Origin of the sequence: Emticicia soli, assembly GCF_037860775.1 — a bacterium.
Taxonomy (GTDB): Bacteria; Bacteroidota; Bacteroidia; order Cytophagales; family Spirosomataceae; genus Emticicia; species Emticicia soli.
This window is the reverse complement of sequence record NZ_JBBEWC010000007.1, coordinates 115,343-171,200: the sequence shown is the minus strand read 5'-3', so window position 1 is coordinate 171,200 and position 55,858 is coordinate 115,343. Positions and strand designations below refer to the sequence as shown.

Annotated in this window: 68 protein-coding genes and 1 other RNA gene (2 of these 69 cut by a window edge); 42 read left to right on the top strand and 27 right to left on the bottom strand. The window is 38.0% G+C overall.

All coding sequences use genetic code 11. The features are described from left to right. From sov to WAE64_RS12840, 3 genes are all read left to right on the top strand, one after another. Window positions 1–247, top strand: partial view of a T9SS outer membrane translocon Sov/SprA gene (gene sov, locus WAE64_RS12850; protein WP_340237039.1) — the 3' end only. Its footprint begins 7,040 nt before the window's first position; 247 of the gene's 7,287 nt are visible here — the last part of the coding sequence; its start codon lies beyond the left edge, outside the window; its stop codon occupies window positions 245–247. Window positions 248–323: 76 nt separating this feature from the next. Next, complete coding sequence (locus WAE64_RS12845; RefSeq protein WP_340237038.1) at window positions 324–1,040, top strand: SDR family NAD(P)-dependent oxidoreductase; 717 nt, start codon at window positions 324–326, stop codon at window positions 1,038–1,040. A 1-nt stretch (window position 1,041) separates the two neighbouring features. Next, window positions 1,042–1,842, top strand: coding sequence for a hypothetical protein (locus tag WAE64_RS12840; RefSeq protein ID WP_340237037.1), 801 nt, complete (start codon window positions 1,042–1,044; stop codon window positions 1,840–1,842). Here WAE64_RS12840 and WAE64_RS12835 read toward each other — a convergent pair. The 8 genes from WAE64_RS12835 to gcvH all read right to left on the bottom strand — a co-directional run bounded on the left by WAE64_RS12835 (window position 1,827) and on the right by gcvH (window position 8,266). Then, window positions 1,827–2,525, bottom strand: a complete 699-nt coding sequence (locus WAE64_RS12835) for a 2-C-methyl-D-erythritol 4-phosphate cytidylyltransferase (protein WP_340237036.1) — start codon at window positions 2,523–2,525, stop codon at window positions 1,827–1,829. The genes WAE64_RS12840 and WAE64_RS12835 overlap by 16 nt on opposite strands. Before the next feature lie 81 nt (window positions 2,526–2,606). Beyond that, window positions 2,607–3,659 (bottom strand): tRNA preQ1(34) S-adenosylmethionine ribosyltransferase-isomerase QueA, encoded by a 1,053-nt coding sequence (gene queA, locus WAE64_RS12830; protein ID WP_340237034.1) that lies wholly within the window; start codon window positions 3,657–3,659, stop codon window positions 2,607–2,609. Window positions 3,660–3,847: 188 nt separating this feature from the next. Then, window positions 3,848–4,636, bottom strand: a complete 789-nt coding sequence (locus WAE64_RS12825; protein WP_340237032.1) for a PhzF family phenazine biosynthesis protein — start codon at window positions 4,634–4,636, stop codon at window positions 3,848–3,850. An 18-nt stretch (window positions 4,637–4,654) separates the two neighbouring features. After that, complete coding sequence (gene gldF / locus WAE64_RS12820) at window positions 4,655–5,377, bottom strand: gliding motility-associated ABC transporter permease subunit GldF (RefSeq protein ID WP_340237030.1); 723 nt, start codon at window positions 5,375–5,377, stop codon at window positions 4,655–4,657. A 3-nt stretch (window positions 5,378–5,380) separates the two neighbouring features. Then, on the bottom strand, window positions 5,381–5,896 hold the full coding sequence (locus WAE64_RS12815; protein ID WP_340237029.1) for a DUF4199 domain-containing protein: 516 nt from the start codon (window positions 5,894–5,896) through the stop codon (window positions 5,381–5,383). A 69-nt stretch (window positions 5,897–5,965) separates the two neighbouring features. Then, a complete protein-coding gene (locus WAE64_RS12810) occupies window positions 5,966–6,496 on the bottom strand; it encodes a DUF4199 domain-containing protein (RefSeq protein ID WP_340237027.1) in 531 nt (176 codons plus the stop codon). A 26-nt stretch (window positions 6,497–6,522) separates the two neighbouring features. Continuing rightward, a complete protein-coding gene (locus WAE64_RS12805) occupies window positions 6,523–7,803 on the bottom strand; it encodes a dihydroorotase (RefSeq protein WP_340237025.1) in 1,281 nt (426 codons plus the stop codon). Window positions 7,804–7,888: 85 nt separating this feature from the next. Further along, complete coding sequence (gene gcvH, locus WAE64_RS12800; protein WP_340237023.1) at window positions 7,889–8,266, bottom strand: glycine cleavage system protein GcvH; 378 nt, start codon at window positions 8,264–8,266, stop codon at window positions 7,889–7,891. Between the two features lie 152 nt (window positions 8,267–8,418). Here gcvH and meaB point away from each other — a divergent pair, with 152 nt between their 5' ends. From meaB to WAE64_RS12785, 3 genes are all read left to right on the top strand, one after another. Beyond that, the gene (meaB, locus tag WAE64_RS12795) at window positions 8,419–9,399 is read left to right on the top strand and encodes a methylmalonyl Co-A mutase-associated GTPase MeaB (protein ID WP_340237022.1); all 981 of its coding nucleotides are present in this window, start codon (window positions 8,419–8,421) and stop codon (window positions 9,397–9,399) included. Window positions 9,400–9,426: 27 nt separating this feature from the next. After that, window positions 9,427–9,843 (top strand): rRNA maturation RNase YbeY, encoded by a 417-nt coding sequence (gene ybeY / locus WAE64_RS12790; protein WP_340237021.1) that lies wholly within the window; start codon window positions 9,427–9,429, stop codon window positions 9,841–9,843. Window positions 9,844–10,005: 162 nt separating this feature from the next. Continuing rightward, entirely contained in the window at window positions 10,006–11,526 is a 1,521-nt protein-coding gene (locus tag WAE64_RS12785) for a C1 family peptidase (RefSeq protein WP_340237020.1), read from the top strand. 65 nt (window positions 11,527–11,591) lie between these two features. On the opposite strand, the gene WAE64_RS12780 is transcribed toward WAE64_RS12785, so the two are convergent. Beyond that, complete coding sequence (locus WAE64_RS12780) at window positions 11,592–12,548, bottom strand: 2-hydroxyacid dehydrogenase (RefSeq protein ID WP_340237017.1); 957 nt, start codon at window positions 12,546–12,548, stop codon at window positions 11,592–11,594. A gap of 168 nt (window positions 12,549–12,716) precedes the next feature. Here WAE64_RS12780 and pdxA point away from each other — a divergent pair, with 168 nt between their 5' ends. Further along, entirely contained in the window at window positions 12,717–13,793 is a 1,077-nt protein-coding gene (gene pdxA / locus WAE64_RS12775) for a 4-hydroxythreonine-4-phosphate dehydrogenase PdxA (protein WP_340237016.1), read from the top strand. Between the two features lie 101 nt (window positions 13,794–13,894). On the opposite strand, the gene WAE64_RS12770 is transcribed toward pdxA, so the two are convergent. Beyond that, complete coding sequence (locus WAE64_RS12770) at window positions 13,895–14,731, bottom strand: tyrosine-type recombinase/integrase (RefSeq protein WP_340237015.1); 837 nt, start codon at window positions 14,729–14,731, stop codon at window positions 13,895–13,897. Between the two features lie 388 nt (window positions 14,732–15,119). Between WAE64_RS12770 and WAE64_RS12765 the strand changes: the two genes are divergently transcribed. Next, complete coding sequence (locus tag WAE64_RS12765; RefSeq protein ID WP_340237014.1) at window positions 15,120–16,511, top strand: high affinity choline transporter 1; 1,392 nt, start codon at window positions 15,120–15,122, stop codon at window positions 16,509–16,511. Next, entirely contained in the window at window positions 16,489–16,914 is a 426-nt protein-coding gene (locus tag WAE64_RS12760) for a hypothetical protein (protein WP_340237013.1), read from the top strand. Before WAE64_RS12765 ends, WAE64_RS12760 begins: the two co-directional genes overlap by 23 nt. Here the strand turns inward: WAE64_RS12760 and WAE64_RS12755 are convergent. Together WAE64_RS12755 and WAE64_RS12750 are read right to left on the bottom strand one after the other, a co-directional pair. Next, window positions 16,909–18,144 (bottom strand): BaiN/RdsA family NAD(P)/FAD-dependent oxidoreductase, encoded by a 1,236-nt coding sequence (locus WAE64_RS12755; RefSeq protein WP_340237011.1) that lies wholly within the window; start codon window positions 18,142–18,144, stop codon window positions 16,909–16,911. The genes WAE64_RS12760 and WAE64_RS12755 overlap by 6 nt on opposite strands. A gap of 169 nt (window positions 18,145–18,313) precedes the next feature. Beyond that, window positions 18,314–18,808 (bottom strand): hypothetical protein, encoded by a 495-nt coding sequence (locus WAE64_RS12750; RefSeq protein ID WP_340237010.1) that lies wholly within the window; start codon window positions 18,806–18,808, stop codon window positions 18,314–18,316. A gap of 75 nt (window positions 18,809–18,883) precedes the next feature. On the opposite strand from WAE64_RS12750, the gene WAE64_RS12745 reads away from it, so the two are divergent. The 3 genes from WAE64_RS12745 (at window position 18,884) to WAE64_RS12735 (ending at window position 22,632) form a co-directional block, all read left to right on the top strand. Continuing rightward, entirely contained in the window at window positions 18,884–20,995 is a 2,112-nt protein-coding gene (locus tag WAE64_RS12745; RefSeq protein WP_340237008.1) for a Tex family protein, read from the top strand. 82 nt (window positions 20,996–21,077) lie between these two features. Then, window positions 21,078–21,451, top strand: a transfer-messenger RNA (tmRNA) gene (gene ssrA / locus WAE64_RS12740). A gap of 86 nt (window positions 21,452–21,537) precedes the next feature. Further along, window positions 21,538–22,632, top strand: a complete 1,095-nt coding sequence (locus WAE64_RS12735) for a tyrosine-type recombinase/integrase (RefSeq protein ID WP_340237006.1) — start codon at window positions 21,538–21,540, stop codon at window positions 22,630–22,632. Between the two features lie 35 nt (window positions 22,633–22,667). Here WAE64_RS12735 and WAE64_RS12730 read toward each other — a convergent pair whose 3' ends face one another. Continuing rightward, window positions 22,668–23,378, bottom strand: a complete 711-nt coding sequence (locus WAE64_RS12730; RefSeq protein ID WP_340237005.1) for a DUF4145 domain-containing protein — start codon at window positions 23,376–23,378, stop codon at window positions 22,668–22,670. 735 nt (window positions 23,379–24,113) lie between these two features. Here WAE64_RS12730 and WAE64_RS12725 point away from each other — a divergent pair. After that, window positions 24,114–24,305, top strand: coding sequence for a LytTR family DNA-binding domain-containing protein (locus tag WAE64_RS12725; RefSeq protein ID WP_340237004.1), 192 nt, complete (start codon window positions 24,114–24,116; stop codon window positions 24,303–24,305). Window positions 24,306–24,362: 57 nt separating this feature from the next. On the opposite strand, the gene WAE64_RS12720 is transcribed toward WAE64_RS12725, so the two are convergent. Together WAE64_RS12720 and WAE64_RS12715 are read right to left on the bottom strand one after the other, a co-directional pair. Next, complete coding sequence (locus tag WAE64_RS12720) at window positions 24,363–25,070, bottom strand: hypothetical protein (RefSeq protein WP_340237003.1); 708 nt, start codon at window positions 25,068–25,070, stop codon at window positions 24,363–24,365. Window positions 25,071–25,143: 73 nt separating this feature from the next. After that, on the bottom strand, window positions 25,144–25,386 hold the full coding sequence (locus WAE64_RS12715; RefSeq protein ID WP_340237001.1) for a hypothetical protein: 243 nt from the start codon (window positions 25,384–25,386) through the stop codon (window positions 25,144–25,146). A 135-nt stretch (window positions 25,387–25,521) separates the two neighbouring features. On the opposite strand from WAE64_RS12715, the gene WAE64_RS12710 reads away from it, so the two are divergent. The 16 genes from WAE64_RS12710 to WAE64_RS12635 all read left to right on the top strand — a co-directional run bounded on the left by WAE64_RS12710 (window position 25,522) and on the right by WAE64_RS12635 (window position 34,500). Next, window positions 25,522–26,220 carry a hypothetical protein gene (locus WAE64_RS12710; protein ID WP_340236999.1) on the top strand — a complete coding sequence of 233 codons (699 nt, stop codon included), beginning with the start codon at window positions 25,522–25,524 and terminating at the stop codon, window positions 26,218–26,220. Further along, the gene (locus WAE64_RS12705; protein WP_340236997.1) at window positions 26,217–26,675 is read left to right on the top strand and encodes an LEA type 2 family protein; all 459 of its coding nucleotides are present in this window, start codon (window positions 26,217–26,219) and stop codon (window positions 26,673–26,675) included. Before WAE64_RS12710 ends, WAE64_RS12705 begins: the two co-directional genes overlap by 4 nt. Continuing rightward, window positions 26,676–27,071: a hypothetical protein gene (locus tag WAE64_RS12700; protein ID WP_340236994.1), complete on the top strand. Its 396-nt coding sequence runs from the start codon at window positions 26,676–26,678 to the stop codon at window positions 27,069–27,071. A 27-nt stretch (window positions 27,072–27,098) separates the two neighbouring features. Further along, a complete protein-coding gene (locus WAE64_RS12695) occupies window positions 27,099–27,632 on the top strand; it encodes a hypothetical protein (protein WP_340236992.1) in 534 nt (177 codons plus the stop codon). Between the two features lie 86 nt (window positions 27,633–27,718). Then, on the top strand, window positions 27,719–27,877 hold the full coding sequence (locus WAE64_RS12690) for a hypothetical protein (protein ID WP_340236990.1): 159 nt from the start codon (window positions 27,719–27,721) through the stop codon (window positions 27,875–27,877). A 57-nt stretch (window positions 27,878–27,934) separates the two neighbouring features. Beyond that, window positions 27,935–28,438, top strand: coding sequence for a hypothetical protein (locus WAE64_RS12685; RefSeq protein WP_340236987.1), 504 nt, complete (start codon window positions 27,935–27,937; stop codon window positions 28,436–28,438). Between the two features lie 5 nt (window positions 28,439–28,443). Then, a complete protein-coding gene (locus WAE64_RS12680; protein WP_340236985.1) occupies window positions 28,444–28,713 on the top strand; it encodes a hypothetical protein in 270 nt (89 codons plus the stop codon). Between the two features lie 4 nt (window positions 28,714–28,717). Further along, on the top strand, window positions 28,718–29,443 hold the full coding sequence (locus WAE64_RS12675) for a hypothetical protein (protein ID WP_340236983.1): 726 nt from the start codon (window positions 28,718–28,720) through the stop codon (window positions 29,441–29,443). A gap of 4 nt (window positions 29,444–29,447) precedes the next feature. Then, window positions 29,448–30,050: a transglycosylase SLT domain-containing protein gene (locus WAE64_RS12670; protein ID WP_340236981.1), complete on the top strand. Its 603-nt coding sequence runs from the start codon at window positions 29,448–29,450 to the stop codon at window positions 30,048–30,050. After that, window positions 30,011–30,859, top strand: a complete 849-nt coding sequence (locus WAE64_RS12665; protein ID WP_340236978.1) for a hypothetical protein — start codon at window positions 30,011–30,013, stop codon at window positions 30,857–30,859. The genes WAE64_RS12670 and WAE64_RS12665 overlap by 40 nt, the downstream gene beginning before the upstream one ends. Before the next feature lie 7 nt (window positions 30,860–30,866). Further along, complete coding sequence (locus WAE64_RS12660) at window positions 30,867–31,925, top strand: hypothetical protein (protein WP_340236976.1); 1,059 nt, start codon at window positions 30,867–30,869, stop codon at window positions 31,923–31,925. Window positions 31,926–31,962: 37 nt separating this feature from the next. After that, complete coding sequence (locus WAE64_RS12655) at window positions 31,963–32,241, top strand: hypothetical protein (protein WP_340236975.1); 279 nt, start codon at window positions 31,963–31,965, stop codon at window positions 32,239–32,241. A gap of 79 nt (window positions 32,242–32,320) precedes the next feature. After that, window positions 32,321–33,385: a C40 family peptidase gene (locus tag WAE64_RS12650; protein WP_340236973.1), complete on the top strand. Its 1,065-nt coding sequence runs from the start codon at window positions 32,321–32,323 to the stop codon at window positions 33,383–33,385. Then, window positions 33,382–33,720, top strand: a complete 339-nt coding sequence (locus tag WAE64_RS12645) for a hypothetical protein (RefSeq protein ID WP_340236971.1) — start codon at window positions 33,382–33,384, stop codon at window positions 33,718–33,720. The genes WAE64_RS12650 and WAE64_RS12645 overlap by 4 nt, the downstream gene beginning before the upstream one ends. 13 nt (window positions 33,721–33,733) lie before the next feature. Further along, window positions 33,734–34,042 (top strand): hypothetical protein, encoded by a 309-nt coding sequence (locus WAE64_RS12640; RefSeq protein ID WP_340236969.1) that lies wholly within the window; start codon window positions 33,734–33,736, stop codon window positions 34,040–34,042. A 188-nt stretch (window positions 34,043–34,230) separates the two neighbouring features. Beyond that, entirely contained in the window at window positions 34,231–34,500 is a 270-nt protein-coding gene (locus WAE64_RS12635; protein ID WP_340236967.1) for a hypothetical protein, read from the top strand. 167 nt (window positions 34,501–34,667) lie between these two features. On the opposite strand, the gene WAE64_RS12630 is transcribed toward WAE64_RS12635, so the two are convergent. The 10 genes from WAE64_RS12630 to WAE64_RS12585 form a co-directional block, all read right to left on the bottom strand. Next, window positions 34,668–34,940, bottom strand: a complete 273-nt coding sequence (locus tag WAE64_RS12630; protein WP_340236965.1) for a hypothetical protein — start codon at window positions 34,938–34,940, stop codon at window positions 34,668–34,670. Between the two features lie 37 nt (window positions 34,941–34,977). Beyond that, the gene (locus tag WAE64_RS12625) at window positions 34,978–35,352 is read right to left on the bottom strand and encodes a helix-turn-helix transcriptional regulator (protein ID WP_340236964.1); all 375 of its coding nucleotides are present in this window, start codon (window positions 35,350–35,352) and stop codon (window positions 34,978–34,980) included. A 26-nt stretch (window positions 35,353–35,378) separates the two neighbouring features. Beyond that, entirely contained in the window at window positions 35,379–35,630 is a 252-nt protein-coding gene (locus tag WAE64_RS12620; protein ID WP_340236963.1) for a hypothetical protein, read from the bottom strand. Between the two features lie 52 nt (window positions 35,631–35,682). Next, entirely contained in the window at window positions 35,683–36,090 is a 408-nt protein-coding gene (locus WAE64_RS12615) for a single-stranded DNA-binding protein (protein ID WP_340236962.1), read from the bottom strand. A gap of 29 nt (window positions 36,091–36,119) precedes the next feature. Further along, window positions 36,120–36,416, bottom strand: a complete 297-nt coding sequence (locus WAE64_RS12610; protein ID WP_340236961.1) for a hypothetical protein — start codon at window positions 36,414–36,416, stop codon at window positions 36,120–36,122. Between the two features lie 2 nt (window positions 36,417–36,418). After that, window positions 36,419–37,834 carry a VapE domain-containing protein gene (locus tag WAE64_RS12605; protein ID WP_340236960.1) on the bottom strand — a complete coding sequence of 472 codons (1,416 nt, stop codon included), beginning with the start codon at window positions 37,832–37,834 and terminating at the stop codon, window positions 36,419–36,421. Window positions 37,835–37,845: 11 nt separating this feature from the next. Continuing rightward, window positions 37,846–38,721 (bottom strand): toprim domain-containing protein, encoded by an 876-nt coding sequence (locus WAE64_RS12600; RefSeq protein ID WP_340236958.1) that lies wholly within the window; start codon window positions 38,719–38,721, stop codon window positions 37,846–37,848. A gap of 210 nt (window positions 38,722–38,931) precedes the next feature. Continuing rightward, window positions 38,932–39,084, bottom strand: coding sequence for a hypothetical protein (locus tag WAE64_RS12595; RefSeq protein ID WP_340236956.1), 153 nt, complete (start codon window positions 39,082–39,084; stop codon window positions 38,932–38,934). Further along, window positions 39,068–39,442 carry a hypothetical protein gene (locus tag WAE64_RS12590; RefSeq protein ID WP_340236954.1) on the bottom strand — a complete coding sequence of 125 codons (375 nt, stop codon included), beginning with the start codon at window positions 39,440–39,442 and terminating at the stop codon, window positions 39,068–39,070. The genes WAE64_RS12595 and WAE64_RS12590 overlap by 17 nt, the downstream gene beginning before the upstream one ends. After that, entirely contained in the window at window positions 39,439–39,696 is a 258-nt protein-coding gene (locus tag WAE64_RS12585) for a hypothetical protein (RefSeq protein WP_340236953.1), read from the bottom strand. Before WAE64_RS12585 ends, WAE64_RS12590 begins: the two co-directional genes overlap by 4 nt. A gap of 166 nt (window positions 39,697–39,862) precedes the next feature. Here WAE64_RS12585 and WAE64_RS12580 point away from each other — a divergent pair, with 166 nt between their 5' ends. The 4 genes from WAE64_RS12580 (at window position 39,863) to WAE64_RS12565 (ending at window position 43,068) form a co-directional block, all read left to right on the top strand. Beyond that, window positions 39,863–40,528, top strand: coding sequence for an XRE family transcriptional regulator (locus WAE64_RS12580; RefSeq protein ID WP_340236951.1), 666 nt, complete (start codon window positions 39,863–39,865; stop codon window positions 40,526–40,528). Between the two features lie 298 nt (window positions 40,529–40,826). Continuing rightward, a complete protein-coding gene (locus WAE64_RS12575) occupies window positions 40,827–40,952 on the top strand; it encodes a hypothetical protein (RefSeq protein WP_340236949.1) in 126 nt (41 codons plus the stop codon). Window positions 40,953–41,156: 204 nt separating this feature from the next. Beyond that, entirely contained in the window at window positions 41,157–42,332 is a 1,176-nt protein-coding gene (locus tag WAE64_RS12570; RefSeq protein WP_340236947.1) for an AAA family ATPase, read from the top strand. Beyond that, window positions 42,325–43,068, top strand: a complete 744-nt coding sequence (locus WAE64_RS12565; protein ID WP_340236945.1) for an HNH endonuclease — start codon at window positions 42,325–42,327, stop codon at window positions 43,066–43,068. The genes WAE64_RS12570 and WAE64_RS12565 overlap by 8 nt, the downstream gene beginning before the upstream one ends. 303 nt (window positions 43,069–43,371) lie before the next feature. Here WAE64_RS12565 and WAE64_RS12560 read toward each other — a convergent pair whose 3' ends face one another. Continuing rightward, on the bottom strand, window positions 43,372–44,574 hold the full coding sequence (locus WAE64_RS12560; protein WP_340236943.1) for a nucleotidyltransferase family protein: 1,203 nt from the start codon (window positions 44,572–44,574) through the stop codon (window positions 43,372–43,374). Window positions 44,575–44,783: 209 nt separating this feature from the next. Continuing rightward, on the bottom strand, window positions 44,784–45,782 hold the full coding sequence (locus WAE64_RS12555; RefSeq protein ID WP_340236941.1) for an amidohydrolase family protein: 999 nt from the start codon (window positions 45,780–45,782) through the stop codon (window positions 44,784–44,786). A gap of 228 nt (window positions 45,783–46,010) precedes the next feature. Here WAE64_RS12555 and WAE64_RS12550 point away from each other — a divergent pair, with 228 nt between their 5' ends. The 9 genes from WAE64_RS12550 to WAE64_RS12510 form a co-directional block, all read left to right on the top strand. Further along, a complete protein-coding gene (locus WAE64_RS12550) occupies window positions 46,011–47,339 on the top strand; it encodes a DEAD/DEAH box helicase (RefSeq protein WP_340236939.1) in 1,329 nt (442 codons plus the stop codon). A 114-nt stretch (window positions 47,340–47,453) separates the two neighbouring features. Beyond that, a complete protein-coding gene (locus tag WAE64_RS12545; RefSeq protein WP_340236937.1) occupies window positions 47,454–47,972 on the top strand; it encodes a gluconate 2-dehydrogenase subunit 3 family protein in 519 nt (172 codons plus the stop codon). Window positions 47,973–48,040: 68 nt separating this feature from the next. Continuing rightward, complete coding sequence (locus WAE64_RS12540; protein ID WP_340236936.1) at window positions 48,041–49,759, top strand: GMC oxidoreductase; 1,719 nt, start codon at window positions 48,041–48,043, stop codon at window positions 49,757–49,759. 294 nt (window positions 49,760–50,053) lie between these two features. Further along, window positions 50,054–50,443, top strand: a complete 390-nt coding sequence (locus WAE64_RS12535; protein WP_340236934.1) for a DUF983 domain-containing protein — start codon at window positions 50,054–50,056, stop codon at window positions 50,441–50,443. 7 nt (window positions 50,444–50,450) lie between these two features. Beyond that, window positions 50,451–51,326, top strand: coding sequence for a helix-turn-helix domain-containing protein (locus WAE64_RS12530; RefSeq protein WP_340236932.1), 876 nt, complete (start codon window positions 50,451–50,453; stop codon window positions 51,324–51,326). 177 nt (window positions 51,327–51,503) lie between these two features. Next, the gene (locus WAE64_RS12525) at window positions 51,504–51,971 is read left to right on the top strand and encodes a GbsR/MarR family transcriptional regulator (RefSeq protein WP_340236930.1); all 468 of its coding nucleotides are present in this window, start codon (window positions 51,504–51,506) and stop codon (window positions 51,969–51,971) included. A 74-nt stretch (window positions 51,972–52,045) separates the two neighbouring features. Next, window positions 52,046–53,395 (top strand): TolC family protein, encoded by a 1,350-nt coding sequence (locus tag WAE64_RS12520; protein WP_340236928.1) that lies wholly within the window; start codon window positions 52,046–52,048, stop codon window positions 53,393–53,395. A gap of 58 nt (window positions 53,396–53,453) precedes the next feature. Continuing rightward, window positions 53,454–54,515, top strand: a complete 1,062-nt coding sequence (locus tag WAE64_RS12515) for an efflux RND transporter periplasmic adaptor subunit (protein WP_340236926.1) — start codon at window positions 53,454–53,456, stop codon at window positions 54,513–54,515. Window positions 54,516–54,523: 8 nt separating this feature from the next. After that, a protein-coding gene (locus WAE64_RS12510) for an efflux RND transporter permease subunit (RefSeq protein ID WP_340236924.1) crosses the window boundary here: on the top strand, window positions 54,524–55,858 show its start. 1,803 nt of this gene lie beyond the right edge of the window; only the first 1,335 of its 3,138 coding nucleotides appear in the window; its start codon is at window positions 54,524–54,526; its stop codon lies off the right edge, out of view.

Genomic DNA, 55,858 nt, shown 5'->3' with positions numbered 1-55,858 from the left:
CCAGTTTGCATTTACGATTCGTGATGCAAAAGCGATTCAGAGACGATTGGACGGAGACCCTCAGCCAACCCAAGGTAACTATAACTTGCAATGGGGGCCACGTATTACCTATCAGGTTAACAAGCGTGTGTTACTCAATTTCTATATTGACCACATGAACAATCGTCCGTTTGTTACCAACTTCTCGTTTCCGAGAACAACTACAACCGGAGGTATCAACGTAAGATTCAGCTTATCAGATATGTAATAAAACCGAATTGTTGTGTATATTTAGGGTTATTGTTTAGGCAATAACCCTTTATTTTTATCCTGACCATTATCACATGAAAATCATCATAATAGGCGCTACCACAGGCATTGGCAAAGCATTGGCAGAATTATACATTTCGCAAGGCAATGAGGTAATTCTAACCGGCAGACGGCTGAAATTACTTGAAGAAATACAAGAGGCTTACCCTACCCAACAAATACACATTAGCCAGATGGATGTAGTAAATATTACTGATGCCCGCCAAATAATGCAGGCTTTGGCAGACAAGCATGGTGGATTTGATAAAATAATTATTAATGCCGGAGTCGGTTTCGGGAAAGCCAGCTTTGAAGAAGAGATTCAAACAATTGATGTAAATGTAAAAGGATTTGTAGCAATCGCACAATGGGCTTATGCCTACTTCAAAAATAAAGGTGGAGGTCATATTGTAGGCGTCTCGTCATTGGCTGCACTCAGAAGCAGCCCCTATGCACCAGAATACCATGCCTCTAAAGCCTTTGTTTCGAGCTACATGGAGGGGTTGAGGTTACGTTCATCTAAATTCCGTCATAATATTGCCGTAACAGATATTCGGCCAGGTTTTGTCGATACCCCTATGACGAAACAAAATAAAGGTATGTTTTGGGTAGCAAGCCCTGAAAAAGCAGCTAAACAGATAGTGGCGGCTATAGAATCGAAAAAAAATGTAGCCTATATTACGAAAAGGTATTTTTTATTAGCAATTTTGATGAAAGTATTCCCTGAATGGCTTTTAGCCAAAATTCTCTGATATGAAAATTATAGCTTTACTTCTTGCCTCCTTACTTATTTTTACTTCGTGCAATAAAAACGAAGATATAGATACGTGCCAGCTAGAAAAGTTTGTTCAGGAGAATCCGCTCAATGCTAGTTTCCATTATGATTTCCTTACGCTAAAAGATGGCCGTATCGAAAAGATGGTCAGCTATGACCTTAATTCTAAAAAAGATACGCTCAACAGAGTAATTGCTTTTTTTGAATATAACCAGAAAGGCAAAGTAAAGGCTGTAAGAGATGAAGGGAATCCTAACAGAATCAAAAGATACGATGCCAGTTTTGATAACAACGGAAACGTAAAGCAAATAACCCAAAGTACCAATGGCAATATTGAAGACGAAATTGATATAGAGTACGATTCTCAAAATCGGCCTGTTAGTATCATTAGCCGTTATTTAATAGGTATAACCCGTAGTATTGAATATGATAATAACGGTAACCCACAAAGTATTTTCAGAGCCGATTTAGGCTTTACCCCTACCATAACCGAGCATAAATTTGACGATAAACGGAATTTATTTGCGGGAATTCCTGCAATACAGTTCTATTGGATTATCCGGCCGCTCAGTTTGTTTCTACCCTTTGGCGAACACAATATTGTTTCATCAAAAGTGTTTGTGTTTGATGATACTAAATTCACTGAGGCTGTTAATCAACAAACCCGCCGAGAGCTTGTTTATAATAGCAAAGGTTTCCCGGAGACTATAAAGGTGATTCGTGAAGATTTATCGAGCACGGTTGCTAATATTTCTACGCTTTCTTATAATTGTGAATAGCGACTTTTCAGTAAAGCCTCGGCCACTATCAGGTCTTCAGGTGTTGTTACTTTTATGTTTTCGTAAGACCCATCAATCAGGTTTATTGCGTATCCAGCAAATTCTAATACACTGGCGCAATCAGTAAAAAAGCTTTGTTCTTCAACTTCAAATGCTTTTTTCATGATTTCAGCTTTAAAAGTCTGAGGGGTTTGCATAAGCCTGAATCTGGTTCTTTCTAATGCCCGATTCTGTTGGTTTTCATCTATTTCCCGTATTGAATCTTTCAATAACACACTCGTAACAGCATTGCCTGTTTCATTGGCAACAATAAACGACTGGTTGATTATCTCAGCAGTAACCAAAGGGCGCACGCCATCATGCACGGCCACTATTCCATCAGTACTTACATGAGCCAAGCCATTTTTTACCGATTGAAAGCGGCTCTTCCCTCCTACTACAATCTTTAGAGCGTTTAATAAATCAGCCTTCAATTGTAGCGTTTGGGTAAGTTCATTCCAGTATTCAATATCTTTCTCAGGCAAAACCAAAATTATCTGAATGCCTTCTATCTTCAAAAATTGTTCAATTGTATGCAGCAAGATTGGTTTGCCGGCTAGTGGCAAAAATTGTTTTGGTATTTCGCTACCCATGCGGCTGCCACTTCCGCCTGCTACTATTACTGCATATTTTGGTTTTTCCATCAATATATTGCTTTATAAACAAAACAGAGAAATGAAAACACTGCTCATTTCTCTGCTTTAAGTAATATTTTTATGCTGCTATTAGAGAATCAACATTACATCGCCATAAGTAAAGAACTTATATTTTTCTTTGATTGCTTCGTGGTATGCTTGCATAATTAACTCATAACCACCAAAAGCACAGGCCATCATGATAAGAATTGACTCAGGCAGGTGGAAGTTTGTTAATAGCGCATTAGTAATTTTGAAATCGTACGGCGGAAAAATAAACTTATCAGTCCAACCGTTATCGACAGGTTTTAAATGATTGCTTGCCGAAACCGAAGACTCAAGTGCTTTAAGAACTGTAGTACCAATTGCACATATTTTACCTTCTTTATCTATTGAGCTATTTACGATATCACAAGTTTTTTCTGGAATAAAGAAATTCTCCGAATCGGTTTTGTGTTTCGTAAGGTCTTCAACATCAACTTGACGGAAAGTACCGATACCAATATGCAAGGTAACAGGGCAGAAATTAACTCCGTTGATTTCCATGCGGCGTTGTACGTTTCTGGTAAAGTGCATACCTGCCGTTGGTGCAGCTACGGCACCCTCTTTATCGGCAAAGATAGTCTGATACCTTTCACGGTCCTGGTCAGTAACTTTTCTCTTGATTACATCAATCGGTAGTGGAGTTTCCCCTAGTTCATGAATGGCCTTCATCATTTCTTCATGCGAACCATCAAAAAGGAAACGGATAGTACGGCCACGAGAAGTTGTATTATCAATTACCTCGGCAACCAGGTCGCTATCTCCAAAATATAATTTATTACCTACTCTTATTTTTCTTGCAGGGTCAACTAACACATCCCACAAACGCATTTCACGGTTAAGCTCACGAAGAAGAAAAACTTCAATTTTAGCACCTGTTTTTTCTTTAGAACCATACAAACGAGCTGGAAAAACTTTAGTATCGTTTACAACTAAGGAATCATTCTCACCAAAATATTCGGTGATGTCCTTAAACATTTTGTGTTCAATTTTCTTAGTTTTTCTGTTTACAACCATCATACGGGCTCCATCACGTTGGTCAGGAGGGTACATGGCAACAAGGCTATGCGGCAAATCAAATTTGAATTCTGAAAGTTTCATTTTGTAGACTCCCCAATTCTGCTCTAGGCAGAAATTTTTTTGTTGATTTCGTTCATGTCTGGGGATTTATTTTTCCGGCATGAGGAAATATAGGTAAAATATTAATTACCTCGGATTTTCAGGTCGCAAAGGTAATAAATCGGTATAGGGGGTGTCAAGTGTTTTGGTAGAAATGTTTAAAAATGGGCTTAAACCTGTATCTTTCCTTTGAGATATAACTTGGCATGGCCTGCAATCAGCACTCTTTTGCCTGCTAGTTTGCAAGATAAACTTCCTTTGCGGGCTGAAATCTGTTCAGCTTCAAAGCTTGTCTTCTCTAGTTTATCAGCCCAATAAGGTATTAATTTGGTAAAAGCCGAACCTGTAACGGGGTCTTCATCGATACCAACTGCGGGCGCAAAAAAGCGGCACACAAAATCAAGGTTTTTGCTTCTGGCTTTTGCGCTCACTATTATACCTCTGGTTTTAAGTGCTTTTAACGCACTAAAATTCGGGCTGATGCTTTCAATATCTTTTTGCGATTCATATACCAGCAGGTAGTCATCGCCTGCTTTATAAACTTCTTTAGGTGTTTTGCCAATGCCATCTATCAGGCCGTCAGGTGCATCAACTTGTGTTAGGTCTTGCGCCGGAAAATCAAGTTCTAAGAGACTATCCGTTTTTTTTACTTTCAGAATCCCACTTTTCGAATCGAATAAAATGGTATCTGAGGGGTACTTCATAATATTAAAAACCACATAAGCTGTTGCCAAGGTGGCATGCCCACAAAGGGCTACTTCTGCAGCAGGTGTAAACCACCTGATATGGAATCCGGAGGCGGTTGGCACAAAAAAAGCAGTTTCAGAAAGGTTGTTTTCTAAGGCAATTTTTTGCATAAGTGCTTCGGGTAACCATTCTTTTAGTGGTACTACTGCGGCCGGATTCCCTCCAAAAAGCTTTTTTGTAAAGGCATCAACCTGATAAATTGCTAATTGCATATAAATATTCAGAAATCTTTAGCTTTTCTTTGCCGACACCTGCACTTTGGTAAGATACAGCATCAGTACTATTACGCTCAGAAAATAAATGAGCGTGCGTGAGTCTATAAGACCACGGCCGATAGACTCGTAGTGGTAACTTAAACCTATATAATCAATCAGATATTGTGTTGAACCATTGAACAATTGTGCAAGCTGATGAAAACCATCATAAAGCAAGAAGCAAGCCAAGGCTCCGATAATAAACGCTACTACCTGATTATCGGTAAGCGAAGAGGCCCACAAACCAATTGAGGCAAATACCCCACCCAAAAAGAAAAGGCCAATATAAGAACCTATTACAGCCGAGGTATCGACATTCCCTTTTGGATTACCTAGTTCATAGACGGAATAATAATATAAAAAAGTAGGTAAAAGTGCTACGATAACCAATATAAACGCAGCCAGGAATTTACCCAGGATAATCTGCCAATCGGTAAGTGGTTTTGTAAAAAGTAGCTCAATAGTGCCGGTTTTAAATTCTTCTGAAAACAGGCGCATTGTAATGGCCGGAATCAGAAAAATGAAGATATAAGGGGCTAATTGAAAAAAACTATTCAGGTCGGCATAGCCGTAGTCTAGCACGTTTCCTTCAAATACCCAGGTAAAAAGTCCGGCTAAAACCAGAAACACACCAATAACAATATAGGCAACCAGCGAGTTTAAAAAACTATTGAGTTCTTTTCTGAAAATTGTAAGCATCTATTAAAAATTCATTTCGGGTTTTTCGTTCTTCTGAACGGCTGCAACTATTAACGACCAAATGAAGCCAAAAAATATATAACCAAGCACAGCAAATACAAAAAGCATTCCGGGGCTCGAAAATTTACTCATCATTTCCATTGTCTGATCGATTTCTTCAGGAGTCATTCCTCTTTTTTCCAACTGTTCTTCTTGCATGGCACCTAATTGTTGCATAATAGTTGTATCAATCATCAACATATATACAATCGAAAAAAGAGACGAAATTAAGCCAGTAACTGCGCTCATTAAAGTACCAACACCAAGCCCTTCGCCAAAGCTCAAAAAATTATTACTTAGGGTTTTGTACTCTTTTACTGCAAATATGATTCCACCAAGTAGAAACAAAAATGACAAATATGAGGAAGCCGTGTTTTTGAACAAACCCGTCATATAAGAAATTACAGAGTAAATGATAATAACAACTGAGGTAATTATACCCCATTTAAGTGCAATGCGAGCTGTAGATGGTTTTTCCATGTTGTTGATTAGTTTATGGTAATAAAAAAAGGAATCTCAAGAATCGGCTTAAATCAAATTTAAACAATTTCAGGAAATAGTGTACGTATGGCGTCTGAAAATCAATGAAATTATGGTAACTGCTACAATACAAAGCTGTTTTTTAGCTATTTCATCAAGAAACACATATCCGGCTGAAGGTATCTGCTTGGCTTGGCTGAGCAGGCTGTTGAAATCGGCTAGCCCAAAGTTCTTGATATGACTATCTTTAATTTTCATTATTGCCTCTACATTTTCTTTCACCCAAAGCATAATGGCCTCGTCGCCGGCTATAAGCAGAAACAGAAAGTAAAAAGTGGCAGTAATAAGGGCGGCGAAAAGATTAGTCAAGAAACCAACCGAAAAACCTTCGGTAAAACTTAATACGCCTCTATTGGTAGCTCGGTAGGTCCAGATGGCAATCAGTATAAATAAAACATTGATACCAAAGGCCGGCAATTTATAGCGCCCAAATGGGCTTTTATGAATGCCATAAAACTGAATCATGGCCACCACAATGCATATAGCAGCGGCAATGGCTCCATAATAAAGCGAATGGCGGATTATTCTACTTTTTAACATATTTCTTTATTTCAAACAACGCTTAATCAAGCGAATTGATTCCTATTTATAACGCCAACAACTTTTCCTTTAAGCTTATACCCAACAAATGGCGTATTTTTAGATTTTGAGCGAATGTCTTTTTCTGTAAAAGTCCACTCTGTATCGGGTGCAAATATTGTCAGATTTGCCTCTGCTCCTTCCGCTATTGATTCCTCCGGCAATCGTAACAACTTAGCAGCATTAATTGTAAACTTATCGACCAAAGATTCAACACTTAAATTGCTGTAAGTATTTGCTACTGCAAACGTAGTTTCAAGGCCAATAATGCCAAAATCTGCCATATCAAATTCCAGATTCTTTGCTTCTTCGTCTTGCGGGTTATGGTCTGACACAATCACATCAATTGTTCCATCGGCAAGCCCTGCCTGCAAGGCTGCAATATCAGCTTTTGTTCTGAACGGCGGATTCACCTTCAAATTCGTATCAAACTCTTTCAAATCAGCATCGGTAAAGGCTAGTTGATGAGCGGCTATATCGCAGCTTACAGGCAAACCTTTGGCCTTTGCTTCTCTGATTAACTCTACTGCACGGCTGGTTGAAATAGTAGAAAAGTGCAAAGCAGCGTTCGTTTTCTTTTCAGCAATATTGCTGTAAGCATATTCTAACAGTTTCAAATCACGCATCACAATCAATTCTTCTGCCGTTGACGGTATTCCTTTCATACCTAAAAGCGTACTCTCAATACCTTCATGCATTTGTCCAAACAAGGCAAGCGTAGTTTCTTCCGGGCGATTCATTAAGAAGCCATCAATTGGGTACAGATACTGTAAAGTCTTCAATAAAATATCGGCATTCCAGAGTGGGTGGCTACCGTCTGTAAAAGCTATGGCTCCGGCATTGTGGAGGTCGAGCATTTCGGTAAAGTCTTTACCCTCACAGTTTTTGGTAACAGCCGCCGCCGGAAGAATATCAACTACCTGCGATTTTGAAAATCCTTTGTAATAAGCTATCGATTCTTTGGTTTGAACTGTTGGCTTTGTATTAGGCAGGGTAACAATTCGTGTAAAGCCACCTGCTGCTGCTGCTTTGGCTAATGAACTTAAATCTTCTTTCGACTCATAGCCAGGGTCTTGAGCCGACACCCGCATATCTATCCAGCCTGTTGAAACACAAAGATTTTGACCTTCAACAACCCTATCTGCTTTATCTTCTATTTTATCAGCTATTTTGCTGATTTTCCCATCAGTAATTAATATATCTTTTATCTGCCCATTCAGGTCAGATTTTTTGTCAATTATCTTTACAGATTTAAGCAAAGTTTCCATTTTCCTATAAAAATTCAAAAAAAATGCCCTTAGTAGGGCATCTCTGTATTAAAATATCTTCGATTCAACTCTCATGGTCTTATTTTTAGATAATATTCTGATAAGCTGCTGAATCTAACAAGGTGTCTATATCACTTGGGTTTGATACTTCTAGTTTTATCAACCAACCCTCACCGTATGGGTCAGAATTCAATAATTCAGGATTATTTGCTAGCGCAGGGTTCACCTCTAATACTGTTCCGGCAACGGGCAAAAACAAATCTGAAACTGTCTTTACAGCTTCTACCGTTCCGAAAATCTCATTTGCTGCTAGCGCCTGTCCTGCTGTTTCTATCTCAACAAAAACAATATCGCCCAGTTCGCTTTGTGCAAAATCAGTAATACCAATTAAAGCAACATTATCGCTCTCTAATTTAATCCACTCATGTTCGTTGGTGTAGCGTAAATCTGAAGGAAAATTCATTTGTTTGTGAAGGGGTTTATTATTTCGACCGCAAGTTAGTAGATTTGTCGGAAACTTGAAAAATTCCTAATGAAAAAATATAATATTGGCGTTGATTATATGTTTGATTAAAAACCATATTCACCACTATATTTGGGCAAAAAATCAGTATTATGCAAAAAAGGCTTTCGCCGGAGGCGTACATAGACGGAGTTTTATCGGGCAACCGTGTTATTCTTAGCAGGGCTATTACCCTTATTGAAAGCCAATTACCGCAAGATAAAGATTTAGCGCAACAGCTTCTGGAGCAGCTTTTGCCGCATACGGGCAAATCGATACGAGTGGGTATTACAGGTGTGCCGGGTGTTGGCAAAAGTACTTTCATTGAAGTTTTTGGCAAAACTATTACAGCACAAAACAAAAAAATTGCGGTTTTGGCCATAGACCCAAGCAGCCAGCTTACAAAAGGAAGCATAATGGGCGACAAAACCCGTATGGAAGAGCTTGCTCACGACCCACTGGCCTATATACGCCCCTCGCCTGCTGGCAATAGCCTCGGCGGTGTTGCTAACAAAACCCGTGAGACAATACTGCTGTGCGAAGCAGCCGGATTTGAAGTTATTGTTGTAGAAACCGTAGGTGTAGGGCAATCAGAAACGATAGTAAAAGGCATGGTCGATTTCTTTTTGTTGTTGATGCTAGCGGGCGCCGGAGACGAGTTGCAAGGCATAAAAAGAGGGATTATTGAAATGGCCGATGCCATTGCCATCACAAAAGCTGATGCTGATAATATACAGGCCTCAAAAAACGCTCGTTTAGAATATCTGCATGCGCTTCACCTCTACCCTGCTGCCTCTAATAGCTGGCAAACGCCCGTGCTGACTTGCTCGGCCCTTAATAATATAGGCATAAGTGAAATTTGGGAAACCGTGCAGGCTTACGCACAAAAAATGCAAAGTAGTGGTTTCTGGGAGCAAAACAGGCAGAAACAAAATGTTGAATGGCTTTTAGCTTTTATCCGTCAGTCGCTTGAAGATGACTTTTTTAATAATCCTGTAGTAAAACAAAAATTCGGCGATGTTAAAGCAAACATTCTATCAGGCAAAATACTACCGATTCAAGGTGCAAGAGACTTACTGGATAGTGTAAAATAATTTGAAAACAAAAAATGAAATAGTAATATGATAAATTTTCATGTAGAAGACACTGACTTTAAACTACAGCAAAAATTAAAGTTAAAAAACTGGTTGAAAAGTGTACTTGAGGCAGAGGGTTTTGTGTTAGGAGACATAAACTATGTATTTTGCTCTGATGAGTACCTGCTTAAAATTAATGTTGAATACCTTGACCACGACTACCTGACCGATATTATCACGTTTGATAACTCGGAAGACGAAGAACTAATAGAAGGAGACATTTTTATAAGCATAGACCGTGTTGTAGATAACGCTAAAACTTTTCGGGTAAGCACTGAGCATGAATTAAGACGTGTATTAGTTCACGGAGTTTTACACCTTTGCGGGTATCTGGATAAAACCGATGAAGAAGAAAAATTGATGCGTGAAAAAGAAAACCATTACCTGCAATTGTTTTTATAGTTTTTTAGCTATTAAATTAAGCGATGCATTTATTCTCAGCTACACTATTATACACTTATACATTTTTAATCTCCTAAATATTCGCATTTCCTTACAAAATCTTATTTTTGAAGAAATTTTAACACCTATTATTAACAATCACTTTACTTCTAATCTAAACAAATGGAAAACAGAATCGGCGGCTACCGTGCCGGAGCAATACCTGCTGATGTAAAAAAGAAAAAAGCAGGTACTAAATATGACAAACTGCCCTCAAAAGTTGATTTAAGAGACCACCTTACCGAAGTTGAAATGCAAGTAGGCAATAGCTGTGTAGCTAATGCATTTGCCGGAGCCTATGAGTACCTGGCCAAAAGAACTTTAGGTGAAGCAAGCGACGTAAGTCGTTTATACATTTACTACAATGCTCGTTATCTTGATGATTCGCAAGACCAAGACTGTGGGTCTATAATGTACAATGCCATTGAAGGTTTAAAAGAATATGGTGCTTGCTCGGAAGAATTATGGCCAAATGACAAAACCATGATTTTGTATGAACCAGACCAGTCAGCCTATGACCACGGTTCCAATTTTAAAATTGTTGATGCCGAATATATTGAATTAGACCTTGACCTTTGGAGAAATACACTGGCCGAAGGTTACCCTATTGCCTTCTGCCTGAACACTTTTCAGTCGTTCGACGAAGCCAATAAAAATAAAGGGCGTGTACCGATGCCTCGTAAGTCTGACAACGTAAGAGAAACGCACGGCTGGCACGCCATGCTTTGTGTGGGTTATTCAGACCCTGACAAAATGTTTATCGTTCGTAACTCGTGGGGATCAGGCTGGGGCGATAAAGGCTATTGTTATATCCCATACGATTATGTTATTCACAATCAATATAATGGCAATGATTCGTGGATTATACAATCGGTAGAAAACCTTGATTTCAGCGAAGGCGTTTGGGACGAAAGCGAAGAGTCTAATTTTGCGGTTGAGGGATTGCTTTATATTAACGAATTCTGGATTAATGTTGAAGATACCGAGAAATTTGCCACCAAACTTGAGAAACTCTGCTTAAAATATGTAGAAAGTGAAGAAGATTTCTATTTCGACTATTATTCGGAAGAAGATGAAAACGAAATTGAATATACCTACATTAGTAATTTTGAGATTCTGACTGAATATCAAGATGAATTTGTAGCAGAACTTGACAAACTTTGTGCTAAAAACGCCATAGATGAAGATTACAGCTTCACATACGGCGATGAGCCAGAGGAATATGAAGAAGAGGAAGAGTCTGACGAGGAGGAAGACGAAGAAGAGTACGAAGAGGAAGAGGAAGAAGAAGAGTACGATGAGGAAGAAGAAGAAGAGTACGATGAGGAGGAAGAAGACGAAGAAGAGGATGAAGAGTACGATGAGGAAGAAGAAGACGAGGAGGATGAGGATGAAGAAGAAGAAGAGTACGACGAGGAGGAAGAAGACGAAGAAGAGGATGAAGAGTACGATGAGGAAGAAGAAGACGAGGAGGATGAGGATGAAGAAGAAGAAGAGTACGACGAGGAGGAAGAAGACGAAGAAGAGGATGAAGAGTACGATGAGGAAGAAGAAGACGAGGAGGATGAAGACGATGAGGAAGAAGAAGAAGAAGAGTACGACGAGGAGGAAGAAGAAACTCTTAAAAAGAAAAAAAGAAAATAATCTTCTATATCTCGACACATCATTAAACACCGATAGGATTCTACCGGTGTTTAATTTTTAAGGCTTTAGATAAACATAGCCTGAATCTTTTCTATCAGCACTTCATTGATTCTTACATAAGATTCATGCGTCCAACCAGCAATGTGTGGCGTAAAAATTACTTTTTCAGATTTTGTGAGGGCATCGAATGTTTCTTTTTGGGTTGGGCTCAACTGGCTTAGTTTTTCATTTTCAAGCACATCAAGGCAAGCGCCACGTATTTTGCCCGAATTTAAGCCTTCTAACACGGCATCTAAAACGGCTACTTCGCCACGAGAGGCATTAACAAAATAAATATTGTTAGCAAAAGAATCGAGAAACTCACGGTTTACCAACTGAAAAGTCTCTTTTGTAAGCGGAATATGCAGGCTTAAAATATCGGCCTTATCAAAAATATCCTGCATAGTCGCCTCGGTAGCGTATTCGTCCGAAAAACCAACTTTGTATTTATCATAGGCCAGCACTTTACAGCCAAAAGCCGCCAGACGTTTGGCTGTTTCGGAGCCATTATTGCCATAGCCGATAATACCAACTGTTTTGCCCAGAAGCTCGTATCCTCGGTTTTCTTCACGCAGCCATTTGCCTTCTCTCACTTGCCTGTCGGCTATCAGCAGGTTATTAAACAATACCAGTAGCATACCAATTACATGCTCGGCTACTGCCACTCTATTACCTTCGTTAGCCGCAAAAACGTGTATTCCTCTTTGGGCAGTTATTTGTTCATCTATCAAATCTATGCCTGCCCCTGCCCTACCTATGAATTTCAATTGTGAGGCATTTTTCAGTAGCTCTTCATCAACCCTTGTTTTGCTTCTGATGAGCATTCCTTCATAATTACCTAATATTTCTATTATTTCTTGTCTTTTTATTTTTGGCTGATAGTCAGGCACGAAGCCTATTTTTTCGAGCATAGGCATCAGACTAACGTGCATCTCGTCTACTATTAAAACAGAACCTTGTTTGCCAAGCTTAATTGTATCCACAGTATTTTTTTTATCGTATGTTTGTCAGTAAATTGCGGCAAAATTACGTTTAGCCATAAAATTGTCAAACATATTTTATATAATAAACGTGATAAAAGCATTACTTTCAGCAATTAATCTGGAGTATATAATTAAAGCAAGAATTGAAATAACTAAATCAATAGAAAAGTGAGCGAACAACATAAACCTGTCATTGGCATTAGTATTGGAGATTTCAACGGTATCGGGCCTGAGGTAATACTAAAAGCAGTTGGGGCTAATCGTTTGAACAAAATCTGCACGCCGGTTATTTATGGCTCTGGCAAAATCGTCAATCGCTATCGTCAGCAATTAGATTTGAAAGACTGGCAGTTTTTTACGATTCAGAAGATTGAACAGATTAACCATAAGCAAGTAAATGTTATTAACTGCGTTAATGACCAGAATATAGAAGTACAACCAGGTAAAATAACGCCGGAAGCAGGAAAACTGGCTTTTGAAGCCCTTAAAAGAGCAGTTGCCGACCTAAAAGCGGGTAAAATTGATGCGCTGGTTACTGCACCTATCAACAAGCACAATATTCAGAGCGAAGAATTCAATTTTCCGGGTCATACAGAGTATCTGGCAAAGGAATTTGAATCAGACAACGAACTAATGTTTATGGTTAGTGAAGACATTAAAATAGGAGTTGTAACGGGGCATCTACCACTTGACCAAGTAAAAACAAAGCTTACAAAAGAACTAATTATAAAAAAAATAGAGCAGATTCACACTTCACTCAAAAGAGACTTTGGTATTCAGAAACCTAAAATAGCTGTATTGGGTCTGAACCCACACGCTGGTGAAAACGGGCTTTTGGGTAATGAAGAAAAAGAAATTATTCAACCTGCTTTGAACGAAATCAAAAAGAAAGGCACCCTGGTATTTGGGCCTTTTCCGGCTGATGGTTTCTTTGGCACCGCTTCATGGAAACAATATGATGCTGTGTTGGCTATGTATCACGACCAAGGCTTAATGCCATTTAAGATGCTTGCTTTTGAAAACGGCGTAAATTTTACAGCCGGACTACCAAAAGTACGTACATCGCCCGACCACGGCACTGCATACGATATTGCAGGTAAAAATATAGCTGATGAATCTTCGATGATTCATGCCATTTATACAGCTATTGATGTTGCAAAAAACAGAGACGAACTAAGCGACCTGGAGCGTAACTCATTGAAAAAGAAAACCATTGTATTGAAAGAAGCCAGTATGGAGGATTAATTAGGATTGAGCGAGTTTGTGATTTTGTGAATGAGTGATTAGCACGCTACAATAATAGATAAACATGGCCAACAGAATTTGATTTTTGTTGGCCATGTTTTTTAAGATAACTCTAAATCTTCGAAGGGGCTTCTGATATTGGCAAGGTCAACCTGTGCAATCTGATAATACATTGAAGTGGTTTGCAGGTATTTATGGCCTAAAATTTCTTTTAGTAGATGAATATCAATACCACGTTCAAGGCAGTGAACCGCATAGCTATGCCGCAGGGTATGTACGGTTGCGTTTTTTTCAATTTTGGCCTTTACCAAAGCTTGCTGAAAAACTAATTGCACACTCCGGGGGCTATAAGCCTTACCCTTCTCACCTACGAATAATAAGTCTTTCGGATTATGTTTATCAAAATACGCTGTAAGAATCGGAATCAGCTTCTTCGGTAGTTTCAGTTTCCGGCCTTTATCTGTTTTAGACGGTGGAATCATGATATGCCTTTTTTCCATATCAAGGTCTTCTACTTTCATTATCAGAATATCGCTTAATTTTAAACCCATCGCATAAATAATAGCTACCAGTGCTTTATGTTTAGGATTATCGAGCACGCTAATGATACTTTCTATCTCAATTTCACTTAAAATCTCGGGTAAAGTATCTTCTTTCATTTCGCCTGAGGCTTTGATACCAAGCTTACGCTTAAAAATCACCTCGTAGAATAACTTGATTGCTTTACCTGCCTGCTTTGAGGCATCTGCCGTTCCACTTTTCTTTTCGCTTAATCCTAATAAATAACTAGAAACAAGTTCATCAGTAATTTTACTTTGAGGTAAATCTCTGAAATGATTATAGAAAACAAATATAGCATTACGGTAAGCGGCAATCGTTTGGGAGTTGTACTTTCCCTTTCTTAATATCTCTGTAAATCTCTCAATCAGATGGGTCACAGTTGCGCAATTTTTAGTGTAAAATAGGATTTAACGAATATTCACTTTTTGGACTAAAATAAAAAAACAAAGTCACAAATTTTACAATAAAAAAACCATACTTAAGAAAGGTTTTATTATAAAATTTACAAGTGCCTGACAAATATTACAAAAAATGCGGCTAGATGTAGATAAAAAAAGAAAAATAAGTATTTTCAGGTTTTAATTGATGAACCTGTTTAAACTTATTTCTTTTGACTACGAATGGCTATTATTTACTCATATTTCATCTATTATTTCGTCCGTAGCGATGCTACGCACTCAATAAATAGCTTCATCTGAGTAAATACTAGCTCATTCTCGTCATTAAATAAAAAGTTTAAACAGGTTCAATACCTAAACCACTATTATGCTCCTGACTTTTATTGCTATTTATTTGCTGGGTACTATCCTTATAGGCTGGTTCGCATCAAAATTTGTAAAAACAGCCAATGATTTTGCCATAGCAGGTCGGAGAATGCCTACATACGTGGTAGCTTCAGCGCTATTTGCTACTTGGTTTGGGTCCGAAACAATTATGGGTGCTTCTTCCGAGTTTGTTGAAAATGGATTATTAGGAGTTATCGAAGACCCTTTCGGCGCATCGTTGTGCTTGCTATTAATAGGGCTTTTTTTTGCACGGCCTTTATACAAACTAAATATACTAACTTTTAGTGATTATTTTAGCATTCGATACGACAAAAAGGTAGAATGGATTTCAGCACTTTTCCTGATCCCTTCATACTTTAGCTGGATAGCAGCTCAATTGGTTGCTCTGGCAATTGTATTACAGGCAATAGCAGGTATTCCTTTCTTGTATGGTGTGCTAATATGTGCCTCAGTAGTGGTGTTTTATACCTACGTAGGCGGTATGTGGTCGGTTGCTATTACAGATACAATTCAAACAGCTATTATTATTGTTGGTATGCTAATACTGATGTTTGAAATGGTAGGAGCCATAGGTGGTTGGGGCCAAATAATTGAAAAAACACCTCCTGAATTTTTCAGAGTTATTCCAAAAGACCAAACGGCACTAAGCTGGATTACTTATTTTGGAGCCTGGATTACAATCGGATGGGGGTCTATTCCACAACAAGATGTATTCCAGCGTGTTTTATCAGCAAAATCAGAGAAAGTGGCAGTCAGAGGGGCATATTGGTCAGCATTTATGTATTTATCCATTGCCTGTATGCCATTGGTAATTGCACTTTGTGGAACAATGCTATACCCAGATATAAAACAAGGAGATACCCAGATGACAATTCCTTATCTGGTATTACACCACTCGGGTTTAGGTATGCAGGTTTTATTTTTTGGTGCCTTATTATCGGCCATTTTAAGTACTTGCAGTGGAGCCATACTTGCTCCCGCAACGGTAGTAGGCGAAAACCTTCTGAAACCTCTCTATGGAGAGAAAATTTCTGACAAACGTTTGTTACAAATCATGCGCTTATCGGTTATAGGTATAACTATCATTAGTGTGGGTTTATCGCTCTATAAGGCAGAAATATATGAATTGGTGGGCGAATCATCGTCGTTAAGCCTAGTGGCTTTATTTATACCCTTAGTTGCAGGTTTATATTGGAAACGCGCCTCGGCTTTGGGTGCTATTCTGTCGATGGTAGGCGGTACGACAACCTGGCTGATATTAGAGTTTTATCCGACCGAAATACCAAGTATTATCTGGGGTTTGTTAGCGAGTATTACAGGTATGTTAGTAGGTTCTTTTATCAAGAAAAATGGCAAAATTCATATCGGTTGATGATTATATCAACCATCAACCACTACATTTACAACAGCTAATCCAAAGGCTTCGGGTTTTGATTATGAATGCTCATCCAAAAATGCGAGAGCATTTCATGATTAACACGCCTATGTATGCCGTCAAAAAAGATGTTTGCTATTTTGGCAAGATACACCCGGTTAAGGGCCTAGAAATTGGTTTTCTGAGAGGCTTTCAACTCTCAAACGAGCAAGGCTTGCTTGAAGCAAAAAGTAGAAAATTCATTCATGGCATTACGCTACTTGATATACACGACCTGAAAGCAAAAGAAACCGCTTTTCTGGAAATATTGCAAGAAGCATTGATACTGGACGAAATCAACGAAAAATCTATTTTTTCAGAAATCTTACAGGCTGGTCGACAAAAGAAAAACAAATCATAAAGAATTGGCTATGTTCTGGGCAGCTATCCAGCCGCCTGTCCATGCTGCCTGAAAATTAAAGCCACCCGTAATGGCATCAATATTCAACACCTCACCTGCCATATACAAGTTAGGATATTTTTTCAGGCTGAAAGTATCGAAATCAATCTCTGCTAAATCAACCCCTCCTGCTGTTACAAATTCTTCTTTAAATGTACTTTTTCCATTCACTCTCAATCGGCTGGCAGTAAGTTGCTCAACTAATTTGGCAATGTGTTTTTTTCCGGTTTCAGCCCATTTCTGGTACTCTCCTATGCCTGCTGCTGCACACAAGCTCTTCCACAAGCGAATCGACAAGCCGAATTCGGCATTGGCTAAAACATTCTTTTTGGGCTGATTAACAATTTGTTGGTGTAAATGCTGCCTTATACTTTCGGTATCGGTTTTACCCAACCAGTTTACAATCACATCAAATTCATAATTTGCTTCGTTCAAAGCCCTTGCTCCCCAGGCTGATAATTTTAAAATAGCCGGCCCTGATAAGCCCCAGTGTGTTATAAGTATTGCCCCTTTTGAAGAAAATGCACTAAGTGCTTTATTTTTTGCATCACCTAATTGGCAAAGTACGTTTTCTACACTTATACCCATTAAATCTTCCAGGCGCTCGTCTTTGATATTGAATGTAAACAACGAAGGTACAGGTCTAACAATGTTGAGGTCAAGGTTTTGTAATAATTTCCAAACGGCGGTATCGCTACCCGTGGCAATCATTAATTTTTTGGTTTGGTATTGTTTATCGCCAATTGTATTCAATCGCCACTCATTACCAACATTTTCAATACTTTCAACCCTTGTATTTTTAATAATCTCGATTCTGCTCTGGTAGCAAGCCTCTATAAAACAATCGATAATACTTTGCGATGAATTGCTGAGCGGAAACATTCGTCCGTCGGCTTCCTTTTTTATCCTTACTCCTCTTTTTTCAAACCACTCAATAGTATGTGTAGGATTGAACTGCTGAAAAGGCGCAAGTAACTCCTGATTACCACGAGGGTAATAATTAACCAGCGCAGAAGGCTCAAAACAAGCGTGTGTAACATTGCAACGGCCACCACCCGAAACCTTTACTTTTTGTAAGACCTCCCTACCCCGTTCCAGAATTGCAATTTTAAGATTTTTATTTTTTTCGGCGGCATTTATAGCTGTAAAAAATCCGGCAGCGCCACCGCCAATTATGATGAGGTCGTACATATAGTAAAAGTTTGTATAAAAAAATCACCTTAGACAATACACCAGGTATTAACTAAGGTGACAATTATTTCTGCAAAGCAAGTGTATCAACAGCAGATTTCAAAACCTATGAGAAGTATTCTACTTCATTTTAGTTCAAAATCTTACAAGTCGATAAATTATGCATCGCTTATTCTTTCACATATTTTCCTTCAAAATAAACTCTTTTTTCACGAAGCAACTCCAACAAAGCAGCAACTTCCGGAACATCTTGACCAAATTCGAAAGTTACTTTGTGCTTTGTATCATTTTTCGTGATTTCTATCCACTCTGAACCACCATCAGCACAGTCAGGACAGCCCAGTGTTTCTTCTAATTTTTTGAATCTTTCAAAATCAACATTGTTTAATACCGATGTGATATAGTCAGTTGTTAATTTCTCAGTATAAGTTACCGGGTCACCGCCATTTGTTCCACGTCCTCCGTTCTGATAAACAGTAAAAGCTGCTTCATCATTAACCAGAGTAATTTCTTTTTTACATGGCCCTAAACACATACCAAAGGCTGTACCATATTTAATAACAGTTCCATCTAAAGTGTCTTGTTTTTGTACCTGTGACTCTTTGTCACAAGCCAGAAAAGAAAATGTGGAAAGAATGATTGCTACAAAAAGTTGAATTTTCATTTTAATAGTAGATTTTTGTGTTTGAATATTAGATTTCATTATTAGGATTCCCTTTAGCTTAAAAAGGTTGGAAACATGACTACAAAACAGATACAAATTATTGTCCAGGCTGTAGGTGCGGCAGAAAAAAACATTACTAACACCATAACTTTACTAGAAGAAGGAGCCACAGTACCCTTTATTGCCCGCTATAGAAAAGAAATGACAGGCAGTATGGACGAGGTGCAGATTGCCTCAGTAAAAGACTTATACAACAAGTTTCTGGAGGCCGATAAACGCAGAGAAGCCATTATAAAATCGATTGAAGAACAAGGCAAAATGACGCCTGAACTGCTTAATAAGCTACAAAATGCGTATTATCTGAACGAACTTGAAGACTTATATCTACCTTATAAACAAAAGCGTAAAACCCGTGCAAGTATAGCTATCGAAAAAGGCTTGGAGCCATTGGCTAAAATTATTTTTGCTCAAAAAGACAGAAACATTGAAGGCATAGCAGAAAAATACCTCAACGATAAAGTAGAAAGTGTGGAAGATGCGCTACAAGGTGCGCGAGATATTATGGCCGAATGGATAAATGAAGATATTCAGGCAAGAAATGCTGTACGTAAGATTTTTGAAAGAGAATCGATTGTAACGGCTAAAGTTAAGAAAGGTAAAAAAGAAGAAGGAGCTAAATATCAGGATTATTTCGAGTTCTCTGAGCCATTATCCAGAATCCCTTCGCACCGCTTGCTGGCTATCCGCCGTGGAGAAGAAGAAGGAATTTTGTCGGTTGATATTTCGATTGAAGCGGAAAGAGGAACAGATGCCCTTGACCGTATTTATTTAAGAGGCTTACCGGAAGCCAAAGACCAAGTGGCTGATGCCATTACAGATTCGTACAACCGCTTGTTGAAACCGAGTATCGAGAACGAATTTTCGAATATATCAAAACAAAAGGCTGATGCTGAAGCTATCAAGATTTTTGCGGCTAATTTACGCCAATTACTGTTGGCATCGCCTCTAGGTCAAAAAAGAGTAATGGCGATTGACCCTGGATTCAGAACAGGTTGTAAAACTGTAATACTCAACGAACAAGGCGATTTGTTGCACGACACAGTAATATACCCAATGGATAGAAAAATGGAAGCTGAGGGTGTAGTGAAGAAACTGATATATGATTACCAGATACAAGCCATTGCGATTGGTAACGGAACGGCCAGCCGTGAGACCGAAAGTTTCATAAAATCGTTAAAATTAGACAAAATACAGGTGCATGTAGTCTCGGAGCAAGGTGCTTCTATTTATTCAGCTTCTGAAATAGCCAGAGACGAGTTTCCGAAAAAAGATGTAACTGTGCGTGGTGCGATTTCTATTGGCCGCAGACTGATGGACCCGCTGGCTGAGCTAGTAAAAATTGACCCGAAATCTATTGGTGTGGGGCAATACCAACATGATGTTGAGCAAAAGATGCTGAAAGAAAGCCTCGATTCTGTAGTTGAAAGTTGTGTGAACCTTGTAGGTGTTGAATTGAATACCGCAAGTAAGCATTTGTTAAGCTACGTGTCAGGTCTTGGGCCTGCCTTAGCGCAAAACATTGTTGATTACAGAGCGCAGAATGGTGCTTTCAACTCAAGAAGTGAATTGAAAAAAGTACCACGTTTGGGTGCAAAGGCTTTTGAGCAAAGCGCTGGTTTCTTACGTATCAACGGAGCGAAGAATCCGCTGGATAATTCGGCGGTGCACCCTGAGACCTATGCTATTGTCGAAAAAATGGCAAAAGATATTGGTTTGAAAGTAAGCGATTTGATTAATAATCCTCAGATAAAATCAAAGATTAACCTCAACAATTATGTAACGGCTACAGTTGGTTTGCCAACACTTAATGATATTCTATCAGAGCTACAAAAGCCGGGACGTGACCCCCGTGAAGCCCTAGAAGAGTTTGAGTTTGCAGCCGATGTACACAAAATAGAAGATTTGCGAGAAGGCATGGTATTGCCTGGTATTGTAACCAATATTACTGCTTTTGGCTGTTTTGTTGATGTGGGCGTTCATCAGGATGGCTTGGTACATGTGTCACAAATGGCTAACCGATTTATAAAAGACCCGAACGAAGTGGTGAAGGTTCACCAGAAAGTACAGGTAAAAGTAACTGAGGTTGATATAGCCAGAAAACGCATTGCGTTGAGCATGAAACTGTAGTGCCAATTGAGTATCAGGCACTTATAAATTATTTTTTTATTGATGAACTTTTGAGACCGGATTTTTGTCATATAATGACCATGGGGACGACCGGTTTTGACGGCGTGAGTGGTTGCGAGTAAAAGCATGTCAGGAGTTGGTAGAACCTCCTGTTAAAAATTCTTCCGAACAATAACTGGCAATACTTCGTATGCCATGGCTGCTTAATTCCGGAGTGAATTAACCTTTTAGCCACATTCTGCCCTAGCTAACCTCTGCTGCAGGGAGTTCAGAGTGTCGATCCGCAGAGGCGATTAATTGCGGGGAACTTGTCTTTAATTAGTATTTAGGTTTCTAAGGAAAAGCTTCGGTATGTCGAACACCTAACTTTTCTCGAAAAATAAGATCGAATAAACATGTAGAAGGCTCGACAAGTGCCATGTTCGGACCAGAGTTCGACTCTCTGCGTCTCCACAAACCAACGTAAACGCCTGAATATTAGGCGTTTACGTCAAAGTGATACAAAGCCACCTGTATCAAACCACACAACAAGAAAAAAAACTGTGATTATTAAAGACATTGTTCTACACGATAAGGGTGGAGACCTTGCCGCCCGTTGGTACATTGAATACTACAAATGCAACCTGAATAGTGATAAAAGAGAGCGTTGCAGAGAATGGATTTCTAAAAAATTAGACTTCAGAGAAAGAAAGAAATTTGCAGATAACAGGATTGAGCAACTAAGCAAGATTACACAAGACGTAAGTGTCGAAGCGATTGAAAAAATCAAGGTTTCTTTAAATGACTTGATAGATAATTCAACACTTCGGAAAAAATCGAAGTCTACTTATAAAACTTGTGTTAAACAGTTATGCTTGTATCTGGAAGAATATACCACTATTACAAATATTCGTGAAATTGATAAAGATATTGCTATTGACTTCTTGGAATCGCTTACCATTGAGTATCACGCTAACACTATTACCAGTGCAAGGAATCATTTATCATCTACTTTTAGTTTGGCAATGGATGAAAAATTCATTGCTATAAACCCATTTCAAGGTATTAAACTAAAGCTACAAAAAGATGAGGGCGATTTTAATACACCTTTTAGCGACCACGAGAAAAAGACCATCGAAGAGCATTTAATTGAAAATAATTATAATCTATACCTTTTTACTCGGTTTGTATTCTACGCTTTTTTACGGCCAAAGGAATTGCGCCATATCATGGTGGGTGATGTTGATTTAAGGCTAAAAACCATAAAAATAAAAAGTGATGTATCTAAAACTAATTCCCGGGATATTATCCCGATTTTGAAACCATTGTACAGCCTAATTACTGAAAATGGATTGTTGAATTATCCATCAAATTATTATCTTTTTGGTAAAGGTTTGAAGCCATCGCCCGAAAAACTACCAGATAACCTTGCTACAACTTTACATAAAGAGGTTCTGGAAGAGTTGGAGATATACAAAGAACGTGTTACTACGCTATACGCTTGGAAGCATACGGGTAATATTCACGCATATCTTGCCGGAATGGATATAAAAATGATTCAGCGAATTAATAGACACAAGAGTCTTGCTACTACCGAGATATATTTAAAGAAATTAGGCTTGTTTTTAGATAAAACCGTTTTTGATTTCTCGTATTGAATGAACGCAAGAAAGCCCTTGTTTAAGGGCTTTTTTTATGGAGTTTGCTTTTGGGCTGCTTTAGCTTGACTTGCCGCAATTATTTTGTTATACGCTTCTAATTTGTTATGTCGTGAAATATACAGGTCGTTAAATAATATTTCAATTAAAGTAATCAAATGCTCTGCTTCTGTAGGGTCTACATCAATTATTAAATTAATATCATGTTCCATGTGAGCACCTATATTCCCTATTTTTCTCACTGCGTCTATAGCATCCCAAAGTATGGGGTCAATTAAATCTTTGATAGCATTAATTTCTGCGTGAAGAGTTTTTTTATCAGTAATACTATAAAAATCTCTAATTATACCTTGTAGGCATCTTCTTGAAAGAGTTGCTGATGCTTTTGGGCTTAATTCGACAATCAAACAGGCTTCCAAATAATCTTGTCTTAGAGCCAGAGGGATATATTCAGGAAATATCCTTGAATTAGATGAGGGTAATAAATTCCAATTTTTTAGTACACTTTTGTTCTTCCAAAAATTTGGCATATTTGGCAAATTTTCTATTTCTGTTAAAGTTGCAGTTAAAACAGGTTTCTTACATTGTTTGTTCGGACATACAATCCAAGTTGTTTTTACGCTTAAGCTATTACTTCCGTTGGATTCAATTAAGTCACTTTTGCTTCCTTTAGCTAAATTATTCTCAGCTTCAGTAACATAAGTAATTTCAGTGTCGCGGTTACAATATGGGCAAGTCCAGTGCATTGTTGTTTAGTTTTGGTTGTTTAAAAATTAGTTTTTTTTCAATTATCGTATACAACGTATAATATTGTATTTTCGGTTCCCGAAGAATAAAGAGTATTTGTAATATTAAAAGTTTTTATGACTGGCTAAAAGAAAAAGTCAAAAAAGTTGCAAAAATAACCTACCATTCTTACCATATCTTACCCGTTCTTACCATATCCTACCATATCTTACCATAGTAGCTAAAATCTTAAAAGCCTAAAAATCAATATATTATAATTTATTTTCTTATTTTGGGTAAGATGGTAAGATAAAATAAGCAAATAAACATTGAATTTCATAACTCGCTGATAGTTAACAGTTTGCACAGTTTTTTGTTTTTACAGGTATGGTAAGATAGAATTGCCAAAAATGTTACCCAAATGCGTTTTTTGACCTAAATAGGTTAAAAAACGCATTTTTTGTATAAAAAAATGTTTGTATTATTCTAAGAATGTAGAATTGTGAAGAATTGAAAAGAGGTGTGCTCAGGATATTAGTAGTAGATTTTTAAAAAGTTTGCAGAAATAACCTACCATTCTTACCATCTTACCCAAAAATGCACTCCATTAATTGCAGAAAATCGAACCTTTTTCTTTTAGCCAGTCAAAAACCTTAACATAGCTTTATGTTTTAGAAAATATTTACAACTCGGTATACACTAAAATCGGCATTTATTATATATTTGAATTACTTTTAAACTTAAAACCTATCTTTATGAAATTAATTCAAGTTTCCGATTTCGCAGGTGTTACACTATTGATTAACACAGCGCATATAATTAGAATAGCTCCCTTGCGTGAAGGTGGCCTAGAACTAACTATGACAAATGGCGAAAGGATTCCAATAAAAGGGGATTTAAAATCATTTACAGAATATTTAATCAAAGACCCAATTATTAATCTTTAAAAGCAACAAATCCCCCATTTTCTTCGGGGGATTTTTGTATCTTATTATAGATAAAAATTAAAAACTTATCTTAATCTTCAAATTTCCACCGCCATCATAATCATATTTCGGCCTTCTCAAAAATTCAAATAGAAACCAACCCATTAGCAGGTATAATGCTTTTCTTGATAGCTTGTTAATAGCCATCAATATACCCGTACCAAGCAATATTACTAATTGCGTATCTGATACGGCACTAATCGCATACGGGAAAATACCACCTTCGTACAACGCAAGCCCGTAACCTGTACCGAATCTTTCATCTTTTACGAAAATCGCTTCGGGCATCACCAAGTTATCTGTAATAATCTTATCCGCTATCAACCTATCAGGGCGTGAAGACTTGAGATAAAAGCGTACCTGTTTACTATCGTAGGCGTGCATTCCGATTTTGGTCGGATGGGTATGCACGGCCAGCGGCAAATTACCCCTATCTACTATTTGCCGTATCTTTTCACTCCACAAGGTTTTATTTGGGTTGTATGATGTGGCATTATTAGAGCCTAAAACCTGATGGAATGCTACACAGGTTAATTTGCTTTCTGTGGCTGATAATTCAAACAGGCCACCCCGTTCTAAGGATGGGTTATAGATGGCTTTCAGTTGATTCATTATAGCAACAGGAAACACGATTGTAAGCGGCCGTTGTAGGGAGTATTCACGGCCAAATGAATTAGGCCGAAACCGTAAGACTTTTTTGTCTAAAAGATTGTCAAATGATTGCATTATGATTGAAATATGATTGAAAAAAGATTGAATTATGATTGTAATAAGATAGAAACACCCCCGAAAAAGCCCCTTATTTGATGCCTTTTGGGTAGATAATCATTAGGATTTGTTCGTCCGTTGCTAGTCTCCTAAAGTCTTTTATAATAGTAAAGACCTGTTTATCATTGAAAGACTGCTTTCCTTTCTGCCATTCTACCGCTACCCGTGTTTCTTCTGATACAAAATAGTTGAGGTCTGATACGTCAACGCCTAGCATCTCGGCAATCATTTGTTTATTCCACCTCAAAACAGCTTTAAATTTCTTTGCTTTCATCTTAGAATTGTTGCATTTATCTTAAACTTTCCTTGAATTTAGTCAAAATAACTCAAATTTACAAGTTTTTAAGATAATTTATCTACATACATTTGTATCACAATCAGACACCCAATAGGGCTAATTTAAACACAAATGGCAAAATCCCGTGCAAATGGAAACAAAGACTATGTAAACAACAACTACAACGCAAACGTGGTAGATGCGGTGGGAGTGCCGATATTACCAATCGTAAAAACCTTTAGTGCAAGGGGGCTGGATTCGATAAAATGGGGATATGATAGAAATGGCCTAATTGTAGAAACAGGTTGGAGCGCAAAAATAGACCTATATCGAACCATAAACGATACTAGCCAACCAGTTTCGGCACGAGTTCAAGCAATCGACACCCGTGTAATTACTTTAGTTTCCGATGCTAAAACCTACATGGCAGCGTATCAGGCTTATGCCGATGCACAAAAGGAAATAGACGAACTCTATGCCATGATACCCCATATTTTCAGCTTGGGTTTATCGCAGGCAAGCGACAAAACGGCAGGTGCATTTTCGTTAGTGCCTGGCATATTCTTAACGGGTGTAAAGCTACTGGCAAAATCGCAAAAGCCTGATGACTACAAAGTAATTATGCAACAGCTACAAAAGAAGCTGATACACCTTGAAAGCGAAGTAGGTGCATTGGGTATTCTGAAAAGCAGCTTAACAGGCGAATACGCAAAATTCGATAAGGTGGTAAGTGATGCAGGCAGAAGCGCAAACATAGCTACTAACAATTGGCTTTGGATAGGCATAGGTTTATTGGTTCTTTTTATTTTAATCAAACGCAAGCAAGCATGAAAAGGAAATACATAATAATTGCAATCCTGATAATCATTGCTTCTTACTATGCACGTGTAGTGCTAGCGGCACAACGTTTATACTTTGCCGTTGGCAGTATTAAGAATCTAAAACTATCAGGCGGTGTAATTACATGGCGGCAAATAATCAGGGTAACAAACGGCGAAAACGTGGCAATTCCTATTACTAGCGCAAACATCGAAAACCGTATTAATAACAGTACAATTGGCCGAACGATTTTGGCACAGTCGCAAACGATAGCGGCACGGAGTAGCACAGATTTATTGCTAGATGTGTATATACCTTTATCTGATTTACTGGGCTTAAGTTTAGAAATTCTTAATACTGTAAAGACGGGCTTTGTATCCTTTGAACTCGCTGGACACGTTCGGGCATTGGGTGTAAGTGTCCCTATTTCTCAAAAATTCAACTTAGACTTAAAACACTTATTTTAAATGAATGGACTAGATGGCGGATTCAGTTCTTGGTACTTCCAAAACATGGATTCATTCACGCAAATGCAGGTTCAGCAAGCCCAAATACAGGCATCTGGTAAGGACAAATGGTGGGAGCAGTTACTAAATGGTGTCATAAAATATGGCGACCCATTTCTAACGATGTTGACTAAAAACGGCATCATTCCCAACAAAAATATACAGGCGGTAATCAAGGGGCAATACGACCAAAACGCTATGGCTCAGTTGATGGCCGCTAACGGCGGCAGCCTTGACAAAGCACCTGCACAAATCATTGACAGAAGCGCAAACAACAAGATTTTTGGTCTTGACACAAGCACTTTGGTACTAATTGCGGCGGCAATCCTACTGTTTATGGTAGGCAAAAAACAATAACAATTTTTCAACTTAAACTTTTTTAAAATGGCTCTTAGTAACAGAAAGCTAATAGGAACTTGGAAGAACGTGCCGGGTAGTGTTTTCCAAGCAATCACATTCGACAACGGCACAACCTTTTACCTTGCACAAGTCCTTAAAGAATACCCATTATCATTTTATATCCGTGGCAGGGGCTTAGCGCAGAACACAAATGAGTTTCAACTGGCATCGGGTGTAACTACTGATGACCTAACACAATTGGTTGAAAGTGATACTTATGGTGTACAAAAACCAAGTTCATTTAAAACCCCTGCGGGTTATGTGGAAAAATACGCCACCGACGGCACGGCGTTCTTTGTGAATGCAGAAGAACAAAGACAAGCCGATTTAGGCAATGATTCTGATGGCGATGGTGTGCCAGATACTCGCTCAGCAAACTTGTTTACACAGGCTACCGACTGGGTAAAAGCTAACCCCGTGCTAGCGGTAGGTATTGCGGTAGCGGTGTATCTCTTCATCCTTAAGCCTATGATGGGCGGCGGCAAAGGGAAGAAAAAAGGCTTGCTTGCTTTACTGTAAGCAACGAACCTGACCCGACAGTTTAGGGGGTAAACACCCTTTACCCCCACTAATTTAATCATTGATTTACTTAATTTCTTATAGCAATGCCAAAAATCAAAATGCCTAAAAAACCAAGTTTAAACTCGACACAAGCCACTTGGGACAAATACGAGAAACGAATGAAACAATACGTGGCATCTAAAAACGAACGTGTACGCCGTCGTGAACTCAAAGACAATCTGGTGTCGAAAATTAAAGTTTAATCTACCTGATAAGGGGGTATTCAACTGATAATAACCCCTTATTTTAAACTTACAGTCATGGATAGAATACGAACATGGATTGAAAACAACGGGGTTAAGTGCTACGAGATTCACAGCGTAGCAAGTAAAGAAAAAGTTGCAGAAAGAGACTGTAATGACACCCATGAAGCCATAGCCGAATTTGAAAAAGATTATGCTGTATTAAGTGATGGCAAATACTTTATCAAAGGGATGAAAGGCCCTAAATCTGACCGTGGGGCGGTTCGTATAGATTTTCAAATAGGTATCAATAACACTACCAATTATTTAGGCGGTATGACACTTGAACAAATAAAAGCCGAGGCGTATAATCAGGCTCGTAAAGATTTTGAATACGAGCAACTGGACAAGCGATTGACAGAATTAGAACGCAAATTCAAAGTTATAGTAACGGTCTTGGTAGACCTAACCGACGGCGACGAAAGCAACGACGAAAAAGCAACAAACGTGCTAGAAATGATTTCTAACGCAAAGGAAAATTTCGAGGGAGCAAAAGACATTCTGAAAGATTTTAAAATATAACCATCATGGCATCAACCGAAAAATACACTAATGAATTAAGAAATTTTGGGGCATTGTTTCTATCAGGATTCAACAACGATGTTGACAAAGCAGCAGAAGCCCTAGAGAAGTCAAACACGATTTTAAAAGACAACCCACGTATTATCCCGATGCTAGCCGATGAGGGAAACCAGAAACAAATCGGCGAAATTGTAACCTATGTGGAATCGGGTAAAGGTGATATTTTCAGCACTATCACTAAAGTACAGAAGTTAGCCAAAAAACTAAAATTCTAATCAAATGCAGTACGTCGCTATCATAGCCGCAATATTTACCTTATTTAAGGATACCTTTTCAGACCTTTTCAAACGTAAGGAAGTGCAATTTATACTAATTGGCTTGGGTGCTTATTATGTATATACAACTACCAAGAAGAAAGAAGAGAGAGAAGAGATACAAAACAATTTGCCAAACAACGAGGCGGCACTACTGGCACAAAGATTATTTAACGCTTTTCACCCCCTTGTCTCCGAACCAATTTTCGGGTGGTATCCACCTGACGGCACAGACGAAAACGCAGTAAAGGCCATTGCTATACAAATGGGAAAATTAAAGAACTACGCCGCCGTTTCGGAAGCCTATAAGTCTTTATTTAGTACTTCGTTAGATGCAGATTTACGGAGCGAGGGGGTTACTGATTTATTCTTTAATAATTATAATGCACAGTCAGGAACAACAACGATTCCAACAAACCCGACCAATCCGACAAACAATATTAGCGTAATGGTAGGTAGTAATGCCTTTGTCAAACAGGCAGGCGTAAATATACGGTCGAATAGCACGGGGCAGCCTTTACGCTTATCAACCAAAGGCGAGAACCTGGGCAGGGTTTTACAACTCGAAAACAAGACCGTTGGCGGCATTACGGGCATCTGGGCACAATGTGGCAAACCGACACAGGATTTAGGACTTTACAAGGACTATGTTTTAGTGTCGGCGCAATACCTTACATCAACTAAACCCTAGACAAATGGCACTCGCTTACATCGACAAAGTAACAAGCAATCGGGCGGCATTCGAGCAGAAAGTTACACAGATTGCAAGCCGTTTAGGGATTCAAGCAGATTGGTTGATGGTGGTAATGTATGCCGAATCTAAGTTGAACCACTTGGCACAAAATCCGAGTTCGTCGGCGGTCGGTCTGATACAATTTTTAGACAAGACATTGGCAGGTTTAGGCATCAACCGTACACAGCTTTTGAGCATGAGCAACGTCCAACAACTCGACTACGTAGAAAAGTATTTTGTAAATCTGGGCGTAAAGGGCAAAATGAAAGATGTGTACCAAGTTTGCTTGGCCGTGTTTCTACCAAAGCACATGAACAGCCCCGACAGCACCGTAATTGCTCAATCTGGTACAAATACCTATAATGCCAACAAAGGCATGGATATTGACAAAGATGGAGTTTTGAGCGTGGGCGATGTACGCAAGTGGTACGGGAAATACGTACCCGCCAATGTAGCAACAGGCAGCAATACAGTAGATGTAACTTTAATTTTAACAGGCATTGCAGTTTTATATTTAGTATATCAATGGAGCAATACGACGACACCGACGACAACACACCCTTAGCAGCTAGGTTGCTTTTTTTAGGGCTATTGGCTTTTATTTTATATGCCTGTTTTACTCCCGTTGTAGTACCAGTACCTAAACCACCAAAGGCAATTGTACCCCCTGTTTATCCACCGAGTGGTGGCGGCGGTGGCGGTGGTGGCGGTGGTGGAGACGACGGCAACAATGGCGGCGGCGATGGTGGCACAGGTGGAAACGGCGGCTTACAGCCACCCTTAACTTTTACGATAGGGATTTCGAGGGCATACCCTACAAGCGAGACCTACGACAACCAAGTTAGCCAAATGGCAGGCGGTGAAAGTAAATTCTGGTTTTATGGCAAAGAAAACCAACAGCCCTATCCAACGGGCGATTGGGTAACACAGGCAAACCAGTACACCACAATAGATTTACCGACGCACGCCATCAATGCCCGTGCTGGGAGTGATGGACAGCATCCCGAATTTGATACAGTTGTACCCAAAATTGAATATACAATTAAAGATTCGTCGGGTAATGTAGTAATGTACTGTAAGGATACTAAAGGCGGTTTTCATCCGTCGTTTAACCCGAACAAACGAGGTAACAACCACCCGAAAGAATCACAGCGGTATTTGCCATTTGGCACTTATACCATTGAATTTAAAAACCTGACTGAAAGCGATTTTGAAGTACCGCTAACATTTACTTTTAATCGTGCGAGTGGGTCGGTCGGCGAATACTTTCAGGAAACGGTGAACAAGGGGCAGACGGTTACAAAAACGCTAAACCTTGTTGAGCAATCAGGCAACAGTAGTATGTATAAATTAAATTGTAATTATTTACCTTAAAACAAATATGGGCGGATTAAAAACACTAGCAATTCTTGGCGGTGCGGGGCTTCTCGTCAACGAATTATCAAAAAGCAAAGACGGGCAACGTAGTGCAAACACTACCACACCCGCAAAACCTGTAATTGACAATCAGAAAGTTAAAGAAGAGATTCTAAAAGACCCTGTGGCATTGAGTATGTTACGAGGCGAAAAGGGCGACCCTGGCAATGGCTATAAAGCCACAATAGCCACGTCTACCAATATCGCTTTGGAGTTAAAGACCTTTACCCTAGCAACGGCGAATTTGGCCTATACAGTAGGTGCAAGGGTTCGGATTACTGCCAGTACAGACGTAACGAAATTCATGGAGGGCATTATCACGGCCGTTACTGCCACTACAATAGTTGTAGCGGTGGACACAGCAGAAGGCACAGGCACGTTTGCAAACTGGAATCTAAACTTAACAGGCGGCAGAGGGGCGGCAGGAACGCACGGCGCAAGTGGTGATTCTGCACAAAATTATGGTGCTTCGTTAATCAAAAACGGTTCATTGGAAGATAATAATCTTGGCCGTTGGACAGGCACAGGGCTAGCAATCGGCGCAGATAATGAGGGAATGCCGACACTAGAGGGAACAGCAGGCAACAATACCAGTTATATCTGGTTAAGAACTGATAAGCTCTACAAGGCTGAATACCTAATTAAAGGCACGGGCAACCACTCTATGTTAGTGAACCTTTACAAAAGGGATAATTCGGCAGCACCTAAAACCGACAATAGCGCAGGGGCATATTTTAAATTTAATTCGGCGATGCCTGCCAACTTTACAAAGGTTGTGGGTTATATCGGCGGCGTAGGTACAAACAATATAAACCTATCTGCTAATACTGTAAAAGCCAAAGTGTCTTTTATTGGGCACAATGGGGCATTAATTAGCCTTTCAAAATTGGTAGTTACAGAGGTAAGTCTAGGCGAGCCAGTACCGTATAATTTGCCTTATCTGCCAGCTTTTCAAACAGTCTATGACCCGACGACGGGTAAACTGGGAATGTTCAACGGCACGGCCGTTGTGTGGACTACTTAATAATTTCAATTGTTCAACTTAAAAAAGTCTTTAAAAAATGAATGTTAAAATAACAATCGGGGTAAGTCCTTATATCCTTAGTGCAGAAGACAAAAGCGTAATTGCAGAGGGGCAAACAGCATTTATTAGTATGCACACAAGTCCGTTAGTAACTGCACATGATTTAGTTTGTACCGAATCGGTTTTCAATGCAATAAAAGATACAGTTGGAACGATAAATGCACCTGCGTTAATAGCTAATTCAAGTGCACCAACTATTCCTAATCGGGTAAATTGTTACATCGAAAACGGTAGTTTGAAAATCAAAGCAGCATAATAAAACCTTATCAACTATACACTACAAAAAAGCCCTATATCAACCAGTATCAGGGCTTTTTTTGAAACTATCAGAAACAATGTCAAAATTTTCTAAACTACTACCATATCAACAGCAAGACGTAATTCGGGGCATTATGTTAGACGGCCTAACCTTTGTACAAATTGAAGATATGTACGGCGTGCCACCGGATGAAATATTAGAAATCGTCAACGCAAAGGCCGTAAAGCCTTACAATGAACAATTCAGTAAAGAACACCAAAACCAAGAGGCGGTACACAAAAAAACAATCTTTGGTTGGGTGAAAAAGAGCTTGGTTGTAAGTGCTATATGCTTTTTTGCCGTTGTGTTTATTCAGTCGGTTTTAGGCGGATTTAATACACAGGTAATGAGCGACAGCATTTTATACATTACTCACCCACTAAGCAAGGTACTTGATTTAGGCATCGCTATTGCTTTTATCGTCTTCGCCAAATATACCTTTTTCCCTATTCTAGCTACATTCATCAACGAGCGTGTAAATACGGTATCGCTCAAAGAAACCTTTCTAAATGCAAGCCCTGACAGCAAATTAAGGTTTTTAGCAATGATTGTATTATCACTATGCCTATTGGTCGGGTTAGTATTTTCAGCAGGGGCGCAAACAAATAGGGAGTGTATTATTCAGACGGCTGAAAAAGAGGTAGGCACGCTTGAAATCGGCGGTAACAACCGAGGGCAAAGAATAGACTTTTATCGTAGTATCTGTTTAGGCCGAACCGTCAAAAACTATTCTGACCCGTGGTGTGGGTACTTTGTAGGGTATGTTTATAATACTTGTAAGGTTAAACACTACGCAAAATTTGCACCACGTGCTAGAGACTGGTTTACAAATCCTAGTTTGATAGTCTATAAGAAGAACTTTAAAACAGGCATCGGCAAAGAACCAAAGTCAGGCGATTTGGTGGGGTATCGTTTTACAGGTGGAGAGATAGGCCACATTGAAATTTTGGTAGAATGGGGCAAAGATTACATTATCACTATCGGCGGTAATACCAGCAATAGCAATACGGTGTACAGAGATACAAATTCACGTGATGGTGTGCGAAAGAAAAAGCGTAGTATCAGTTCAGTTTATGCAGTTGCAAACCACATTGATTTATGAAAGAACTTTTAAGCAGTTGGCAGTCTAAATTAATAAGCCTGATATGTTTATTAGTAATTGTCTTTGCCGTTGTGTCCACTTTGCGCCAATGTTCACAAAGCACTCAAACCATAGGCAGCGGTATTGCTAACGTTTCGCCAATAGCCATTAAACAGAATACCGAAATAGTGGCACTCAATCAACGGATTGAAACGCTAGAAAACAAGATTGATAGCCTTACTTACCAATTACATAAAATTGATTCAGTACGTAATGAAAACTTTGCTAATACTCCTAACAAGTCTATTCGTTCATCTTACAGCGACATCGCAAAGCGATACACTAAGCAGCGCTGAAAAAGATAGTTTGGTGGCACTCCTACCACGTATTAACACGGAGCTAAAAGATTACGACCTATTAAAGCAAAAAATGTATATACAATTGGAGACCATAAAGGCATTGCAGGACAAGAGCAGGACGCAACAGGCGTTGAACGTTCGCAAAGAAATTAAGCTAGATACTTATGCTACTTCAATTATAAACTTACAAGCTACTACATTCACACTTACAACAGATTTAGCACGGACGAAGAAACAAAGATTTTATGCAAGGCTTGAAAATTGGGGGTGGCGTATCTTAGCGGCAGGACTGGCAGGCAAACTATTAAGGTTTTATTGATACATTTTTTCTTGTTTATTTATTGGTTATGAGTTATCCATGATGCAAAAAGCCCGATTCTGTCGGGCTTTTTTGTTAGTTGTAATAAAGTTTTCCACAATCTGTATAAATTGATTCTATAAATCTATTTATAGTTAGTAATTTTAGTAGTTATTTTAATTAAAAAATTCAACTTAAATTTCTTTTTTATGAAAACCCAAAACATCCTCCATGTATTAAGAACGACTCCAAGCCCTACTTTGGATGAAAAAACATTTAAAGAGGCATATAAAAATCATAGAGATTGGAGAAAAAAAGAGCATAAAAAATTCTTAGAAAATCTTGAAAAACTTGATTCATTTCCAATTAATGGTAATGAAAGGTTAGAATCACTTAAAAGAATATGTTCTGAACAAGAACAACACATAATTGAAGCTAGAAATCAAAGTGCTATATTATATCAGGCATTAAAAAAATAAGTTAATTTTAGAATGCAATATAGCTATGAAAGCCCGATTCTGTCGGGCTTTTTTGTTGTACAATAAAACTCAGTTTTTAATTTGTTAACAAATTTCATGCAGCATCCGGCTGATGGAGAGCAGAGCAGCTTTCTGCAGATGATTACCGGGACGAAATTTGTTAACATTTATTCCGCCCTATTAATTACGCTTGCAATATCAGATAGTTTTCTTTCAAGGTTTTTCTTATCATAATGAACATTCTGTAATTCTTTTCTTGTATCAAAGAAACGTTCTTTGTAATCATTCACAGAATCTACTTTCTTCGGATAATCCTTTATAATATAATTGATAATATCTGTACCAGTTTTCAAACCTTGTTCTTCGCCAATTTTATTGAGAATTTCTACTACATCATAAGGAATATCTCTAAGCATTATAGTTTTAAAATCTTTTGCCATAGTTTTATTATTTAATAAGCCAATAATTAGGTTTTTGTTATTCTACCAAGTGTCCTAGATAATTGCGTAATGGTATTCTTTCTTCATTTCTACTTTCGTTGATTGTTTCAATGTCTTCTAAATCTTGTATCAAATAATTTATTGTATTTAAAGACTGCTTTAAAAGTTTGTTTTCTTCTCGCAATCGGTTAATCTCGTCAGACGGTGGCAATCCCAAACCCAACAGTTCATAAATTGGAATCTCTAAAACTTTAGATATTTCATAAAGTCTATCAATAGATAATGTCCCTTTCTTTTCAAAAGCAAAGTAACTAGATTGAGATACACCCAACAGTTCTGCCATTGCATACATTGAAATTCTCTTCTGCTTTCTAATGGCAATAATTTTGTTAATTACATTTGTAGAAGTCATACATATATGTGTTTAAATCAGTTTTACTATTTTCTGCGTAGTGCTGGGAGTTCTAACTTTTTTATTTCATCGACTGGAAGACGAAACGAATATTTTAACGCATAATGAAAGACAGAATTAATAATGTGGTCGGTAAGCGATAGGTTTCTATTTGAACTATCCTTATGAAATTTCTTGATTAGTTCTTTTTCTTCTGGTGTTACTCTCATTATAATTGTTTCGGTTCGGTTAGAATCCCGTCTTGGTTTTCTGCCTTTCTTTTTCTCCGATTGTTCCATTAGCTTGTATTTTGTATATACAAAAAGCGGTTTACAACCGCTTTTCATTTTCCTAAAATGGTAAATCATCACCACCATTACCAGCACTTTCAACTGGCGGCGGCGTAGGTGTACTTTGCGCCGCTGGCGGTTGCTCCGTTGAATCGTCTTTTTTCGGGCTTAACAATTCAATGTTTTGGGCGTGTACTTTTATTGTAGGAATCCATTGCCCCAAACTGTCAGAATAATATTGGTCAAGTCTGAAACTGCCACGTACAAAGATTTTAACCCCTTTCTTCACAAATGGTGCAACTTTCAAATTATCAGTTGCACACTCAAACCAATTCGTTTTTTCTACTACGTTTTCACCGTTCTTTTTACGGGTGGTTACACCTACCGAAAAAGTAGCAAACTTTGTGTTATTAGATTCTCTGATTTCGGCATCTTTGCCAACATTACCGATTATTTGTATTTCTTGCATGATTAAATTGATTTATGATTGTTTAAAAATTATCTTTTAATAAGCCAAAATTTGTAATAAGTAGTCGAAAATGATTCACGGGCATAAATCTGTTTATAGCCTAGTTTATGCAATATTTCTGCGCATACTTTCATGTTTAAAGGCATTCCTTTTTCACGTTTAAACGCTTCTACTAAATCACTTAATTTATACAGTTTGCAGTCAATACGAATCAGGGGGCTAGAGTCTTTACAGGGTGGGTAATTCTCTAAAAAGAACTTTTCTATTTCGTCGTACTTCTCACGATTTACTAGCCAGTCGAAAAAGCCTAAAATTGATTTTCTCATTGTTATCGGGGGTTTTGATTTTTGATTGATTTTGTTTTTGGTTTCGGTTTTGCGTATGGGTCGGGGTAATAATCAGGGTCTAACAGCTTCACTTGCTCACCTTTTTTTGTTACAGGTTTCTTTATAGGTTCGGGCATTAACCTAGATTCTAGCTTTACATTTTCGGGTTCTCTCTCTCTCATTACATAGACTTGTGTACTAATGCCGCAAACGCTTTTCTTAATCTTCAATACTTTTAGTTTTGAAAGTATCTCACCAAGTTTTTTACCACTTAGATTTAAGCCAGATACACGAGCATTCAGATATTGAAGAATGTCGGTATTTGTCATGTAAGAACATCCACCAATTGGTAGTTCTTCAATGTGAAAATATGGCTCGAAGTATTTTAAGAATAGTTCTTGCTCAGGGCTTGCAGTTGTGAAGTCGGAGAAATCGCCGAATAACTTTTCTATCTCGTCTTTGTCAAACCAGTACTTAGTACCATGCAAATACATTGTATAGGCTTCCAACCAAACCCTATTAAGGTTGATTTTCGTTTGTACCCTATCAATATCAATATCAAGTATTTCAAAGGGTAAAAAACGGCGGTTTCCTGTGTTATCTGTCAGGAAGTCAAGCCCGTTAATACTACCGCAAAAGTTAGCCCTACGCATGATTTTAGTATTGTATTTGTCGTGTGGCAAGCGCAATGAAAGTTCCTTTTGTGTTATCAGGGTTTTCATTGTTTCAGCATCTTTTTTGTGCAATACTTTCAATTGGTCGTCGATATTGATAATGAAGAATTGGCCTAACATTATCCAAGTATCTTTGCTTTCTAGGTTCAACTTTCCACTATACAAATATTCGTGCAATGGTTTCGGGCATAGGGCGTTTAGAAAGGTGGTTTTGTATGCCCCTTGGTCGCCGATTAATACCATGCAAATCTGATTCTGACAACCAATAGGGCTTATCGCATTCGCTACTGATGCAATAAGCCAACGCTTTAAAGTTTCGGCAAATTCGGGTTGAGTTTTGCAGGTTACGCACGCAATTAGCTTATCCATTTCCAAATTTTTTTGGTCGAACTTTTCGGTTTTGCTCAATGCCAGGAAATACTCTTCAATCGGGTTAAAGGTCTTTGAAAAGTCAGAATGTATAATACTTGATATATCTGCAAAGTTTGCCCTATGGTCTGTTTTGCGGTCGAGAATCCGTAAAATAGTGTGAATATCTCTATCGGTTATTTCCTTAAAATTGTTCTCGAATTTTGGCGAAAATTCGATTTTGTACTTCATATAGTTGTATCGAAAATCGTAGTATTCACTTAAAGAATCTTCAATTTTTTGGCGTTTGCTCAAACGGCCTTTGAATTTTTTATTGTCTTTTATTTTCTTTTCTGGCACATCTACCAGAATTGCAGGCTCTTGTGCTTCTGTCATGGTGGTTCAGGTTATAATTTTGATACCAGATATTCGTTCAGGTCGTTGAACCCTTTATATAATTTCGAGCAATCCAAAACGGTTTTAAGTGGGTTTTCTTCAATTATTTTCTGTGTAGCTCTAATGCCAGCGGCATCATTATCTAGGTACAGCCACATTTGTTTGTATTTGTCAAATGACACTTTTTTAAGCGTATTAAGGCTGTTTAAGATTATATAATCCGCTTGGTAATGGTCAGCGTGCAAGCCTAAACGCAGATATGACAGAAAACTAAAAAAGCCCTCAAAAACGGCTAGTTTGTCGGTTCTTGCAAAAGATACAGTTCTTATATGCTTAGTACCCAAACAACCTTTAAAACCCTTGTCGTTTGGCGTTTTAGGGGGTGAGCGTAACTCATAGCCGCCGTTATCGTTCTGAAAACCGATTGATACAAAGTTGTTTTGCCCGACCCTGTAATGTATCTGTTTTAGGTATGTATCTGCTAGAAATCTGCTTACCCCTCTGTTATATACGTAGCTTAAAAGTCTATCGCTAGTAAGCGGTTTTACATCGGTTAAAGTGATTTTTGAATCTTTGTAGTAAACCTCTTTTTTAAATTCTATTATTGAATTATCAAGGCTAATAAGCCATAGTACAGCATCTTGAAAACCTTTACCACGCACTTGCATTGCAAACTTGATTATATCACCACTAAAGCCACTAGAAAAATCATTTATCAGGTTCTTTTTGGGTTCAACCAAACAAGATGCTGTACGCTCGTCTGTGAATGGTGAATAGTATAGTAATTGACCGTTTGTTACCTTACAGAAAGGTACACCCAAAGCCGCCAAAGCAGTTTGGAATGTTACGGCTTTAGCGGCTTTCTTTTGTTCGTCTGTTACCCACATAATTATATAAAGGTTCGATAAGGTATAAAATAAAAATTGCTAGTGTGATAGGGGTGCTAAGTATGATTAGCAAGCACCGGAGTATGGTTTTCATTGGTTACGCTGTAAATGCAGTTTTTAAACTACTACCAGTTAGCAAAAGAATTAAAGGCATTGCCAGTACCAGTGGTATCAGGCAGATAGTAATGCCTATGATTTTTAGAGTGTGTCTCATTTGGTGTTTTTGAATTTCAGTAGTAAGCGATTCGAAAAGCCTATCAGATACGTTTTTTGTTTCTCTAGTAAAGCCGTTCTTTCTTCTTGCTTTTTTAGTTGCTCTCTCAGTACAGAGTTTTCAATTGTCAGGTCAGTTATTGTTTTCATCGGTAGCAGGTTTAAGTATTTCGGTTTCTTCGTCCATGTCAATCACTTCAAACAATGACAGTAAATCTTTAGGTATTTCGTCTTTAACTAATTGAGCCGCAACAACTACTTTAATTGTTGATGTTAACGACACTTTTGCTAAATAAAAGAGGTCATTAATTGTTGCTACTTCATCTACTCCAAGTATATCGTATTCTTTCTCTAAGACGGCTTTATTAGCGAATTTTACACTTATAAGGCTTTTGATTACTATTTTTTTAGGGTAACAATCTGCTAAGATTTTGTAAAATCTTAGTGTTTTGCCTGTTCCTTGGCGGCCTATAATTAGGCGTGGTTTTGGTCTTTGGTTGCGGCTCATTGTTCAATGGTTAATTGTACGTTTTTGTTAAAAGCAGGAATGTTTTTGAACTGTGTAGAAAATGGCTTTAGAATTTCCCCTAAATCCAATTCGCATACATGACAGAATAGTAGTACATCGAATAGTTCGGGCTCTTTGACACGATTCCGAAATGTACGTTCTGATAGTTTGGTTTGCTCAATCCAAACTTTTCTAAAATAGCTTGCAGCAGCAGGGCTAACCGTAAGATAAGTTTTTTGAAAGATTGATTTCATTTGACTATTTGTTTGGTAATAATTTTGCCGTTATTTGTCAAGTAATTACCACTTGCGGCAATCATTTGACCGCACAAACATACAAACATTTGACATTGATGTCAAGTGATTGACATGATTTATTTCGTGTTGACATTATTTTACATTTATCACAGCCAATTTGTTAATGAAACCCCTAGAAAAAATTATAAAGCAGAGACTTGCCGAATTAGGTATGCAGGTAAAAGACTTAGTACCACTGATTGGAGTTAGCGACCAATCCGTGCTTAGTAGAATCTTCAAAAGAAATTCTACCTCGTACGAAACCTTAGTAAAAATTTCGAATGCATTGCAAATACCAATAGAAGAATTGACAGGTGAAGTTATGCCAGTAAGTAACGTGAAAGTTGTTAGTGATTATGAATTAGTTGAACTGCCATATATCCCGATTGATGCACGGGCAACTTTTATTAGTAGCATCGTAGAAAATATGCCAATTGTATTAGAAAAATTTCAAGTGTTAGTGACTGACAAAAAAGAGAATCTTAAAGACAACTTAGTGTTTGAAGTAGACGGCGACTCTATGGAGCCTAAACTGTGGTCTAAAATGAAAGTAAGGGTTAAGCCAGTACCGCATAATGATTGGGAGTTTATTCCAAGCGGTATTTATCTGGTATTGTATCGTAATGAATACTTGGTAATCAAGCGAATTAAATCTAATCAAATGCAAACTACTGGTACAATCACATTGCATAGTGATAACGAAGAAACAGGCGGAAGTTTGACACTCCAAAAAAAGGATATTAATAATATCTGGCGTGTACTCAGAATCGTAGATGCGCCTCTGGGATAGGTTAAAATTAATGTGTATCAAGTGATACAGATATACAAAGTGATACTGTATCACATTACCCCTAATATATTGATAATGAAGAAGTTACGAACCAAAAATAGTACTCTCTGCGTCTCCACAACAAAACGACAAAAGCCTGATAATCAGGCTTTTGTCGTTTTGTTAATACGAATACATCTGTATCAAACTACACAAAACGTCAAACCTGTGACCATTAAAGATAATATTCTACGTCACAAAAGTAGAGACTTTGCTGCCCTAATCATCAGCCTCTTGGCTTTAACAGAAAAAAGCATTCTTGCAAATCCTTCAATATGCCGTAAAGCGTTACCAGATGCAAGCCGAAAACACGGTAATTAAGCTATCTGATGGCACATACAATGCACAGGATATTTATTTAGAATTTACCAACCTTATTTATTGAGGTTAGTTTGCATATAGTGAATGGCAGAGGTGAAACAATTGTTTAGATTTTTTTTAGTGATTTATTAATAGTTATGAAATGTAAAAAGCCCGATTTTATCGACCTTTTTTGTTTCTTTATACCCTTATAATAAATAAATTCTAATTTATTAACTAGCTTATATATATTTACTTAATCAATAAATATTAGCTTGAAATATTTAATATGAAATTAAATAATATTTTAATTACAGGTGTCGCAGGAATCAATAATATATCTATAAACTTTAATCCCCAAATGAATATTATTTGCGGACCTAATGGGATTGGTAAAACTACTATTTTAGAGTCAATCGGGCATTTATTTTTTAGAGGACCAAATAGAGTTTTAAAAAGGAGTGCTAATTCAAGTTATGGTTTAATTAATGGAGAATTTTCTATTAATAACTCTAGAGAAAAAATTGAAATTAAATTTAAGGATTTTAAAGGAATTGACTCAGGATACATAGAAAATTATTCAGAGCTTGCAAAATTTATAATTTCTTTAAAAATTTCTAGATATTTTGAGTACCGTGAGTTAGACAGTATATCAAAAGACTACTTCAAAAATCCAGAGCAAATATCAGAGGAGGCTTCTTCAGGAGTTAAATTCTTTAATGTTAAAAATTGGATAGTACGAAGATTTATATTTTCTGCACATGAAAACGCTCTTACTCCCTCACAAGCACAAAATTTCGAGATAGTCAAAAAATGTTTTTCAATAATAAATAATGACTTTAGTTTTAGCAGGATAGATGCTTTAACAAATGATATAATGATAAATACTCCAAACGGAGAAATTTATTTCGAGTATTTATCTGCTGGATATAAATCTATTCTATCAATTTTATTTTCTGTAATAAATGAGGTCGAGCATAGATTTGACACTTCAATAGTTGTAGAAGAATTTGAAGGAATTATATTAATTGATGAATTAGAATTGCATTTACACCCGAATTGGCAGGAAAAAATAGTTAAAATATTGATTGAAACTTTCCCTAAAGCACAATTTTTTGTTACAACTCATAGTCCACATATTATTCAAAATGCTTTACCTAATCAAATAATTGCTTTGGAGTTAAGAGGTAAGGATGTGGTTCAGAGAGAAATTCCAAATACAGAATATGGGTTTCAAGGATGGACAATTGAAGAAATCCTGACAGATATTATGGGCATGAAAGACACCCAAACTACCTTGTTTAATAATAAAATTAAAGCATTCCAAAATCTAATTCAAAAGGAAGATTATCAGGAAGCGTTGATTTTATACAATGAGCTAAATATTTTATTACATCCACATAATGAATTAAGAGAATTATTTAAATTCCAACTCATTTCTATTAAAGACAAAAATAATGATTAAGCTAGAAAGGAACTTTACTCCTATAATTTTAACTCCGTCTTTTGTTGAACAAAAAACTCAAGAATTCAAATCAAAAAAAAATCGCGTTTGGGATATCCCCTTACTAAAAAAGGCTCTTTTAGAACTGAGTTCTGAAAAATGTGCATATTGTGAATGTAATATAATGGAAGAGTCGAAATATATGGAAGTAGAACATTTTGAAGATAAAGACCGTTACCCTGATAAAGTTCTAAGTTGGGAAAATCTTTTACCTTCTTGTAAAAGGTGTAATGGTATAAAAAGTACCCATGATGTTATCAATGAGCCAATTATTAATCCTTTTATTAATAACCCTTCTGAGCATTTAGCATTCCGTCTATATAATTTCTCAGAGAAATCCATGTTAGGTGAAACAACTATTGAGACACTTGATTTGAATAATATGACTAGGGTTGTTAACAAACGATTTAAAGTTGGACAAGAGTTAATCAAATTAATTGCTAGAACTTTAATATTTTCAGAAAACTATGTTAATAAAAAATCTACAAGGAATAAAAATACTCTTATATCGACTATCACGGATATTTTGGAGCAATGCTTACCTTATTCACAATATTCTGCAACCCTCTCTACTATATTACACTCTGATAAAAACTATCTCAAAATAAAAAAAATCATGCAGGAAAATTCTTTGTGGACTGAAGAAATAAATCAATTAGATATAGATTCACAAAAAATTAAATTGGATATTGTATAAATTAATATTTCATATTGCCCTTTGATGTGTTATTCTGCTTACAGAATTAGTATCTGGTGTAATTGGTTTATCGCAAGCACAGAAAATAAATAATAGGCCAAAAATCAAAAAGTGCTTCATGAGGAGAGTTTCGGTTAAAAAAGTAAATAGGTTAATACAGCCTAAATATAATGAAGAAAGGCAATGGTATTCTCAGAGTAATCCCTAAAAATTAACAAGTTCCAAAAAAATAACCGATAGGTACCTAAATGATGTAGTTTAGCTTTTATTTATATTGTTTTCCTGTTCCTTATTCAAATTCGCTTAGGTATTCTTTTCTCTAGCCCTAAACCAAGCATAAGAAACCAATTTCGTAAAGGCATTCAAATACACATATCTATCCGGAAAAACCACTAGCCTTTTCTTTTCCATTTCATTAGGGATGGCGTAGTATTTTACTAATTGGTGCGATAGCGCAAGCCAACTCATAGGCGTGTCTTGTAGCTGACGATAAATGTTTCGGTGGTTGTATTTCGACCAGAAATGGTCGTATTCTTTGCTGGTTTCCCAATAATCAAAAATATGTTTTTGTAGCTTAGGTTCAATTTGCTGATGTGGTTCTGAATCTAAAAATATGCCTTGCATAATGGCATTGCCAATAGCAAAAATTCTCGACATTTTCATTTCGGCAGCCCAAGTCTGTAATGTTGCAAATTCAAGTTCAGGATGTTGATTCTTAAAAGCTAACATATCCGAAAAATCCTTGAGCCGTATCCAGCAACCTCGTCCGCCATGATGATTAAGCATCATCTTGAAAATAGTCTTTGTGTTGGGTATCAATAATTGTCGCCGTTGGAAAGTCTCAACATTTGCTTCCTCAAATAATTCATCAACCCCTAAAGTATATTGGTGAAAGGTCTCTCCTACTGCCCAATGAAAATCGATGTGTACGTTTATTCCTGAGGGCAAATCTTTAAGCAAACTAAGTTCCTGAATTTGTGTTCGCTCTATTAGTTCTGTTAAAACGTGGTCGTCAACGCTAGTAATTTCAGCGTGAGTGGTACTGATAGCATAACCTTCTTGTATTAACAATTTAATGGCCTTCAGCGCATTTCGGGGTTTTACCAATATATCTATATCGCTGCTTTCTCGTAGTATTTTGTTCTTGTATAATTTTTCTATAAACAGTATGCCTTTGTATGGTATAACCTCAATTCCGTTTTCTTGCAAAAGTAGCAGTACCCTTCCTAATTCTTCACTAATCACTAAATTCTTGATAGCCTGACGCCTGCTAAATTTTTCGAAAACCTTAACTTCTTTATTTTTAAAGTCCACAAGTCGGCAAGCTTCATAAAACAGTGGACGAATACGGTGATAAATTACCATTTCGTTCAGTTTCTGCCAATTTACTTCTTTTGAATTAATAAGTATTGCAAATCTATCTTTCGGGCTATTGAGCAGGCAAAGCTTTACAGCCTCAAGCAAAATTTGTAATTCTAATGTAAACCGAGAACCTTGGTAATTCATAAAATCGTAGTTTGAGGCTTATATAAACCCTACAAAGATAAAATTTAATAGAAACGCATTAAAAAAATCTCTTCTGTATTTATCTATCGGGTGTTATAAATAAAACCTTAAAGTAAAGGAAAATAATTGAAATATGAGAGCAAGCTAAATCTTTACAAACAAAAAGCCCACCTTTTAGGCGGGCCTCTGCATAAAGCTTAACTGCAAAATTATTTATACTTGCTTTCGTCGAGATTAAAGAATCTTACGGCATTATTGAAGAATATATCTCTTTTTTGATCTTCTGATAAGTAATTGGCGCTTTCAATAACGTTGATAGACGTTTCTAACAATTTAGGCCATACCATTAAATCGGTACCATACATGATTCGTTTGCCAAAACCTGCCTGAATCAAACGTTGCAAATATGCGTGGATTTCTTCTAATGGGTAACTCCAGATAAAACCTGCTAAATCAACATACACATAGGCATTAGCACCCATCAGGGCAATCATTTCATCAATCATCGGGTATCCGGCGTGCATCACCCAGATTTTAAGTTTCGGGTGGCGAGCCAACATATCTTCTAACAAAAACGGACGACCCAACGAGGCACGGTATTTTGGCGCAGTAATATTGGCCATACCGTTCCCACCTGTACCCATGTGGATTCCTACCGGAACGCCCAATTTTTCGGCTACGCCAAAATATTCGTCAAGGCTCATATCGCTTGGCGACATTCCCTGGTATTGTGGTGCTACTTCGCCCATTACTTTGTAGAAACCTTTAGTAAGCGAATCCTCAAAAGCCTTTACAGTCATTTCTTTTGCGTTGCTGATACCTAACGATGGAATAATACGGCTTGGTGCTGCTTTATGCCAGTTGTGCAAAATTGAAGCATCGCCGCTGGCAACCATAATTACGTTCAGGCGCTCGGCAGTAGCCAGAAGTGCATCTTGCATTTCTTTGTCTGACTTTGCAGCTTTCAGTGGGTCGGCACAACCGTTGTTTAAGAATGAAGGCGCAGGTAACTTAGGGTCGCTGCCTGGCATGTTTTTTAAAAACCACGGGCAAAGGTCGTTGGCAAATGCGGCATTTACTTTCATGGCATGCACGTGTACATCAATAATTGGCGGGCGTTTTTTGGTTTCCTGTGCATTTACCGAAAAGGCAAATAAAGCCAGTAGAACCGCTAGTAATAGCGGACGGGTGTTAGATGTTTGTTTCATATAGTTTTTAATAATACTGTTTAAGCCTCTAAAATAATTCACAAAACTTATACAGCCCAAAAACAGTCGACCGAATGGGTTATAAAGCCTATCAATCGTCGATACTCGGCCTACCAAAGCAGTATTAACGCTTTATATTTTGTTTCTTGAAACTTCTTACTGCCTATGTGCGTTAGAATACTTTAATGGTGTCAGCACCTATCAGCAAGCATAATTATAAGTATCAAAATGACTTTCGAAGAATTAAATCTGAATAAACAATTACTCAATGCCCTTCAAGATTTAGGCTATACAAAACCCACAACCATACAGAAAAAAGCCTTTTCGGTAGTGATGTCGGGGCAAGATGTATGCGGTATAGCACAAACAGGTACAGGTAAAACTTTTGCTTATCTGTTGCCAAGTTTAAGGCAATATCAGTATTCGAAAGATAAAAACCCTCAGTTATTGGTTGTTGTACCAACCCGTGAGTTGGTTGCGCAGGTGGTAGAATCGGTGCAACAATTGAGCAAATACCTGAGCCTGCAAGTGGTTGGTGTATATGGCGGTGTAAACATAAAACAACAGATTGCCGAATTGCTTAACGGCGCTGATGTAATAGTAGGAACTCCCGGCCGACTGATAGATTTATTGGCGATGAATGTCATAAAAACCAAAGCCATCAAGAAATTGGTAATTGATGAGGTCGACGAAATGCTTAACCTCGGTTTTCGTCCGCAATTGGTTAATATCCTTGATTTACTCCCTCAAAAACGCCAGAATCTTTTGTTTTCGGCCACGCTGACCGAAGATGTAGAAGAAATCATTAAGACCTATTTTAACCAGCCTACCCGTATTGAGGCTGCTCCTGCCGGAACACCCCTCGATAACATTGCACAATCAGCTTATCTTGTTCCTAATTTCTATACAAAAGTCAACCTGCTTGATTTACTATTGGCTAAACCTGCCGAAATGAGCAAAGTTTTGGTTTTTGTAGCAACAAAGCAATTAGCCGACCAGTTATTTGAGGAGTTAGAAATGGAATATTCTTCACAAATGGGTGTAATTCACTCTAATAAATCACAGAATAACCGTTTCGATACCATCAATAATTTTCAGAATGGTACATACCGAATATTGATTGCAACTGATATTGTGGCACGTGGTCTGGATATTTCGGAGGTATCGCACGTAATTAATTTTGATGTACCCGAAGTACCCGAAAACTATATCCATCGAATTGGTAGAACAGGCCGACAAGATAAAAAAGGTATTGCTATCAGTTTTTTTGTAGAGAAAGATGCCGAAGCAAAAGAAGCCATTGAGCAATTGATGAATTATAAGATACCAATGCTCGAGTTACCCGTGCAATTGGAAATATCGGACCAGTTGACAGAAGACGAAATGCCAAAGGTAATCATGAAAGAACCTTTGCTAAAAAGACCTAAAAAAGAAGATGTTGGCCCGGCGTTTCATGAAAAACTAGAGAAAAACAAAAAGGTAAACGTACGCCGTGACCACGAAGCCGAAAAGAAAAGAAAGTATGGCAAGTCTTACGAAAAACGAGGCAGAAACTAAGTATTTTTAGCTATCTGGCAAGTTAGTTAAATTTTATCATACTAAAGCGGTGGCATTTTGAGTTTTAATATTTAAGTTTGTATGGTTTTACGACAATTAAATATTAAAATAATTATGCAAAGGCGAAATGCAATTAAAAGTTTATCCTTGGCATTCGGTGGTTTGGTAGCTTTGCCTTCTTGGGCATCGAACTGGACACCGGATTCTATCGGTAAAGTCTCTAACTTATCGTATAATGATGATGCACTACTAGGCGAAATCGTAGAAACCATCATTCCAGAAACCTCTACTCCGGGCGCAAAATCTTTGAAAGTACACCAGTTTGCCCAAAGAATGATTAACGATTGCTACGGCGAAGAACCTCAGAAAATCTTTAAAGAAGGTTTGAAAAAAACTGAGGAACTGGCGCAGCAAACCTATCAGAAATCGTTTGTGGCTTGTGATGCTACCCAAAGAAAAGCTTTGCTTAACAAAATGCTTGATTCTTCGGATAATACAACCAAGCAATTTGCCAACCTGATTAAACGCCTCACGATTCAGGGCTATACCAACTCTGAATATTACATGGTAAATGTTATCAAATTTAACATGGCTCCGGGTTTTTATCATGGCTGTGTGCCAGTAAAAGCATAGTTTGTTATCGGATACCATCCGACTGTGCACTTTAACTCTATTCAATACACTATTCTATTTAAGCTATTATGTCATTTTTAAATATTGATTCTGTCAAAGACCGCACCTTTGACGCAATCGTTGTTGGTTCGGGTATTAGCGGAGGCTGGGCAGCTAAAGAATTAACAGGAAAGGGCCTCCGAACATTGGTACTTGAGCGTGGCCGTGATGTACGCCACGTAACAGACTACCCAACAACCATGATGCAACCATGGGAATTTGACCATCTGGGGCAAATCCCGAAGGCATTGAAAGATGCCAATCCTATCGCCAGCCGTTGCTATGCCTTCAACGAAGACGCTGCACATTTCTTTGTAAAAGACAACGAACACCCTTACATACAAGATAAACCTTTCGACTGGATACGTGGCTATCAGGTTGGTGGAAAATCATTGATGTGGGCTCGTGGTACGCAGCGCTGGTCTGACTACGATTTTACAGGCCCTGCTCGTGACGGCTTCGCCATCGACTGGCCTATCAGATACGCCGATATTGCCCCTTGGTATAGCTACGTAGAAAAATTTGCCGGAATATCAGGTAATAAAGATGGCCTTGCCCAATTGCCTGACGGTGAGTTTTTACCGCCGCACGAGCAATCATGTGTTGAAAAACACTTCACCAACGAAATGGCGAAGCATTATAAAGGTGCTCGTCCGGTAATTATTGGCCGTTGTGCGCACTTAACTAAACCACAGCCTATACATACCCAACAAGGCCGTGGCCAATGCCAAAACCGCTCACTTTGCCAGAGAGGTTGCCCTTACGGTGGCTATTTCAGCAGTAACTCTTCTACCCTACCTTGGGCTGCCCGTACAGGTAAACTTACTTTAAGACCAGACTCGGTTGTGCATTCTATCATCTATGATGAAAAGAAAAACAAGGCATCGGGCGTGAGAGTGGTTGATGCGCATACCAAAGAAATGACCGAGTATTATGCAAGAGTCATATTTGTGAATGCCGCTACTATCAATAGTAACCTTATTTTGTTGAACTCAATCTCTAGCCGATTCCCTAATGGGCTAGGTAACGATAACGGTTTATTGGGCAAATACATCGCCTTCCATAATTTTAGAACCACTATTTCGGCTGAATACGAAGGCTTGCTTGATAGCAAAACAGAAGGTATCCGCCCGAACGGTAGTTATATTCCACGTTTCCGCAATTTGGCTAAGCAAGAAACCGATTTCTTACGTGGTTACGCAGCCGGATTCAGCGGTAGCCGTATGCAATACACAGATAATAGCGGTATTGGCGAAGACCTGAAAAACAGTTTGTTCGACAGAAAATTTGGTAATTGGCGTGTAGGCTCACACATGATGGGCGAAACGATTCCGAAAGAAAGCAATTTTGTAACGCTCGATAAAGACCTGAAAGATGCATGGGGTGTACCTTTGGTAAGAACTTCGGTAGCTTATGATGATAACGATGAAAAAATGATTAAGGATTTTCATGAGCAAATGACCGAAATGCTTACCTTGGCCGGATTCAAGAACATCAGAACCAACGACAACCCTAATAAGGCTCCGGGTCTGGATATTCACGAAATGGGCGGTGTTCGTATGGGTAACGACCCTAAAACATCGTTGCTTAATAAATGGAATGCCATGCACCACTGCAAAAACGTATTTGTTACCGATGGCGCCTGCATGACCTCAAACTCAACACAAAACCCATCACTTACTTTCATGGCTATCACTGCCCGTGCAGCCGACTACGCCGTAAAAGAATTTAAGAAAGGGAATTTATAATTGAAACACATTACCAGAACCCCTCTTCGCAATACTGTGCAGAGGGGTTTGTTGTTTTATAAGGGTTTAAGCAAATAAGTACATCACACACCTCGCACAAAATATGTCCGAATAGTGCGAGGTGTGCGATTTACTTAAACTATCTACTTCATTAACATCACGCTTCTTGTCTTAGAAATATCCTAATCGGTAATTAGTACCATAGATTCGCTATTCCCTACCAGTGTTTTAAATTCTGCTCTTGTAACTTTGTAGAAACAAAAAAAAGGAGTTAGACATTAAACTCATATAATCATGAACTCAGTTGAAGCCGCTTTAAAAATGAAATGCCCTCGTTGCCACGAAGGTGAGATATTTGAAACCAAAAATCCTTTTGCATTAGGCAAAATGACAGCAATGCACAAACATTGCCCTGAATGTAACCTGAAATATGAAAAAGAAGTTGGTTTTTTCTATGGAGCCATGTATGTTAGCTATGCTTTTAACATTGCGCTATTTGTGATAGCCACAGTAGCCTACTATTTATATTTCGAAGCCCGAGTTGATTGGCGTTTGTATATTGGTGCTTATTTGTTATTGACATTTATTTTATTTCCGATATTTTACCGCCTGTCTCGTTCATTGTGGTTACAGTTTTTTAACGATTATCAACCAAAATACAAACAGGCAGTTCATTCGCATTAAAAAAAACATGAGCCCGACAAACCATATTCCGGTAGTAGATATATGTAATCTGACAGATTTCAGAGACGACGACATACTTATCAGCCGTTTTGCCGAATACCTGAGTGCGCACCATAATCTACGCAAGGCTCACCGACATACATTTTATCATTTATTGCTTTTTACCAAAGGAGGCGGAAACCACACCATCGATTTCAGTAGTTTTTCGGTGAAACCATATCAGATATATTTTATGGTACCGGGGCAAGTACATAGCTGGGATTTTGAAGGAGAAGTTGATGGATATGTGGTAAACTTCTCGGCCTCCTTTTTTCAATCCTTTTTATTAAGGCCCGATTACCTAGAGTCTTTTTCTTTTTTCAATGGCATTGCCGAAGACAGCGTTATTAACCTGCCCGAAGAATTACAAGCAAAAGCTGCCAATATTTTTGAAGAAATAGTAAGCTACTCAACCCAGAACAACACTTTCCGATGGGATACTGTACGGGTGTTGCTCCTACAACTATTTCTCGAAATCGAAAAACACACCCACACAAACAAGCTCCCGAGTATTCCTTCATTTAATTATACCCTGCTCAAAAACTTCCAGAAGTTGGTTGATAAGCATTACATCAGCCTAAAACGACCGATGGATTATGCCGAGCAATTGTATATAACCCCCAATCACCTCAATGCCTTGTGCAAAGAGCACCTGGGTATTACGGCCGGTGAGGTAATCCGCAACAGGGTTTTGCTTGAAGCCAAAAGAATGCTTGTGAACCAAAACCTGAGCATTTCTGAGATTTCGTACACGCTCAATTTCAGCGACAATTCCTATTTTACTAAGTTCTTCAAGAAATACGAACACATCACTCCCGAAGAGTTCCGTAAGAAAAGTCTGTAAATATTATTCTACGGCTACATTTATTTTCCTTCTATCTTTCTCTTTTTTTGTGCATTGCACAGAATTGTATTTTTATTGGACGATTCCAACAATATTAAACTTTTCTTGAAAATATTTAGTTCTCTAATTGCAGAACCAAAAAAACTATTTACCTTTGCATTGTTATTATAAACAAATATGGACAGCCTTAAATTAAACGACAAACAATTAGCACTGATTGAGAAACTCGGGCTCTTCTTTGAGTCCGGTTTACAACCAGCACCGGCCCGAATCGCTGCTTTATTGTTGGTATCAGATAGATTAGAGTTAACCTTCGATGAGATTCGTGAAGTACTGAATTTAAGTAAAAGTGCCACAAGCAACGCCTTGAATTTCTTGCTTTCAATGCAAAGAATCGAGTATATTACCAAGCCAGGCGATAGAAAACGCTATTTTAAAAGCAATATATCAGACTGGAAAGAAAACATGAAAACTAAGTTTCTTGAATTTGAAAAAGTAAATGCGCTCATGCGTGAGGTGCTCGACCAACGCCCGCACTCAACAAAAGATTTTAATCAGGGACTTGAAGAATTTATTAACTTTCTTGGGTTCATGCATAGCGAAATTCCGGCTCTATTCAAGAAATGGGAACAACTTAAAAAGTAGTTTTTTTTGACATTATTAGTTCTTTTAATTCAGAACTAAAAAAATTAAACAAATTCTCAATATTGTACAAAATAATGAAAAAAGTTAAAGCATTACCGATAACAATACTGCTGCTGATGGTATCGGTTATCACACAAGCACAAGAAACCGCACCTGTTGTTTTTAGCCTGAAAGAGAGTATCGCTTACAGTTTAAAGAATAATCCGACAAGTACTATCTATAAAAACGAAGTATTGATTGCGAAACAGAAAAAAACCGAAGCTTTGGCAGGTTATTTACCACAAGTAAACGGTACAGCAACCTTTGATGACAACCTGAAACGCCAGGTAACAGTATTACCCGCAGGTGCATTTAGCCCTGAAGAAATCAAGATTCAGTTTGGTAACCAATACAACACCAACCTTGTAGCGCAAGTAGACCAGGTTTTGTTTGACAGAACGGTTTCGGTAGCCAAAGAAGCGAATAAAGTAAATACCCTGATAGCAGATTTGAAACTGTTGCAAAACAACGAAACAATTGTTTACAATACCATAACGGCTTATTATCAGATATTGACGCTTAACGAGCAAGAGAAACTCTTGGCTGAAAATGAGAAGAAGTATGAAGAATTGTTAAGAATCTTAAAATTACAATTCGAAAAAGGCGTGATTAAAAAAGTAGATTACGACCGTATGAAAGTTAGCCAAAGCAACATCAAGTCGCAATTATCACTTCTGAAAACAAACAAAGAACTAGCTCTGAATAAGTTGAAATTTGCAATGGGAATGGAATTAGGACACAAAATTGCCATCAACGATTCGCTAGATTATTCAATGCAGGTAAGTTTACCGGAAAGCAACCAATTAGATGTTAAAAATCTGCTTGATTTCAAAATTCAGTCAAACAACATTGCTTTACAACAATTAGATGTAGAACGTAAAAAGTATGCTTTTTATCCTACTCTGGGAGCCTATGCCCGCTACGGTGCCCAATCGTTTGGTAACGAATTTGGCAAATCATTCACCAACTGGTTCGATTACTCTTCGATTGGTTTGAAATTGAACATTCCGATTTGGGATGGAAACAGAAAGAAAAGCCAGTTGTCGCAAAGCAGATTAAGTTTACTAAATGCCCAGGAAAACTTAAAACTAAGCGAAAGAAACTATGAATTACAGTTTCAGAATGCCAACACACAATTGTTCCGCTCTTATACTAGCATGAACGACAACAAAGAAACGCTTACGCTTGCCGAAGAGATATTGAAAAACACAAGTTTGCAGTATCAGAAAGGAACTGCTTCATTGACTGATTTTATTAATTCTGATTACTCGTACAAAGAAGCACAAAGCAATTACATTTCATCATTACTGAATTTCTTAACAGCACGTATCGACTTAGAGAAATCGCAAGGGAATCTTTCAACATACGTCAATCAATTAAAGTAATTATTAGTACATCATTTAAATTAATCTTAAGCTCCTGAGCTTTTTAATATACAAAAAAATGAAAACAAAAATCATCACAATAGCTATTATCGTTGCCGTTATAGGAGCCATATCGTTCCAGTTGGTAGCCAACAAAAAGAAAATTGACGAGAGTAAGAAAGTTGTAGACCGTAGCCAGGTAGCCATATTTGTAACTACTACCAAAGTTGCCTTGCTTCCGATAAGTGGAAACTTAACATTGCCCGCTGTATTAGAACCGAAGGAAAAAGCCACGCTTTCGTCGAGCACACAAGGTAAGATTGAGACCCTGAACATTGAACTCGGCACAAGGGTTGCTAAAGGCCAGGTAATTGGTATGGTTGATACAAAAGTAAAACAAATCAGCTTGCAATCAACTGAGCTGACTATCAACAAAGCAAAAACAGACTACGACCGTAATAAAGAATTATTAGCCGGAAACGCCATCAATGAAACAGCCGTTAACGATGCTAAATATAACTACGAAAACAACAAGATTCAGGCTGAGCAATTGAAACAACAAATTGCCGACGGAAAAATTGTTGCGCCAATAAGTGGTACTGTAACCGACAAAAAACTAACAGCCGGCGAGTATGCCAACATAGGCACCCCAATTGCCTCTATTGTTGATGTCAGCCAATTAAAAACTGTGGTATATGTAAACGAAAAAGACGTTTATGAGTTAAAAATGGGTCAATCGGCTATTATTACAACAGATGTGTACCCGACCAAAACTTTCAACGGACGTATCATTTACATAAGCCCACAAGGCGACGAAAACCACAACTACAAAGTAGATATTTTGTTGGCTAATGGCAATGCTGCTTTAAAAGCAGGTACTTACGTAAAAGTTGAGTTTAACCTTAACAAAAATGCAAATGCTTTGCAAATTCCTAAAAAAGCATTGGGTGATGGTATGAAAAACCCTTATGTTTTTGTAGCAGAAGGCAACAAAGCTGCGCTTCGTAAAATTGTATTAGGTAGAGAAGTAGGCGAAAACGTAGAGGTTTTAAGCGGTTTGAACGAGGGTGATCAAATCATTACTGAGGGTATCATCAATATTGTGGACGGAAGTAATATTCAAATCGCACCTAACAAATAATCAGAGCCATGTCAATAACAGAATTATCAATAAAACGACCATTACTGATTACAGTAATTTTCGTTACCCTTATACTCTTCGGTTTCATTAGTTATAAAACATTAAACTATAACTTATTACCGAAATTTGAAACAAACGTGATTATGGTGCAGACTACTTACAGAGGTGCCGCCTCTGACGAAGTAGAAAGCAGTGTTACGAAACCTCTTGAAGAAGCGGTGTCGGCCATTGAAGGTGTAGATATGATTTCGTCTTCGTCGCAAGAAGGTCTTTCGTTAATTACAGTTACGCTTAAGTCTGGTTTTAGTGTAATCAATGCCCAACAAGATGCTGAGCGTAAAGTAAATCAGATTAAGTCGAGACTTCCTGATGAAATTGACGACCCGGTTGTATCAAGACTAAGCCTTGACGACCTTCCGATTCTGAAAGTGAGTACAACATCAAGCATACCGCAAACAGAATTATACGATTTCATCGACTTGCAGGTTAAACCATTGTTAACAAACGTAGCAGGTGTAGCGCAGGTAAATATTATTGGTGGCAACGAGCGTGAGATTGAGGTTTACCTCGATAATGATAAGTTACAAACTTACAACATTTCGTCGGCAATGGTAAATCAGATTATTGCCAGCAGTGGGGTTTCGTATCCGGCGGGTAATATCAAAACCGACCAATCACGTTTCTCGTTGCGTCTTGATGCGAAACTGAAAAAAGTTGAAGACATCAGAAATCTTGTGATTCGTGAAAATGCCAACGGTAGCCGTATTTTGTTGAAAGATGTGGCCTCAGTAACCGACTCACAAACAGAGGCTTCTACTTTGAACCGTATCAACGGTAAACCGGCTATCGGTATTCAGATCATGAAACAAACCGATGCCAATGCGGTAGAAGTAAGTGCAGGTGCAAAAGCAGCTTTGGCTAAAATCAAAACCAGCTATCCGTCTAAAGATTTCAATTATGAAATTGCTTCTGACCAATCGGTTTATACATTAGCCTCAGCCGATGCCGTAATGCATGACTTGTATCTGGCTATTATCATTGTGGGTGCTATCATGGTACTTTTCTTACACAGTGTTCGTAGTTCGTTGTTTGTATTGGTGGCCATTCCATCAGCCATGATTCCGACCTTCATTCTGATGTGGGCATTTGGGTTCTCTCTGAACCTAATGACTTTGATGGCCTTATCGCTTGTTGTAGGTATTCTTGTAGATGATAGTATTGTGGTATTGGAGAATATTTACCGACACCTTGAAATGGGTAAAAACAAACGTGAAGCAGCGCTTGAAGGTAGAAATGAGATTGGATTTACTGCGATGGCCATTACCCTTGTTGACGTTGTGGTG

What these genes read in the sequence shown, in the direction of transcription:
- WAE64_RS12845 (WP_340237038.1), top strand. Translation starts at nt 324, where the DNA reads ATGAAAATCATCATAATAGGCGCTACCACAGGCATTGGCAAAGCATTG.
- WAE64_RS12840 (WP_340237037.1), top strand. Translation starts at nt 1,042, where the DNA reads ATGAAAATTATAGCTTTACTTCTTGCCTCCTTACTTATTTTTACTTCG.
- WAE64_RS12835 (WP_340237036.1), bottom strand. Translation starts at nt 2,525, where the DNA reads ATGGAAAAACCAAAATATGCAGTAATAGTAGCAGGCGGAAGTGGCAGC.
- queA (WP_340237034.1), bottom strand. Translation starts at nt 3,659, where the DNA reads ATGAAACTTTCAGAATTCAAATTTGATTTGCCGCATAGCCTTGTTGCC.
- WAE64_RS12825 (WP_340237032.1), bottom strand. Translation starts at nt 4,636, where the DNA reads ATGCAATTAGCAATTTATCAGGTTGATGCCTTTACAAAAAAGCTTTTT.
- gldF (WP_340237030.1), bottom strand. Translation starts at nt 5,377, where the DNA reads ATGCTTACAATTTTCAGAAAAGAACTCAATAGTTTTTTAAACTCGCTG.
- WAE64_RS12815 (WP_340237029.1), bottom strand. Translation starts at nt 5,896, where the DNA reads ATGGAAAAACCATCTACAGCTCGCATTGCACTTAAATGGGGTATAATT.
- WAE64_RS12810 (WP_340237027.1), bottom strand. Translation starts at nt 6,496, where the DNA reads ATGTTAAAAAGTAGAATAATCCGCCATTCGCTTTATTATGGAGCCATT.
- WAE64_RS12805 (WP_340237025.1), bottom strand. Translation starts at nt 7,803, where the DNA reads ATGGAAACTTTGCTTAAATCTGTAAAGATAATTGACAAAAAATCTGAC.
- gcvH (WP_340237023.1), bottom strand. Translation starts at nt 8,266, where the DNA reads ATGAATTTTCCTTCAGATTTACGCTACACCAACGAACATGAGTGGATT.
- meaB (WP_340237022.1), top strand. Translation starts at nt 8,419, where the DNA reads ATGCAAAAAAGGCTTTCGCCGGAGGCGTACATAGACGGAGTTTTATCG.
- ybeY (WP_340237021.1), top strand. Translation starts at nt 9,427, where the DNA reads ATGATAAATTTTCATGTAGAAGACACTGACTTTAAACTACAGCAAAAA.
- WAE64_RS12785 (WP_340237020.1), top strand. Translation starts at nt 10,006, where the DNA reads ATGGAAAACAGAATCGGCGGCTACCGTGCCGGAGCAATACCTGCTGAT.
- WAE64_RS12765 (WP_340237014.1), top strand. Translation starts at nt 15,120, where the DNA reads ATGCTCCTGACTTTTATTGCTATTTATTTGCTGGGTACTATCCTTATA.
- WAE64_RS12760 (WP_340237013.1), top strand. Translation starts at nt 16,489, where the DNA reads ATGGCAAAATTCATATCGGTTGATGATTATATCAACCATCAACCACTA.
- WAE64_RS12755 (WP_340237011.1), bottom strand. Translation starts at nt 18,144, where the DNA reads ATGTACGACCTCATCATAATTGGCGGTGGCGCTGCCGGATTTTTTACA.
- WAE64_RS12750 (WP_340237010.1), bottom strand. Translation starts at nt 18,808, where the DNA reads ATGAAAATTCAACTTTTTGTAGCAATCATTCTTTCCACATTTTCTTTT.
- WAE64_RS12745 (WP_340237008.1), top strand. Translation starts at nt 18,884, where the DNA reads ATGACTACAAAACAGATACAAATTATTGTCCAGGCTGTAGGTGCGGCA.
- WAE64_RS12730 (WP_340237005.1), bottom strand. Translation starts at nt 23,378, where the DNA reads ATGCACTGGACTTGCCCATATTGTAACCGCGACACTGAAATTACTTAT.
- WAE64_RS12725 (WP_340237004.1), top strand. Translation starts at nt 24,114, where the DNA reads ATGAAATTAATTCAAGTTTCCGATTTCGCAGGTGTTACACTATTGATT.
- WAE64_RS12720 (WP_340237003.1), bottom strand. Translation starts at nt 25,070, where the DNA reads ATGCAATCATTTGACAATCTTTTAGACAAAAAAGTCTTACGGTTTCGG.
- WAE64_RS12715 (WP_340237001.1), bottom strand. Translation starts at nt 25,386, where the DNA reads ATGAAAGCAAAGAAATTTAAAGCTGTTTTGAGGTGGAATAAACAAATG.
- WAE64_RS12710 (WP_340236999.1), top strand. Translation starts at nt 25,522, where the DNA reads ATGGCAAAATCCCGTGCAAATGGAAACAAAGACTATGTAAACAACAAC.
- WAE64_RS12705 (WP_340236997.1), top strand. Translation starts at nt 26,217, where the DNA reads ATGAAAAGGAAATACATAATAATTGCAATCCTGATAATCATTGCTTCT.
- WAE64_RS12700 (WP_340236994.1), top strand. Translation starts at nt 26,676, where the DNA reads ATGAATGGACTAGATGGCGGATTCAGTTCTTGGTACTTCCAAAACATG.
- WAE64_RS12695 (WP_340236992.1), top strand. Translation starts at nt 27,099, where the DNA reads ATGGCTCTTAGTAACAGAAAGCTAATAGGAACTTGGAAGAACGTGCCG.
- WAE64_RS12690 (WP_340236990.1), top strand. Translation starts at nt 27,719, where the DNA reads ATGCCAAAAATCAAAATGCCTAAAAAACCAAGTTTAAACTCGACACAA.
- WAE64_RS12685 (WP_340236987.1), top strand. Translation starts at nt 27,935, where the DNA reads ATGGATAGAATACGAACATGGATTGAAAACAACGGGGTTAAGTGCTAC.
- WAE64_RS12680 (WP_340236985.1), top strand. Translation starts at nt 28,444, where the DNA reads ATGGCATCAACCGAAAAATACACTAATGAATTAAGAAATTTTGGGGCA.
- WAE64_RS12675 (WP_340236983.1), top strand. Translation starts at nt 28,718, where the DNA reads ATGCAGTACGTCGCTATCATAGCCGCAATATTTACCTTATTTAAGGAT.
- WAE64_RS12670 (WP_340236981.1), top strand. Translation starts at nt 29,448, where the DNA reads ATGGCACTCGCTTACATCGACAAAGTAACAAGCAATCGGGCGGCATTC.
- WAE64_RS12665 (WP_340236978.1), top strand. Translation starts at nt 30,011, where the DNA reads ATGGAGCAATACGACGACACCGACGACAACACACCCTTAGCAGCTAGG.
- WAE64_RS12660 (WP_340236976.1), top strand. Translation starts at nt 30,867, where the DNA reads ATGGGCGGATTAAAAACACTAGCAATTCTTGGCGGTGCGGGGCTTCTC.
- WAE64_RS12655 (WP_340236975.1), top strand. Translation starts at nt 31,963, where the DNA reads ATGAATGTTAAAATAACAATCGGGGTAAGTCCTTATATCCTTAGTGCA.
- WAE64_RS12650 (WP_340236973.1), top strand. Translation starts at nt 32,321, where the DNA reads ATGTCAAAATTTTCTAAACTACTACCATATCAACAGCAAGACGTAATT.
- WAE64_RS12645 (WP_340236971.1), top strand. Translation starts at nt 33,382, where the DNA reads ATGAAAGAACTTTTAAGCAGTTGGCAGTCTAAATTAATAAGCCTGATA.
- WAE64_RS12635 (WP_340236967.1), top strand. Translation starts at nt 34,231, where the DNA reads ATGAAAACCCAAAACATCCTCCATGTATTAAGAACGACTCCAAGCCCT.
- WAE64_RS12630 (WP_340236965.1), bottom strand. Translation starts at nt 34,940, where the DNA reads ATGGCAAAAGATTTTAAAACTATAATGCTTAGAGATATTCCTTATGAT.
- WAE64_RS12625 (WP_340236964.1), bottom strand. Translation starts at nt 35,352, where the DNA reads ATGACTTCTACAAATGTAATTAACAAAATTATTGCCATTAGAAAGCAG.
- WAE64_RS12620 (WP_340236963.1), bottom strand. Translation starts at nt 35,630, where the DNA reads ATGGAACAATCGGAGAAAAAGAAAGGCAGAAAACCAAGACGGGATTCT.
- WAE64_RS12615 (WP_340236962.1), bottom strand. Translation starts at nt 36,090, where the DNA reads ATGCAAGAAATACAAATAATCGGTAATGTTGGCAAAGATGCCGAAATC.
- WAE64_RS12610 (WP_340236961.1), bottom strand. Translation starts at nt 36,416, where the DNA reads ATGAGAAAATCAATTTTAGGCTTTTTCGACTGGCTAGTAAATCGTGAG.
- WAE64_RS12605 (WP_340236960.1), bottom strand. Translation starts at nt 37,834, where the DNA reads ATGACAGAAGCACAAGAGCCTGCAATTCTGGTAGATGTGCCAGAAAAG.
- WAE64_RS12600 (WP_340236958.1), bottom strand. Translation starts at nt 38,721, where the DNA reads ATGTGGGTAACAGACGAACAAAAGAAAGCCGCTAAAGCCGTAACATTC.
- WAE64_RS12595 (WP_340236956.1), bottom strand. Translation starts at nt 39,084, where the DNA reads ATGAAAACAATAACTGACCTGACAATTGAAAACTCTGTACTGAGAGAG.
- WAE64_RS12590 (WP_340236954.1), bottom strand. Translation starts at nt 39,442, where the DNA reads ATGAGCCGCAACCAAAGACCAAAACCACGCCTAATTATAGGCCGCCAA.
- WAE64_RS12585 (WP_340236953.1), bottom strand. Translation starts at nt 39,696, where the DNA reads ATGAAATCAATCTTTCAAAAAACTTATCTTACGGTTAGCCCTGCTGCT.
- WAE64_RS12580 (WP_340236951.1), top strand. Translation starts at nt 39,863, where the DNA reads ATGAAACCCCTAGAAAAAATTATAAAGCAGAGACTTGCCGAATTAGGT.
- WAE64_RS12570 (WP_340236947.1), top strand. Translation starts at nt 41,157, where the DNA reads ATGAAATTAAATAATATTTTAATTACAGGTGTCGCAGGAATCAATAAT.
- WAE64_RS12565 (WP_340236945.1), top strand. Translation starts at nt 42,325, where the DNA reads ATGATTAAGCTAGAAAGGAACTTTACTCCTATAATTTTAACTCCGTCT.
- WAE64_RS12560 (WP_340236943.1), bottom strand. Translation starts at nt 44,574, where the DNA reads ATGAATTACCAAGGTTCTCGGTTTACATTAGAATTACAAATTTTGCTT.
- WAE64_RS12555 (WP_340236941.1), bottom strand. Translation starts at nt 45,782, where the DNA reads ATGAAACAAACATCTAACACCCGTCCGCTATTACTAGCGGTTCTACTG.
- WAE64_RS12550 (WP_340236939.1), top strand. Translation starts at nt 46,011, where the DNA reads ATGACTTTCGAAGAATTAAATCTGAATAAACAATTACTCAATGCCCTT.
- WAE64_RS12545 (WP_340236937.1), top strand. Translation starts at nt 47,454, where the DNA reads ATGCAAAGGCGAAATGCAATTAAAAGTTTATCCTTGGCATTCGGTGGT.
- WAE64_RS12540 (WP_340236936.1), top strand. Translation starts at nt 48,041, where the DNA reads ATGTCATTTTTAAATATTGATTCTGTCAAAGACCGCACCTTTGACGCA.
- WAE64_RS12535 (WP_340236934.1), top strand. Translation starts at nt 50,054, where the DNA reads ATGAACTCAGTTGAAGCCGCTTTAAAAATGAAATGCCCTCGTTGCCAC.
- WAE64_RS12530 (WP_340236932.1), top strand. Translation starts at nt 50,451, where the DNA reads ATGAGCCCGACAAACCATATTCCGGTAGTAGATATATGTAATCTGACA.
- WAE64_RS12525 (WP_340236930.1), top strand. Translation starts at nt 51,504, where the DNA reads ATGGACAGCCTTAAATTAAACGACAAACAATTAGCACTGATTGAGAAA.
- WAE64_RS12520 (WP_340236928.1), top strand. Translation starts at nt 52,046, where the DNA reads ATGAAAAAAGTTAAAGCATTACCGATAACAATACTGCTGCTGATGGTA.
- WAE64_RS12515 (WP_340236926.1), top strand. Translation starts at nt 53,454, where the DNA reads ATGAAAACAAAAATCATCACAATAGCTATTATCGTTGCCGTTATAGGA.